Below are 56,658 nucleotides of genomic sequence, written 5' to 3'. Positions count from 1 at the left end.
GGTTCACGGCGATGTCGCCGCCGTCCGCGACCTGGGCGAGGGCGAAGGGGGAGGCGTCCTGCGCAGGGTTGTAGGGGCGCAGCAGCCGGGACGCCTCGCGGATGGCGTTGCCGCCGAAGCGGGCGCCCGGCCGGTACGAGACGCCGGAGTCGAACGGCACGCCCACGACGGCGACGTCGGCGGTGCCGACCTCGTCGAGGCGGGGCAGCCGGGCGAAGGTCGCGGGACCCGCGTACCGCGGGATGCGGGAGGAGTCGACGGGGCCGCGGGGCGTCTCGTTGCTGCTCATACTGAAATGCCTTCTTTCTTGCGCTTGGTCGCGCATGTACTTCTTGTCATACGACTCTACTGGTGAGCCGGGACCGGTTCGGACACGAGTTCAGGGGACCGCCCGGCCAGCCGCTCGCGCCAGGTGGCGAGGACGGCCGCGTCGGTGGGCTTCGTCACCAGGGAGCCGGCGACGTAGGCGACGAGGGAGGACAGCAGGCCGTAGTAGACGGGCTCATTGGCGAGGATGCCGTATCCGGCCATCAGGCCGACCACCGCGAGACCGCCGACGATCACGGAGGCGAGGGCGCCCTGGACGGTGCCGCGCCTCCACATCAGGCCGCCGAGGATCGGGACGAGCAGCCCGCCGACGAGCAGGTTGTAGGCGACGGTCAGCGCCTCGACGACGTTGTCGAGGGCGATGGCGGTGCCGATCACGGCGAGACCCATGAGCAGGATGAAGGCGCGGTTGCCCTTGACCTCGTCGTGCTCGTCCCGGGTACGGCGCACGGCACCGCGCAGCCGGGACCAGATGTCGTTGTTGGCGACGGTGGCGCAGGCGATCAGGGCGCCGGAGGACGTGGACATCACGGCGGCGAGGGCGGCGGCCAGTACCAGTCCGCGGACGCCGACGGGCAGTTCGTCCTTGACGATCGTCGCGAAGGCGTCGTCGGCGTTGCCGAGCTTGGGGTACAGGACCCGGGCGGCCGTGCCGATGACGGCGCCGGCCAGGGCGTAGACCAGACAGTAGGTGCCCGCGACCGTGCCGCCCCACTTGGCCGTCCGGTCGCCGCGGGCGGTGAAGACGCGCTGCCAGATGTCCTGGCCGATGAGCATGCCGAACGTGTAGATCAGCACGTACGTGAAGATCGTCTCGCCGCCGATGCCCAGCGGGTCGAAGTACTCGGTGGGCAGCTTGGCCTTCATCTCGGAGAAGCCGCCGGCCTTGACGACCGCGATGGGCAACAGGAGCAGGAGCACGCCGATCGTCTTGACCACGAACTGCACCATGTCGGTGAGGGTGATCGACCACATGCCGCCGAGCGTGGAGTAGGCGACGACGATCGACCCGCCGAGGATGATCGCGACGGTGCGGTTCATGTCGAACAACACGTCGAAGATCGTGGCGTACGCGATGGTCGAGGTCACCGCGAGCATCAGGGTGTACGCCCACATGACCACGCCGGAGATGACGCCGGCCCGGCCGCCGTAGCGCAGGTCCAGCATCTCGGAGACGGTGTAGACCTTGAGGCGGGCTATGCGGGCGGAGAAGAAGACGGAGAGGGCCAGCAGACCGAGGCCGATGGTGAAGACCATCCAGGCGCCGGAGAGGCCGTACTTGTAGCCGAGGCCCACACCGCCGATGGTGGACGCGCCGCCGAGGACGATCGCCGCCATGGTGCCGGAGTACATGGCGGGCCCGAGGCGGCGCCCTGCCACCAGGAAATCGCTCTTGGACCTGGCGCGGCGCATGCCCCACCAGCCCATGGCCAGCATGCCGGCGAGATAGACGACGATCACTGTGTAGTCGACGGCCATGAAGGGCCCTCCTTCGCGCACATTCCGGTGGCGTGTCGTGCAGTTACGTGGGGGGTTCCTGGGAACAGGGACGTCGGCAGCGGATCGCGGGGACATCCGCCCGTACCCGCGGCTGCCGGTCTGGGCTCGACACTAGGTGGCCGGAAAGAGACTGCGAAGTGTACGTTTCATCCATTCGAGCGGAACGGGATGGAGGGAACGCACACCATGTCGGAAACGCACGCACCAGCGGTCCCACCCACCCCACCGGTCCCACTGACGGCCCTGCTGGCCCGCGAGGACCTCGCGCTGCGGCAGATCGCCGGGCCCCCGGCCGAGGGCATCGTGATCCACTGGGCGCACACCTCGGAGATGGCCGACCCGTACCCGTATCTGCTGGGCGGTGAGCTGCTGCTGACGGCGGGCGTGCACGTCCCGGAGGCGGCGGGCTCGGGGTCCTACTTCGACGGCTATGTCTCCCGGATCGTGGCGGCGGGCGGCACCGCCCTCGGCTTCGGCCTCGCCCCGGTCCACGACACGGTGCCGCGCGCCCTGGTGGCGGCCTGCGACGCCTATGAGCTGCCTCTTCTGGAGGTCCCGCCGCAGACCACGTTCTCGGGGATCGCCCGCGCGGTCTGGCAGCTCATGGCCCAGGCCCGGCTGGCCGAGCTGCGCCGCACGACCGAGGCCCAGCAGAGCCTGGCAGCGGCCGCCTCCCGCCCCGACCCGGTCCCCTCGGTCCTGCGCCAGCTGGCCCAGCGGCTCGGCGGCTGGGCGGCGCTGTACGCGCCGGACGGCACCCGGATCGCAGCGGCGGGCCGGGCGCCCGAGGACGACGTGCGCGAGGCGCTGGAGGAACTGGCGGGGGTGGTACGGCCCACCCGGGCACAGGCACCCAGCTCCGCCGCCGGCACCGCCGCGGACACCCACCTCGCCACCTACGCGCTCGGCACCGGGCAGGGCTTCGTCCTCGGGGTGGCCACCGCCCGTCGCGAACCCGGCGACCACACCATCGCCTCCGTGGCCGCCGTCCTGCTCTCCCTGCTGACCGGGGAGCATCAGAGCGGGGCCGGCGCGGCACGTTCCTCGGCGCTCGTACGGCTGCTGCTGGGGGCCCCGCCCGAGGACGTGGCCCCGCTGGTGGGGGGCGAGCGGTGGGTCGTGGTGCACGCGCGGCCGGATGCGCAGGTGCCGGACGCGGTGGCCGCCTCGGCGCTGGGCGCCGCCCTGGGCTCGCCGCTGGTCGACCTCGCCCGTGACGTCGTACGGGTCCTCGTGCCGGCCGACCGCGAACCGGCCCCGCAGCCCGGCTGGACCCTCGGCGTCAGCGCCGCCGTCGCCCCGCACGAGTGGCCGTCGGCCGACACCCAGGCGGCCCGCGCCCTGGCCCGCGCCCGTGCCACCCGCACCACGCTGGTCCGGCACGGCGACCGCCCCGGACTCGACGACCTGGTTCCCGGCGCGGAGGCCGAGGCGCACGCCCGTGCCGTGCTCGCCCCGATCGCGGCCAAGCCGGCGCTCACCGACACCCTGCGCGCCTGGCTTTCCCTGCACGGCAGTTGGGACCGCACGGCGGTGGCGCTGGCGGTGCACCGCAACACCGTGCGGCAGCGGATCGCCCGCTGTGCCGCGCTTCTTGACGCGGACCTCGACGATCCCGATGTGCGCATGGAGCTCTGGTTCGCGCTGAAACACCTGTGAGTGACCCACGTCCCAGCGCACGATACGCAGGGAAATCGCACAGCGCGCTGCCCCACAATGGGTGCATGCCGATACCCGGGACACCCAGCCGCGCCGAGCTCGTCGACCACCTTGTGAGGACCCGTATCGCGGGCGACGTCGCCACCCCCCGCGAGAACAACCTGAACCACTACCGCAGGCTGGCGAACGGCGAACGCAACTTCTGGCTCGGGCTGGAACTCGGGGACCGCTGGCGGGACGAGCAGGACGTGCTCGCGGTGATGGCGGAGCGGGTCGGGGTGAACGACGACCCCGAGTACCGCTACGGACGGGACACGATCGACCCCGAACTCACCGTCGACGCCCTGCAACGACTGGCGGGACGGCTGCGCAAGGCGGCCGACGGGCAGCAGCGGGTGCTGTTCGCCACCGGCCACCCGGGCGGTCTGCTGGACGTGCACCGCGCCACCGCCGCCGCGCTGCGCACCGCCGGCTGCGAGATCGTGGTCATCCCCGACGGGCTGCAGACGGAGGAGGGTTACGTCATGCAGTTCGCGGACGTGGCGGTGCTCGAACACGGCGCCACGCTGTGGCACACCCACTCCGGCGAGCCGATGCGGGCCATTCTCACGGGACTTGAGCGCGAGGGGCGCCCGCTGCCCGACCTGGTCGTCGCGGACCACGGCTGGGCCGGGTACGCCGGTCAGGCCGGCCTCGACTCCGTCGGTTACGCGGACTGCAACGACCCGGCCCTGTTCCTCGCCGAGTCGGAGGGCACCCTGCAGGTGGCGGTGCCACTCGACGACCATGTGGTCAGCCCGCGCCACTACGACCCCCTGACGGCGTATCTGCTGACGGAAGCGGGCCTGGCGTAAGGCGTTCGACGAGGGCTCACGGCCCGCTCTCCTGACACACCGCGACGTGCGGCTCCCTCCACGGAGTCGCACGTCGTGCTCTGTGTGCGTGCGGAACCGAATCCTCAGCGGCCGCCGTGTCCACCTCCGTTGCCGCCGCCGTGGTCACCGCCGTTACCGCCGTGGTCACCGCCGTTACCGCCGTGGTCACCGCCGTTACCGCCGTGGTCACCGCCGTTACCGCCGTGATCGCCGTGGTCACCGCCGTGGTCGCCACGATCGCCGTTGTCACCGCCGTGGTCGCCATGGTCACCGCCGTGGTCGCCACGATCACCGTGGTCACCGCCGTGGTCGCCACGATCACCGTGGTCACCATGGTCACCGCGGAAGCCGTGGTCGCAGTTGCCGCAGTCGGTGCTGTAGTTGCTGTGCTCGTGGGACGGGGCGGACGCCGATGCCGTGCCCGCCGCGCCGAGCGCGGCTCCACCGGCCATCAGCAGACCGGCTGCGGACACCGCAAGGAGACGCTTCGCGCGTTGTGGTCGCATGGGAAATACCTTTCGTTCCATCGCCTCTCGCAACTCCCGCAGGGGAGCGCGAGGTTGATGGCCGCCGCCGCAAAAAGGGGAAGTGCGGCGCGGTCTCAGGTGTCACCGCGTATTCAGGAGAGACACGTGGCCGACCGCCGACGCCTCCGGGCCGCGCACGGTTGCGCCTCCTGGGCCCGCGGCCCTGGTCCCGCGGTATCGGGACCGGGTCGGCCGGTCGTGCGTGTTATGCGGCTTTCAACCAAAGAGCCTAGTACGGCATTCGCGTATAGGCCAGTTCGGAAGTACCGGACAAAGCACCCTCTTACGGACTTTTAACGTGGGACCCGGACCACGCCTTCCTGGATGACCGAGATCGCGAGCTGTCCGTCCTGGGTGTAGATACGGGCCTGCCCGAGCCCGCGGCCGCCGTGCGCGGACGGTGACTCCTGGTCGTACAGCAGCCACTCGTCGGCGCGGAACGGACGGTGGAACCACATCGCGTGGTCCAGCGAGGCGCCCACGACGTCACCCACGGCCCAGCCGCCGCGACCGTGCGCGAGCAGCACCGAGTCGAGCAGCGTCATGTCGGAGACGTACGTGGCGAGAACGACGTGCAGCAGAGGGTCGTCGTCGAGCTTGCCGTTGGTGCGGAACCACACCTGGGAGTGCGGCTCGCGCGGCTCGCCGAACTTCCCGTACGGCGGCTCGTCGACATAGCGCAGGTCGACCGCCTCACGCGCCTCCAGGAACTTCTCGACGATCGTGCGGTCGAGGTGCGCGTAGCCGCGCAGCCGCTCCTGGGAGGTGGGCAGCGTCTCCGGGGCGGGTGCGGGCGGCATGGGGGTCTGGTGGTCGAGGCCGTCCTCGTACGCCTGGAAGGACGCGGACAGGACGAAGATCGGCCTGCCGTGCTGGATGGCGACCACCCGGCGGGTGGTGAAGGAGCGGCCGTCACGGATGCGCTCGACGTTGTAGACGATGGGCGCGCCCGGGTCGCCGATGCGCAGGAAGTACGCGTGCAGCGAGTGGGCGAGCCGGTCGGCCGGGACCGTGCGTCCGGCGGCGACCAGCGCCTGGGCCGCGACCTGTCCGCCGAAGACCCGCGGGACGACGGCGGACCGGGACTGGCCGCGGAAGATGTTCTCCTCGATCTGCTCCAGGTCGAGCAGATCGAGGAGCTCCTGGAGTGCTTGGCTCATGGGAGAAGGTTGTACCGGCCAGTGATGTCGTGGGCCTTACAGGCCCATGTCCTTGGCGATGATCGACTTCATGATCTCGCTGGTGCCGCCGTAGATGCGGTTGACGCGGTTGTCCGCGTACAGGCGGGCGATCGGGTACTCGTTCATGAAGCCGTAGCCGCCGTGCAGCTGGAGGCAGCGGTCGATCACGCGGTGGGCGACCTCGGTGCAGAAGAGCTTGGCGGAGGCGGCCTCGGCCGGAGTCAGCTCACCGGCGTCGAGGGCCTCCGTCGCGCGGTCGGCGACGGCCTCGGCCGCGTCCACCTCGGCCTGGCAGGCGGCCAGCTCGAACTTGGTGTTCTGGAAGGACGCGACGGTCTGGCCGAAGACGGTGCGCTGCTGGACGTAGTCCTTGGCGAACCGGACGGCGGCCTTGGCCTGCGCGTAGGCGCCGTAGGCGATGCCCCAGCGCTCGGAGGCGAGGTTGTGGCCGAGGTAGTAGAAGCCGCGGTTCTCCTCGCCGAGGAGGTCCTCGACCGGGACCTTGACGTCGACGAACGCCAGCTCGGCGGTGTCGGAGGTCTTCAGGCCCAGCTTGTCGAGCTTGCGGCCGATGGAGTAGCCCTCGGCCTTGGTGTCCACCACGAAGAGGGAGATGCCGTGGCGGCGGTCCTCGGCGGTGGGCGCGGCAGTGCGGGCGCAGACGATCATGCGGTCGGCGTGCACACCGCCGGTGATGAAGGTCTTGGCGCCGTTCAGGACGTAGTGCGTGCCGTCCTCGGAGAGCTTGGCGGTGGTCCGCATGCCCGCGAGGTCGGAGCCGGTGCCCGGCTCGGTCATCGCGATGGCCCACATCTCCTCGCCGGAGACGAACTTCGGCAGGAAGCGCTTCTTCTGCTCGTCGGAGGCGAGCAGCTTGATGTACGGCAGGCCGAGCAGCACGTGCACGCCGGAGCCGCCGAAGGTGATGCCCGCGCGGGCGGTCTCCTCGTACAGGACGGCCTCGAACTTGTACGAGTCGATGCCGGCGCCGCCGAACTCCTCGTCGACACGGATGCCGAAGACGCCGAGCTCGGCGAGCTTGTAGTAGAAGTCGCGGGGCGCCTGGCCGGCGGCGAGCCACTCGTCGTAGACGGGCACGACCTCGGCCTCGATGAAGGCGCGGATGGTCTCCCGGAACGCCTCGTGATCCTCGTTGAACAGCGTACGGCGCACTCCGCCACCTCCACGTACTTCGGCTGTCTAAGCGCTTGCTCAGACCCCAAGATACCGGCGAGTACGTTCATACGTCCAGGGTGACCTTCCCCACCCGTTCGGGTCAGCCCCCGGCCTTGCCGTAGCGGCGGAACGCGGAGGTGTCCACGATCCAGGGACCGAACGGCACCGAGTCGCCGAAGATGTACGCGTCCTTGCGGGCACAACGTCGGGTTGGAGGGCGAGACGATCTCGACGACCGCCAGCACCTGCGTCGCATCGACGGCGACGCCCTCCTCGTCGAGGACCGCCTCGGGGATCACGACCGCGTCGGGGAGGCACATGCGGCCGATCGCGGGGTGTTCGATCTCGGGGCCGGTGGCGCAGATGTAGTCCGGATGCGTGACAGGCAATTGCTTGTTGAGTTACTCGCGGATGCGGTGGGTTGTGCCCTCGTGCCGCTTCGACGGCCACGTCATGGCCAGTATCGGACCCGACGGCCCGATCTCGACGCTCCAAGCCCCTTCGGGAGACAGACCGGCACCGACCCGCCCCGGCTCAGTCGGTGACCTCCGCCGCCGCGAGCGCCCCCCGGGCCATCCGGTGCAGCAGTTCCGCGGTGGCGCCGCGGCCGGGGAGGGAGCCGGGGCGGCCGAGGTGGGGTGTGGAGTTCAGGAGGCCGAAGACCGAGTGCACCGCCGACCGGGCCGAAGGTTCCGCCAGGCCCGGATACACCTCCCGCACGACCTCCACCCACAGCTCGACGTACTGCCGCTGCAACTGGCGCACCAGCTTGCGGTCGCTGTCCCGGAGGCGGTCCAGCTCGCGGTCGTGCAGGGTGATCAGGGGGCGGTCGTCGAGGGCGAAGTCGATGTGGCCCTCGATGAGGGAGTCGAGGACCGCCGAGGGACCGGCCGCGCCGTCGGCCTCCGCCAGGCGCCGCTTCGCCCCGGTCAGCAGCTGACCGCTGATCCCGACCAGAAGCTCCGCGAGCATCGCGTCCTTGCCCGCGAAGTGCCGGTAGAGACCGGGGCCGCTGATACCGACCGCGGCCCCTATCTCGTCGACTCCGACGCCGTGGAAGCCGCGCTCGGCGAAGAGCCGAGCGGCCTCCTTGAGGATCTGCTCACGGCGGGTGGGGGCGTCGGTTCTGGTGACCATGCAGGCAATTCTAGACAGGGAGGTTAGCGGTCGTTAACCTGGAGGAAATGGTTAACGCTCATTAACAGTCGATCGCTGGGTGAGGGGACCGCAGGATGCAAGAGGCACCGGAGCTGACGAGCGCGGCAGATCCCGCGTCGGAGGCCTGGCGAGCCAACGAGGAAGCCCACCTCGCACTCGTCGGGGAGCTGCGCGGCAAGCTGGCCGCGGCGGCGCTCGGCGGCGGCGAGAAGGCGCGCGCCCGGCACACCGCGCGCGGCAAGCTGCTGCCGCGCGACCGCGTGGACACGCTGCTGGACCCGGGCTCGCCGTTCCTGGAGCTCGCGCCGCTCGCGGCCGAGGGGATGTACGACGGCCAGGCGCCGGCCGCGGGCGTCATCGCCGGAATCGGGCGGGTCAGCGGGCGCGAGTGCGTGATCGTCGCCAACGACGCGACCGTCAAGGGCGGCACGTACTACCCGATGACGGTGAAGAAGCACCTGCGCGCGCAGGAGGTGGCCCTGGAGAACCGCCTCCCCTGCGTCTACCTCGTCGACTCCGGCGGCGCCTTCCTGCCCATGCAGGACGAGGTGTTCCCGGACCGCGAGCACTTCGGGCGGATCTTCTACAACCAGGCCCGGCTGTCCGGCGCGGGCATCCCCCAGATCGCCGCCGTCCTCGGATCCTGCACCGCCGGTGGCGCGTACGTCCCGGCGATGAGCGACGAGGCCGTGATCGTCCGCAACCAGGGGACGATCTTCCTGGGCGGACCGCCCCTGGTGAAGGCCGCCACCGGTGAGGTGGTGACCGCCGAGGAGCTGGGCGGCGGCGAGGTCCACTCCAGGATCTCCGGTGTCACCGACCACCTCGCCGAGGACGACGCCCACGCGCTGCGGATCGTGCGCACCATCGTCGCCACGCTGCCCGCGCGCGGGGCGCTCCCCTGGGAGGTCACCGCGGCGGCCGAGCCCAAGGTCGACCCGTACGGGCTGTACGGGGCGGTGCCGGTCGACTCCCGCACCCCCTACGACGTACGCGAGATCATCGCGCGCGTGGTCGACGGCTCCCGTTTCGCGGAGTTCAAGTCCGAGTTCGGGCAGACCCTGATCACCGGCTTCGCCCGGATCCACGGCCACCCGGTCGGGATCGTCGCCAACAACGGCATCCTGTTCTCCGAGTCGGCCCAGAAGGGCGCCCACTTCATCGAGCTGTGCGACCAGCGCGGCATCCCGCTGGTGTTCCTGCAGAACATCTCCGGCTTCATGGTCGGCAGGGACTACGAGGCCGGCGGCATCGCCAAGCACGGCGCCAAGATGGTGACGGCGGTCGCCTGCACGCGCGTGCCGAAGCTGACGGTGGTGGTCGGCGGTTCGTACGGCGCGGGGAACTACTCGATGTGCGGCCGGGCCTACTCCCCCCGCTTCCTGTGGATGTGGCCCAACGCCAAGATCTCCGTCATGGGCGGCGAGCAGGCCGCCTCCGTCCTCGCGACCGTCAAGCGGGACCAGCTGGAGGCGCGCGGCGAGCAGTGGCCCGCACAGGACGAGGAGGCCTTCAAGGCCCCCATCCGCGCACAGTACGAGCGGCAGGGCAACGCCTACTACGCCACGGCCCGGCTCTGGGACGACGGCGTGATCGACCCGCTGGAGACCCGTCAGGTGCTGGGCCTCGCCCTGACGGCCTGTGCCAATGCGCCCCTGGGTGAGCCCCAGTTCGGCGTCTTCCGGATGTGAGGAGGGGAACCGTGTTCGACACAGTGCTCGTGGCCAACCGGGGCGAGATCGCCGTACGCGTCATCCGTACGCTCCGCTCGCTGGGCGTGCGCTCGGTGGCCGTCTTCTCCGACGCCGACGCCGACGCGCGGCACGTACGGGAGGCCGACACGGCGGTACGGATCGGTCCGGCGCCGGCCGCCGAGAGCTATCTGTCGGTGGAACGGCTGCTGGCGGCCGCCGCCCGCACCGGCGCCCAGGCGGTCCACCCGGGGTACGGCTTCCTGGCGGAGAACGCCGAGTTCGCGCGCGCGTGCGCCGAGGCGGGACTGGTCTTCATCGGCCCGCCCGCGGACGCGATCTCCCTCATGGGCGACAAGATCCGCGCCAAGGAGACGGTGCGGGCTGCCGGGGTGCCGGTCGTGCCCGGCTCCAGCGGGAGCGGGCTGAGCGATGCTCAGCTGGCCGACGCGGCCCGGGAGATCGGTGTGCCCGTGCTGCTCAAGCCGTCGGCGGGCGGTGGCGGCAAGGGCATGCGCCTGGTGCGCGAACTGTCGGTGCTGGAGGAGGAGATCGCCGCGGCCCGCCGCGGGGCGCGCGCCTCCTTCGGTGACGACACGCTCCTGGTGGAGCGTTGGGTGGACCGCCCCCGGCACATCGAGATCCAGGTCCTGGCCGACGGCCACGGCAATGTGGTGCACCTCGGCGAGCGCGAGTGCTCGCTCCAGCGTCGGCACCAGAAGATCATCGAGGAGGCGCCGAGCGTGCTCCTCGACGAGGAGACCCGGGCCGGGATGGGCGAGGCCGCGGTGCAGGCGGCCCGGTCGTGCGGATACCGGGGCGCGGGCACGGTGGAGTTCATCGTGCCGGGCGGCGACCCGTCGTCGTACTACTTCATGGAGATGAACACCCGTCTCCAGGTGGAGCACCCGGTCACCGAGCTGATCACCGGGCTGGACCTGGTGGAGTGGCAGCTGCGGGTGGCGGCGGGCGAGCGGCTGCCGTTCGCGCAGGAGGACGTCCGGCTGACCGGCCACGCGGTCGAGGCCCGGATCTGCGCCGAGGACCCCGCGCGCGGGTTCCTGCCGTCCGGTGGCACGGTGCTGCGGCTGCGCGAGCCCCAGGGCGACGGCCTGCGCACCGACTCCGGGCTCAGCGAGGGCACCGAGGTGGGCAGCCTGTACGACCCGATGCTGTCCAAGGTGATCGCGTACGGCCCGGACCGGGAGACCGCGCTGCGCAGGCTGCGGGCGGCGCTGGCCGAGACGGTCACGCTGGGCGTGCAGACCAACGCGGCGTTCCTGCGGCGGCTCCTCGCCCATCCGGCGGTCGTCGCGGGCGAGCTGGACACGGGTCTGGTGGAGCGGGTGGTGGACGAGCTCGTCGCCACGGACGTACCTGACGAGGTGTACGAGGCCGCGGCGGCCGTGCGCCTCGACGGCCTGCGTCCCCGGGGCGACGGCTGGACCGACCCGTTCTCGGTGCCGAACGGCTGGCGGCTCGGCGGCACGCCGCGGCCCGTGGGCTTCCATCTGCGGGTGAGCGACCCCGTGGAGTACGTCCCGCGCGGCACCCACACCGTCACGGCGGACTCGGTGGCCGTCACCCTCGACGGGGTCCGCCACACCTTCCACCGCGTGGCCGACTGGATCGGCCGCGACGGCGAGGCCTGGCACGTGCGCGACCACGACCCGGTGGCGGCGTCTCTCACCCGGGCCGGGCACACGGGCGCCGACTCGCTCACCGCGCCCATGCCGGGCACGGTCACGGTCGTGAAGGTGGCCGTCGGTGACGAAGTGACCGCCGGACAGAGCCTGTTGGTGGTCGAGGCGATGAAGATGGAGCACGTCGTCTCCGCCCCGCACGCCGGCACGGTCGCCGAGCTGGATGTGAAGCCCGGCACGACGGTCGCGATGGACCAGGTGCTGGCGGTCATCACGCCGCACGAGGAAGAAGGAGCGGCGGAGTCATGACAGCCGAGCAACTCCCCATGGTCGTACCGGCCTCGGACCTGCCCCAGCGGGTGCGGATCCACGAGGTGGGCGCACGCGACGGCCTGCAGAACGAGAAGCTGGCCGTACCGACGGAGATCAAGGCGGAGTTCATCCGCCGGCTGGCCGACGCGGGCCTGACGACCATCGAGGCGACGAGCTTCGTGCACCCCAAGTGGGTGCCCCAACTGGCGGACGCGGAGGAGCTGTTCCCGCTCGTCAGGGAGCTGAGGGGCGTGCACCTGCCGGTGCTCGTGCCCAACGGGCGCGGGCTCGACCGCGCGCTGGCCCTGGGCGCGGACCGCGTGGCCGTCTTCGCCAGCGCGACCGAGTCCTTCGCCAAGGCCAACCTCAACCGGACGGTGGACGAGTCGCTCGGCGTCTTCGCGCCGGTGGTGGCCCGCGCGAAGGAGACGGGCGCCCATGTGCGCGGCTATGTCTCGATGTGCTTCGGCGACCCCTGGGAGGGCGCGGTCCCCATCCACCAGGTCGTGCGCGTGTGCAAGGCACTGATGGACATGGGCTGCGACGAGCTGAGCCTGGGCGACACGATCGGGGTCGCGACCCCGGGTCATGTCCTCGAACTCCTCTCCGTGCTCAACGAGGAGGGCGTGCCGACCAATGTGATCGGCGTGCACTTCCACGACACCTACGGCCAGGCACTGGCCAACACCTACGCGGCACTGGAACACGGGGTCACGACCGTCGACGCCTCCGCAGGAGGACTCGGCGGCTGCCCCTACGCCAAGTCCGCGACCGGCAATCTCGCCACCGAAGACCTCGTCTGGATGCTGCAGGGCCTCGGCATCGACACCGGGGTCGACCTCGGCCGTCTCGTCGCCACCAGCGTGTGGATGGCCGCCCACCTGGGCCGACCCAGCCCGTCCCGCACCGTACGCGCCCTGTCCCACAAGGAGCAGTGATCACCATGGACCACCGACTCTCCCCCGAACTCGAAGAACTCCGCCGCACGGTGGAGGAGTTCGCCCACGACGTCGTGGCGCCGAAGATCGGTGACTTCTACGAGCGGCACGAGTTCCCTTACGAGATCGTCCGCGAGATGGGCCGTATGGGCCTGTTCGGGCTGCCGTTCCCCGAGGAGTACGGCGGCATGGGCGGCGACTATCTGGCGCTCGGCGTGGCGCTGGAGGAGCTGGCCCGGGTGGACTCGTCGGTCGCGATCACGCTTGAGGCCGGGGTCTCGCTCGGTACCATGCCGATCCATCTCTTCGGCACGGAGGAGCAGAAGCGCGAGTGGCTGCCCCGGCTGTGCAGCGGCGAGATGCTGGGCGCGTTCGGGCTCACGGAGCCGGACGGCGGCTCGGACGCGGGCGCGACGCGTACGACGGCCCGTCTCGACCCGGAGACGGACGAGTGGGTGATCAACGGCTCGAAGTGCTTCATCACCAACTCGGGCACGGACATCACGGGGTTGGTGACGGTCACCGCGGTCACCGGCCGCAAGCCGGACGGCCGGCCGCGGATCTCCGCGATCATCGTCCCGTCGGGCACTCCCGGCTTCACCGTGGCGGCGCCCTACTCGAAGGTGGGCTGGAACGCCTCGGACACACGTGAGCTGTCCTTCTCGGACGTCCGTGTCCCGGCAGCCAATCTGCTGGGCGAGGAGGGCCGGGGCTATGCGCAGTTCCTGCGCATCCTCGACGAGGGCCGCATCGCCATCGCGGCGCTCGCGACCGGTCTGGCGCAGGGCTGTGTGGACGAGTCGGTGAAGTACGCGAAGGAGCGGCAGGCCTTCGGCCGGCCGATCGGTGCCAACCAGGCGATCCAGTTCAAGATCGCCGACATGGAGATGAAGGCCCACACGGCCCGCCTCGCCTGGCGCGACGCGGCGAGCCGCCTGGTCGCCGGCGAGCCCTTCAAGAAGGAGGCGGCCCTGGCCAAGCTCTACTCCTCCACGATCGCGGTCGACAACGCCCGCGACGCCACCCAGGTGCACGGCGGCTACGGCTTCATGAACGAGTACCCGGTGGCCCGGATGTGGCGCGACTCCAAGATCCTGGAGATCGGCGAGGGGACGAGCGAGGTGCAGCGGATGCTGATCGCCCGGGAGCTGGGACTGGTCGCCGGCTGAGGCCGCCCCGGAGCGGCGGGCGCCGCCCCGCCGTCTCCGCACCTGGCGCCCAAGCCCCCTGACGCACCCTCAACGGATAACACTTGGCCAAAAGTTGGCGGTCATGTTAGATTCCGATCAGATTCCGATCACCTGCCCATGGCACCCCACCGACCACCGGGGATGCGCAGGATCGGAAGGGGAAAACGGGGGAGAGATTTCGTCGTGAGCGATATTCCATTGCGGCGACGCGTGCTTTCGGCACGGCGTCGCATTCGCTGACGGTTTCACGCCTGCCTCCGGGCCATTCGGTTTTCGGCCGACCGCCCGGACGATTCGACGTGCTCTCTTCCCCGCTGTGCGCCAACTGAACCAGGGGGTATTTGTGCGCATACGCACCATGCTGACCATTGCGGCCGTCGGCTCCATGACGCTGACCGGTCTGGCCGCCACGCCTTCGCTGGCGGCCGGTGAGACCGGCTCCGCCACCGACGTCGTGACGGGAGTCCTCACGCCCGAGCAGGAGACGGCGGTCCGTACGGCTCCTGGCTCCACCGACAAGGTGGACATGTACTACAAGGGGGACAAGATCGACCCCGCGTCCGACTGGAAGGGCGCGAACGTCTGCGTCGAGGTGTCGGAGGACGGCACCATGCGGTGCTTCGACAGCGACGCCGAGTCCAACAAGTACCTTGCCGCGCACGCGCCCACGGCCCAGGCGCGGGCGGGCGCGAAGCAGGCACTGGCGAGCCCGAAGCAGATGAAGCTCGCGCTGACGAGCCCGAAGCAGGCCAAGCAGGGCGTCGCCGCCCGGGGTTACTCGGACTGCCCCAGCTCCTATGTGTGCCTGTGGCAGGACGCCAACTACTCCGGCCGGCGTCTGCAGTGGCCGACCTATGCGGAGGCCAAGACCCGTCACCTCGACCAGTACTCGCCCTCGTTCCGGGACAAGGCCAGTTCCGCGTTCGTGAACCGGCCGCAGCGCGGTGTCGAGCTGTACGACTTCCGCACGGGCATGCCGGATCCCCACCTTTTCCTGGGGGCGGGCTACAGCCTTTATGCGAATTTCAAGGACATTGACTACACCTACGGCGGCAGCTGGAACGACAGGGCCGACGCCATCAAGTTCTGACAGGTAATTCCAGCCGTACCCGATTCCAGCCGTACCGGCACCCCGCGCGGGGTGCCGGTACCGTGGCATTTCCGGCCCACCCCATGTCCCCACCCATGTATCCGATGTATCCGATGTATCCGATGGAGACCTCCGTGAAGCGCACCCCCCGCATCGCCGCCGTTTTCGCACTCGGCGCCGTCCTCGCCGCCGGAACCACCGCCTGCTCCACCGAGAACACCGCGAAGCCGGACAAGATCGGGGTCGTGGAGAAGCTGCCCGACGACACGGACAAGGCGCAGTCGAAGCAGAACGCCGCGGAGTTCCGGTCCTGGGTCAAGGAGCACGGAACCGCGGAGCAGAAGACCGCTGTCACCCGCGTCGACCGCATCCTCGGCGAGTGGAACAAGCAGACGGGCAACGCGTACATCTCCACCGACATCAACGGCGGGAAGACGCAGGTGGCGGACCCCCAGGCGGCCGCCACCGCGATCGCCAAGGCCTTCGCCTCCTGGAAGGACTCGAAGGAAGGCTACGCGTCCGTCTACGACGTCTACGGCAACGCCGTCATCACCAACTACAAGTTCTGACGGCCGCGTTGACGATCGGGGCGTGAAGCGACCGGACACAGGCGGCCCACTCGCCCGGCTCCGGCCCGCCCTCTGGACAACTACTAAGGTTAGGCTAACCTAGCTTCGAACTTGTCCGGCGGGCGCTTCGCCCCGGTCGAAAGCAGTCATACCCATGTCCCATGCCCGTGCCACCCACCCCACTCGCCGCGGTCTGCTCGTCGCGGGCGGCGCCCTCGGACTCGGTGCCGCACTCGCCGCCTGCGGGGACGACAAGGGCAAAGCCGCGGGCTCGGGCGAGCAGGCGAAGGCTGCCGAGTCCGGCCCCTGGACCTTCAAGGACGACCGCGGCACGACCGTGAAGCTGGCCGAGGTCCCGGCGAACATCGTCGCGTTCACCGGTGTCGCCGCCGCGCTCCACGACTACGGCATCCCGGTCAAGGGCGTGTTCGGCCCGACGAGGACCAAGGACGGCAAGGCCGACGTCCAGGCCGGCGACATGGACGTCAGCAAGGTCACGGTCCTCGGCAACACCTGGGGCCAGTTCAACGTCGAGAAGTACGCGGCCCTCGCCCCGGACGTGCTCATCTCCACGATGTTCGACTCAGCGGGCGCCCTCTGGTACGTCCCCGACGAGTCCAAGGACAAGATCGCCAAGCTCGCCCCGAGCGTCGGCATCTCCGTCTACGACCGCCAGCTCACCGCGTCGCTGCAGCGCATGTGGGAGCTCGCCGAGTCGCTCGGCGCCGATATGAAGGCCGCCGCGGTCACCGGCGCGAAGAAGCGCTTCGAGGACGCCGCCGCCCGGCTGCGCGCGGCCGCCAAGGCCAAGCCAGGCATCAAGGTGCTGGCCGGTTCCGCGAGCGCCGATCTCTTCTACGTCTCCGGCACCAACCTCTCGATCGACCTGGAGTACTTCAAGGCCCTCGGCGTGAACTTCGTCGAGCCGCCGGAGAGCGCCAAGAAGCGGGGCGGCGGCTGGTTCGAGTCGCTGAGCTGGGAGAACGTCGACAAATACCAGGCCGACATCATCATGATGGACGACCGCTCCGCGACCATCCAGCCCGCCGACATCACCAAGGCGACCTGGAAGAAACTGCCCGCGGTCAAGGCGGGCCAGGTCATCGCCCGCTCCCCCGAGCCGATCCTGTCGTACGACAAGTGCGTGCCGCTGCTCACCGGCCTCGCAGAGGCGCTGGAGAAGGCCAAGAAGGTCAGCTAGGCGCTTCGCCGGGAGAGGGCCGTTTGCATCGTGGGCGACTGCGAGCCGTGTGTGGCTGGTCGCGCCCACGCGGCGGAGCCGCATATCGACGCAGTCCCGCGCCCCCGGGTTGGCTGCCCTCCCGCCCCTTGATCCCTGACGACACCTCAGGAGCACACATGACGACGGCCGTGGCCGCTCCGTTCCGTTTCTTCTCCCTCCGGGTCGTACGGACGAGGCGGCTCGGCCGGTCTCTGGTCCGGGTCACCTTCACCGGGTCCGACCTGCACGCGTTCCGCTCCCACGGGCGGGACCAGTCCCTGTCCCTGTTCCTGCCGCACCCCGGCCAGACCGAGCCCGTCGTACCCCTCGACCTGGGTGACGGCTGGTGGCAGGCGTGGCGCGAACTACCGGACGAGGTACGGGCGGTGATGCGCTCGTACACGCTGCGGGCCCTGCGCCGGGACCCCGACGAGGTGGACATCGACTTCGTGCTGCACAGCCCGTCGGGCCCCGCCTCGCACTGGGCCTCACAGGCCTCCCCGGGTGACCGCGTCCTCCTCCTCGGCCCGGCGATCGCCGACAACCGCGCGATCCGCTTCCGCCCGCCCGAGGGGACCGATCTGGTGGTGATGTGGGGCGACGAGTCCGCCGTACCCGCCGTCTGCGCCACCCTGGAGACCCTGCCGGCCGGCACCCCGGTGCGCGTCTGGCTGGAGGTGAACCACGCCGCCGACATCCAGGACGTCGTCACCGAAGCGGACGCAGAGGTCACCTGGCTCGTGCGGGGCCCGAGCGGCACCGAGCGGTCCCCCATGGCCCTCGACGTCCTTCGCGACATCGAACTCCCGCCCGCCGAGCGGCCCTACGTCTGGATCGCGGGCGAGTCCGGATGCGTCAGGGCGTTGCGCCGGCACGTCGTCGGCGAGCGCGGCATCGACCGCCGGTGCGTCACGTTCGTCGGCTACTGGCGACGTGGGTTGACGGAGGAGCAGCTCCGCGCGTCCGAGTAACTCCGGCCCAGTGACCGCGGTCACGGAAGGGGCAGGCCCTCCTCCCTTTAACTTAGGTTAGGCTAACCTAAGTTGAACCGCGGAGCTTCACTTCTCCCCCCGTTCCCCGCACGGACCGTCCCCTCGGAGGACCCCCCACATGCGCTCGCACCTGCTCAATGACCTCACCGCGGAGCACTACCGCCGCTCCGTGACCGAAGGAGTCGAGCGGGTGGCGGCCAAACTCGCCACCACCGACCGTCCGTTCACCGGCGTCACGGTCGACGCCCTGGCCCCCCGTATCGAGCGGATCGACCTCGACAGGCCGCTGCACGACACCACAGCCGTCCTGGACGAGCTGGAGGAGGTCTACCTCCGCGACGCGATCTACTTCCACCACCCCCGCTACCTCGCCCACCTCAACTGCCCGGTCGTCATTCCGGCGTTGCTCGGCGAGGCGGTCCTCTCCGCGGTCAACTCCTCGCTCGACACCTGGGACCAGTCGGCCGGCGGCACCCTCATCGAGCGCAGGCTCATCGACTGGACGGCCGACCGCATCGGCCTCGGCGCGGCCGCCGACGGCGTGTTCACCTCCGGCGGCACCCAGTCCAACCTCCAGGCGCTGATGCTGGCCCGCGAGGAGGCCAAGGCCGGGCGGGCAGGGTGGGAACATCCGGCCTCCCCCGCGAAACTGCGCGTCTTCGCCTCCGAGGTCAGCCACTTCAGCGTGCAGAAGTCCGCGCGACTCCTCGGCCTCGGCCCGGACGCGGTGGTCACCGTCCCCGTCGACCACGACAAGCGTATGCAGACCGTCGCGCTCGCCCACGAGCTGGAGCGCTGCGCACAGGACGGACTGATTCCCCTGGCCGTCGTCGCCACCGCCGGCACCACCGACTTCGGGTCCATCGACCCACTGCCCGAGATCGCCGAGCTGTGCGCCCAGTACGGCGTGTGGATGCACGTCGACGCCGCCTACGGCTGCGGGCTGCTCGCCTCCCGCAAACACCGGGACCGGATCGACGGCATCGAGCGCGCCGACTCGGTCACCGTCGACTACCACAAGTCCTTCTTCCAGCCGGTGAGTTCCTCCGCCGTGCTGGTCCGCGACTCCGCCACGCTGCGGCACGCGACCTATCACGCGGAGTACCTCAACCCGCGCCGCATGGTGCGGGAGCGCATCCCCAACCAGGTCGACAAGTCCCTGCAGACCACCCGTCGCTTCGACGCGCTCAAACTGTGGATGACCCTGCGCGTGATGGGCGCCGACGGCATCGGCGAGCTCTTCGACGAGGTGTGCGACCTGGCCGCCGAGGGCTGGGAGCTGCTCGCCGCCGACCCGCGCTTCGACGTCGTCGTCCGGCCGTCCCTGTCCACCCTCGTCTTCCGCTACATCCCGGCGGCCGTCACCGACCCGGCCGAGATCGACCGCGCCAACCTGTACGCCCGCAGGGCCCTGTTCGCCTCCGGCGACGCCGTGGTCGCGGGCACCAAGGTCGGCGGCCGCCACTACCTGAAGTTCACCCTTCTCAACCCAGAGACGCGGGCGACCGACATCGCCGCCGTCCTCGACCTGATCGCCGGCCACGCCGAGCAGTACCTGGGAGAGTCTCTTGACCGCGCTTCCTGAAGCCCCGAACAAGACCTACGACCTCGTGGGGATCGGGCTCGGCCCCTTCAACCTCGGCCTCGCCTGCCTCACCGAGCCCATCGCCGAACTCGACGGAGTGTTCCTCGACTCGAAGCCCGACTTCGAGTGGCACGCCGGAATGTTCCTCGACGGCGCCCATCTCCAGACCCCGTTCATGTCGGACCTGGTCACCATGGCCGACCCGACGTCCCCCTACTCCTTCCTCAACTACCTGAAGGAGAAGGGCCGGCTGTACTCGTTCTACATCCGGGAGAACTTCTATCCGCTCAGGGTCGAGTACGACGACTACTGCCGCTGGGCCGCGGGCAAGCTGAGCAGCGTCCGCTTCGGCACGACGGTCACCGAGGTGACGTACGAGGACGATCTGTACCTCGTCCGCACCGAGGCCGGCGAGACCTTCCGCGCCCGTCATCTGGTCCTCGGCACGGGCACGGTCCCCTTCGTGCCCGAGGTCTGCCGGGACCTGGACGGCGACTTCATCCACACCGCGCGGTACATGCCCCGCAAGGCGGAACTCCAGGCGAAGAAGTCCATCACGATCGTCGGCAGCGGCCAGAGCGCCGCGGAGATCTACTACGAACTCCTCTCCGAGATCGACGTCCACGCCTATGAGCTCAACTGGGTCACCCGCTCCCCGCGGTTCTTCCCGCTGGAGTACACCAAGCTGACCCTGGAGTTGACCTCCCCGGACTACATCGACTACTTCCGCGCGCTGCCCGAGGAGACCCGCTACCGGCTGGAGAAGCAGCAGAAGGGCCTCTTCAAGGGCATCAACTCGGACCTGATCGACTCGATCTTCGACCTGCTCTACCAGAAGAACGTGGAGAGCGGCGACCGCCCGGTCCGCACCCGCCTGCTGACCAACTCCACGCTGACGACCGCCGCTCACGCGGAGGGCGCGTACACGCTCGGCTTCCACCAGGACGAGCAGGGCAAGGACTTCGAACTCCGCACCGAGGGCCTGGTGCTGGCCACCGGCTACCACTACGAGCCGCCGGCCTTCCTCACCCCGGTCCACGACCGCCTCCGCTTCGACGGCCACGGCCGCTTCGACGTCGCCCGCAACTACGCGATCGACGTGACGGGCCGCGGGGTGTTCCTGCAGAACGCCGGCGTCCACACCCACAGCGTCACCAGCCCCGACCTGGGCATGGGCCCGTACCGCAACAGCTCCATCATCCGCGAGCTGCTCGGCACGGAGTACTACCCGGTCGAGAAGACGATCGCGTTCCAGGAGTTCGCCGTTTGACATCTCCCCCGCCCTGCAAGGAGGGGGTTCCCACAGCTCGCGCCAAGAGATTTCCTGCTTCATTGCCAACCGCCCGTCCGGAGGACATCCGTTGAGGTCTTACGTCGGCTCCACAGGCCGACACCGCCTGCCCGGCGGCCAGAATGTTCAGTGCGGCATTGTGGTCCCGGTCATGATGGCTGCCGCAGCCGTCGCACGTCCATTCCCGGACATGGAGCGGAAGTCTGCCACGCACCAGGCCACAATTCGCGCATATCTTGCTCGACGGAAAGAATCCGTCGAGGACTACGAGCTCGCGCCCGTACCAGGCGCACCTTATGGAGGTGGTCCCGCCGCCGGTCGGAAATGCGCGCATGGACCTTGGCAACCTTCAAGCGGGCCTTGGCTTGGTTCTTCGAGCCCTTCTCCTTGCGGGCCAGCTCTCGCTGGGCCTTCGCCAGGCGGGCGCTGTCTCTCCTCTCGAACCTCGGGTTAGGGATCTTCTCGCCGGTGGAGAGGGTCGCAAGGTTACTGAGCCCGACGTCGATTCCCACCTCGGCGTGGGTGACGGGATGGTGCTTCACGGCCGGGTCCACGACCAGCAGAGAGACATACCAGCGTCCCGCCGCATCGCAGGACACCGTTACCGTGGTCGGTTCCGCGTTGTCAGGGAGAGAGCGCGACCAGCGGACATCGAGCGGCACAGTCATCTTCGCCAGCGTCAGGTTGCCGTCACGCCACCTGAACGCCGACCGCGTGTACTCAGCAGCCGAGCGCGACCGCTTCTTCGACTTGAAACGAGGGTACTGGGAGCGCTTGGCAAAATTCTGCGACCGTCCTGGTCCCAAACTCGACTCCGCGCCTCCAGCGCCATCTTGTAAACCTTGCGCACACAACCGAAGGTCCGCAACAACTCGGCCGCCTGCTCCGGCGTCGGATGGAACCGATACTTGAAAGCCCGATTCACATGCTGATCCCCCACACCTCGAAATGTAGTAACCCCCAGGGATGTGCGGAGCGGTCTTCGTGAAACTTGACACCAACACCGACCTATGCGTCCGCCCTGTCCATCTCGGTAACGAGAAAACGCGCCCAAGGAGTCACCGATGAGCACCGCCCCTCTGGCGGGCACTTTCACCTTCCGCCCCCTCGACCCCCTCAAGGACGCCGAGCTGCTGCACGCCTGGGTCACGCATCCCAAGGCCGCCTTCTGGATGATGCGGGACGCGAAGCTGGAGGACGTCGAACGCGCCTACATGGAGATCGCGGCCGACGAGCACCACCACGCCCTCCTCGGGCTGCTCGACGGGGAGCCGGCGTTCCTCATGGAGAGGTACGACCCCGCCCGTCGGGAGCTGGTCGGGCTGTACGAGCCCGAGCCGGGGGACGTCGGCATGCACTTCCTGGTGCCGCCCACGCAGACGCCCGTGCACGGCTTCACCAGGGCCGTCATCACCGCCGTCGTGGCGCACCTCTTCGAGGACCCGGCGACCGCCCGGATCGTCGTCGAGCCGGATGTGCGCAACAAGGCGGTGCACACCCTGAACGAGGCCGTCGGGTTCGTGCCCGAGCGGGAGATCCGCAAGCCGGAGAAGCAGGCGCTGCTGAGCTTCTGCACGCGGGAGCGGTTCGAGCAGGCGGTGGCGGTATGAGCCCCGCCGACGCCGTGGCCCATCTGTCCCCCGAGCGCTGGGAGACGGCCAACCGTCTGCTCGTGCGCAAGGCGCTCGCCGAGTTCGCGCACGAGCGGCTCATCACGCCCCGACAGGACGGCGACGGGTACGTCGTCCACAGCGACGACGGTCTCACCCGCTACCGGTTCACGGCCACCCGCCGTGCCCTCGACCACTGGCAGGTCGACACCGACTCGATCACCCGCACCCGGGACGACGCCGAACTTCCCCTCGCGGCGCTGGACTTCTTCGTCGAGCTGAAGGACACGCTGGGCCTGAGCGACGAGATCCTGCCGGTCTACCTGGAGGAGATCTCCTCCACCCTCTCCGGCACCTGCTACAAGCTCGGCAAACCGCAGATCCCGGTGGCCGAGCTGGCACGGAGCGGCTTCCAGGCGATCGAGACCGGGATGACCGAGGGCCACCCCTGCTTCGTCGCCAACAACGGGCGGCTCGGCTTCGGCATCCATGAGTACCTGTCGTACGCCCCGGAGACCGCCAGCCCCGTCCGGCTGATCTGGCTCGCCGCGCACCGCTCGCGGGCGGCGTTCACGGCCGGTGCGGGCATCGAGTACGAGACCTTCGTACGGGAGGAGCTGGGCGCGGAGACGGTCGGGCGGTTCGAGGGTGTTCTGCGCGAGCAGGGGCTCGATCCCGCCGACTATCTCCTCATACCCGTCCACCCCTGGCAGTGGTGGAACAAGCTCACCGTCACCTTCGCCGCCGAGGTCGCCCGCGGGCATCTCGTCTGCCTGGGCGAGGGCGACGACGAGTATCTGGCCCAGCAGTCCATCCGGACCTTCTTCAACCGCTCCCACCCCGATAAGCACTATGTGAAGACGGCCCTGTCCGTCCTCAACATGGGCTTCATGCGCGGGCTCTCCGCCGCCTACATGGAGGCGACCCCGGCGATCAACGACTGGCTGGCCCGGCTGATCGACAACGACCCGGTGCTGAAGTCGACCGGGCTGTCGATCATCCGGGAGCGCGCGGCCGTCGGCTACCGGCATCTGGAGTACGAGGCGGCGACCGACCGGTACTCGCCGTACCGCAAGATGCTGGCCGCGCTGTGGCGCGAGAGCCCGGTTCCGTCCCTTCAGGAGGGCGAGTCGCTCGCCACCATGGCCTGTCTGGTCCATGTGGACCACGAGGGCGCGTCCTTCGCCGGCGCCCTGATCGAGCGGTCCGGGCTGACGCCCGCCGAGTGGCTGCGCCAGTACCTGCGGGCGTACTACACGCCCCTGCTGCACAGCTTCTACGCCTACGACCTGGCCTATATGCCGCACGGCGAGAACGTGATCCTGGTCCTGAAGGACGGTGTGGTCCGGCGCGCGATCTACAAGGACATCGCCGAGGAGATCGTGGTGATGGACCCGGACGCGGTGCTGCCGCCCGAGGTGCGGCGGATCCGGGTCGAGGTGCCGGAGGACACGAAGCTGCTGTCGGTCTTCACGGACGTCTTCGACTGCTTCTTCCGCTTCCTCGCGGCGAACCTCGCCACCGAGGGAATCCTGGCGGAGGACGACTTCTGGCGTACGGTCGCGGAGGTCACCCGCGAGTATCAGGAGTCGGCGCCGGCACTCGCCGACAAGTTCCGGCAGTACGACCTGTTCGCTCCGGAGTTCGCGCTGTCCTGCCTCAACCGGCTCCAGTTGCGCGACAACCGGCAGATGGTGGATCTCGCGGATCCCTCCGGCGCGCTCCAGCTCGTCGGCACTCTGCGCAATCCCCTCGCGGGGCGGTAGGAAGGCCCTCACGAACCGGCGGGCACCCCGGAGTACGGTCCTCCGGGGTGCCCGTCAGTCTTCTCTCAACTCGTCGGCCAGGGTACCTGGGGAGACTTGTAGTACTTGATGCCGAGTGCGTCCCAGCGCGGCCCCTGCGCGGCCAGCCGCACCTTGTAGGCGTCCCAGCCGTGAGTGGCCGCGGGCGACCAGCCCAGCTCGGCGGCGCCCACGAGCCGTGGGAAGGCCATGTACTCGATGTCGGCGGAGTCGGTGATGGTCTCGGTCCACAGCGGGGCCTCCACGCCCCGCACGGCCGATGCGGGGGCTCCGGCGAGGTAGTCGCCCGGGTCCCAGTCGTACGACCGCTTCACCTCGACCAGGCCGGCCCAGTCCTGGCCCAGCGGGGTGTCCTCGGTGTACTTCATGTCGAGGTAGATCCGGTCGGCCGGGGACAGGATCAGCCCGGTCCCGTTCCGCGCGGCCTTGGCGACCTGGGCCTTCTCCTCGGCGCTGGTGTCGTCCAGGCCCCAGTACTGGGCCAGGGCGCCCGGGGCGGGGGTCGCTCCGGTCAGCTGGTGCCAGCCGATCACCGTCTTGCCGTACTTGGCGACGACGAGCTGCACCTTGTCCATGAAGGCCACGTAGTCGGCGTGGCTGGTGGAGTGCGCCTCGTCGCCGCCGATGTGGAGATAGCGGCCCGGGGTGAGCGCGGCCAGTTCGCGGACTACGTCGGCCACGAAGTCGTAGGTGATCTTCTTCGGCACGCACAGTGTGCTGAAGCCGACGTCGGTGCCGGTGTAGAGCGGGGGCGCGACGCCGTCGCAGTTCAGGTCGGCGTACGAGGCGAGGGCCGCGTTGGTGTGGCCGGGCAGGTCTATTTCGGGGACGACTTCGAGATAGCGGGAGGCGGCGTAGCGGACGATCTCCCGGTAGTCGGCCTTGGTGTAGTGGCCGCCGGGGCCGCCGCCGACCTGGGTGGAGCCGCCGTAGGCGGCAAGACGCGGCCAGGAGTCGATCGCGATGCGCCAGCCCTGGTCGTCGCTGAGGTGCAGATGCAGCTTGTTGATCTTGTAGAGGGCGAGTTCGTCGATGTAGCGCTTGACCTGGGCGACGGTGAAGAAGTGCCGGGACACATCGAGCATGGCGCCCCGGTAGGCATAGCGCGGGGAGTCCTGGACGGTGCCGCCGGAGACCAGCCAGGGGCCGGCCTGTACGGACTTCTTCTCCACGGCCGCGGGCAGCAGCTGGCGCAGGGTCTGGACGCCGTGGAAGAGGCCGGCGGGTGCGCTCGCGGTGATGGTGATGCCGCCGCGGCCGCTGTCGAGGCGGTAGCCCTCCGCGCCGAACACGCCCTTGGTGAGGCGGAGTCGGATGCCGCCGTCCCCGTTCGCCGTCACCGGGAGCGGATAGCCGGTGGACGGCCGCAGGACGGCAGCCAGGTACTCGCCGACCCGGCGGGCCTCGCCGGAGCCGGTGACGCTGATGTGGGTGCCACGGGTGATGCGGTACGGGGATCCGCCCGGGGTGACCAACGCGGGTGCCGGCACCACCCGGTCGAGCGGGGTGGGGGTGGCTCTCGCCGACGGTGCCGCGCCGACGGTGAAGGCGCCGGCCGCGGCCACGAGGAGCAGGGATCCGAGGATGCGGGCCATACGGGGAGTCGTTCTGGGGTGCCGTCTCACATGCGCTCCCTTCGGAATTGGTAGAGACCACCCTCTCGCAGAACCGATGAAACAATCCCCTCATGGCGGAAATCATCCAGAAGGACGGCACGTGGGCCTTCGACGCCGACGCCCTTCGACTGACCCCGGGCCGGGACAAGAACGTGGGTCTGCTGCGCAGGACCCTGGGGGAACTCGTGGTCCCCCTGGGGGCGTTGGCCGGTATCTCGTTCGAGCAGGGGAAGAAGTCGGGGCGACTGCGACTGCGGCTGCGCGACGGCGCCGACCCGCTGCTGCACGCGACCGGCGGCCGCCTCGCCGAGCCCAACGACCCCTACCAGCTGACGGTCGAGTCCGATCGCTACGGCGTCGCCGAGTACTTCGTGGACGAGGTGCGCAACGCCCTGCTCCTGGACCAGGTTCCGGCCGACCCGGTGACCGAGTATCTGCTGCCCGGCCCGTCCGTTCCGCTCTCCGTCTCCGCCGGGGACGGCACGGCGGGCTTCGACGGCGAGCAGGTACGCCTGGAGTGGAACTGGAAGACCGAGGACGCCAAGGCCGCGGCGGGCGCCCGGACGCTCGCCGTCACCGAGATCGACGCGGTGGAGTGGCAGCCCGCGGCCGGCCTGGAGAACGGCCATCTGCGCTTCACGGTGCGGGGCGCGCCGACCAAGGCGCCGCCGAAGTACGACCCCAACTCCGTGGAGCTGTGGGGCTTCAAGAAGGACCCGCTGATGGCGCTGGTCGCGGCGGCCGTGCAGGCGCGGCTGCCGCACCCCTCGGCCGCCGCCGTACCGGAGGTGCGGCCGCGGCTGCACGAGGTCCCGCAGCAGCGGACCGCGCCCACGATCGAGGACGACCACGACGCGCTGCTGCGGCGGCTGCGTGAGCTGGGCGAGCTGCACCGCACGGGCGTCCTGACGGACGAGGAGTTCGCCCTGGCCAAGCAGGCGATCCTCAAGCGCATGTGAGGACCGCCCGCCCGCCGTGTCCGGGTGCGCCCCGCCGCCGGGGCGCGGCCGCGGTCACTTCGCCCGGCGCGCCACCGTGAAGTGGTCGATCCGGTCACCGGTCTCGGCGATGCCCGAGACCTTCAGGGTGGTGTAGCGGCCCTTCGGCGCGGGGGTGACGTCCACGCGCAGGAAGGAGTAGTTGAGGTAGCGGACACGGGACCAGGTGACGGTCTCGTTCTGCTTGCCGTCCTTGAGGCAGATGAACGAGGCGACGGAGTCCACCTCGTGCTCGTGGCCCTCGTAGGAGTCCGGCGCGCTGAAGGCGTACAGGCTGCGGCCGGCCGCGCCCGCCGTCACGTAGACCACGCCCTCGGTGTCCGAGTACGCCGTGCCGCCGATCGGCAGCTTCTTGGTGACCTCGTTGCCCTTGATGACGTCCGTGCGCTCGTACTGGTGGTTGTGGCCGTTGATGACGAGGTCGACCTGGTACTTGTCGAAGAGCGGCACCCACTCCTGGCGCACACCCCCCTCCGAGGCGTGCGCGGTGGAGGTGCAGTAGGCGCAGTGGTGGAAGAACACGATGATGAAGTCGATGTCCTTCGAGGCGCGGAACTTCTTCAGCTGCGCCTCGAACCATGTCGTCTGAGTACCGCCCGAGATGCCCAGGTTCGCCGGGATCTCGAAGGAGACGTCGTTGGGGTCCAGCGAGATGATCGCCGTGTTGCCGTAGACGAAGGAGTAGACGCCCGGCAGGTTCTTCGGGTCCGGACCGTTGTCCGGGAGCGTCCAGCGGGCCTCCTCGCCGCCGTAGCCGTTCGGCGAGTACCAGGCCTCCATGTCGTGGTTGCCGTAGCTGACCATCCACGGGATCTGCTTGGCGACCGACTCGGTCTGGTACAGGAACTGGTCCCAGGTGCGCGAGTCGAAGCCGGTGTCGGTGGTCTTGCCCTGGCCGGCCGGGTCGCCGTAGGCGATGTCGCCGGCGTGCAGATGGAAGGCCGGGTTCTGACCGAGGATCAGGCTGTCGTTGGCCAGGGCGCGGTAGCTGACGCCCTGGTCGCCGAAGGCCGTGAAGGTGAACGGCTGCTCGCGGTCGGGGGCGGTGGTGAAGGTGCCCAGGGTGCCCGCGAGGTGCCGCTCGGCCGGGTCGAAGCCCTGGTGGCCGACGCCGTAGTAGTAGGTCTTGCCGGGGCGCAGGTGGGTGAGCCTGGCGTGCAGGTAGTACTGCGTGTGGTCGCCGCTCGCGCCGACGCCGGCCGGGGTGTAGAGGGTGCGGACCTCGGCCTCGATCTTGCGGGAGAGGTCCCAGGGGTGGGCACCGATGCGGATGAACGGCTTCTTCACGGCGACCGGGACCTGCCACGAGATGGTCATCTCGGTGCGCGGGTCGTTGCCGTAGGCGAGGTGGCGGCCGAAGGGGGCGACAAGGGCGCCGTCGACCATCTCGGTGGCCGGGGCGGTGGACTGGGTCGGAACGGCGGCCTGGGCGGTCCCGCCCGGGATGAACGCGCCACCCGTGACCGCGCCCAGCGTGACGGCACCGCCTCTGATCATCGTGCGCCGCGAGAATCTGGCGCGCAGATATTCGTGCTGCTCGGCCATGCTCATGCGCTCGGCCAGCTTCTCGGGTACTCCCATACGAGGAATGTCCATGGCGTCTGAAACTCGTCTCCAGAGGCGACGAGACGCAAGACACAGGATGGACAGATCACGAACAGGGATCCATGAGAGATTCAATGTTCGTCCAAGGATTTTCAACACCTCCGTGCCCGCAATCGGGCAGGATTCTTGCGAAACCGGCGCCGGTGGCTCAGGATCTACCGGGTGCACGACGAACTTGTTGATCACCTGACGCGGTCCACGCCCCTGAGCCGGGGCGAGGCGCTGCGTGTGGTCCAGGACGTGCTCGCCTACTTCGACGAGACGACCGAGGACTTCGTCCGTCGCCGCCATCGCGAGCTGCAGGCCCAGGGCCTGGTGAACGCGACGATCTTCGAACGGATCGAGGCGGACCTGAGGTACCGGGCGGTGGCGCCGCCGGAGCTCACGCTCAGACAGCTGCGCCGCATGGTCTACGGCTGAGAACCAGCCGGAACAACAGAACGACAGGCTGAGGGATACCTATATATGTGCGGAATTGTCGGATACATCGGGAAGCGTGACGTGGCCCCGCTGCTCCTGGAGGGCTTGCAGCGCCTGGAGTACCGCGGCTACGACTCCGCGGGCATCGTCGTCACCTCCCCGAAGACGGCCGGCCTGAAGATGGTCAAGGCCAAGGGGCGGGTCCGCGACCTGGAGGCCAAGGTCCCGGCGCGCTTCAAGGGCACCACCGGTATCGCCCACACCCGCTGGGCCACCCACGGTGCCCCGTCCGACGTGAACGCCCACCCGCACATGTCGGCCGACCAGAAGGTCGCCGTCGTGCACAACGGCATCATCGACAACGCCGCCGACCTGCGCCGCAAGCTGGAGGCGGACGGCGTCGAGTTCCTCTCCGAGACCGACACCGAGGTCCTCGTCCATCTGATCGCCCGCTCCCAGGCGGAGTCCCTGGAGGAGAAGGTCCGCCAGGCGCTCCGGGTCGTCGAGGGCACGTACGGCATCGCCGTGATGCACGCCGACTTCTCGGACCGCATCGTGGTGGCTCGAAACGGCTCCCCGGTCGTCCTCGGCATCGGCGAGAAGGAGATGTTCGTCGCATCGGACATCGCCGCGCTGGTCACCCACACCCGCCAGATAGTCACGCTCGACGACGGCGAGATGGCCACCCTCAAGGCCGACGACTTCCGCACGTACACCACCGAGGGCACCCGCACCACGGCCGAGCCGACCACCGTGGAGTGGGAGGCCGCCTCCTACGACATGGGCGGCCACGACACCTACATGCACAAGGAGATCCACGAGCAGGCCGACGCCGTGGACCGCGTGCTGCGCGGCCGCATCGACGACCGCTTCTCCACCGTGCACCTCGGCGGCCTGAACCTGGACGCCCGCGAGGCGCGCCGGATCCGCCGGGTGAAGATCCTCGGCTGCGGCACCTCGTACCACGCGGGCATGATCGGCGCCCAGCTGATCGAGGAGCTCGCCCGCATCCCCGCGGACGCCGAGCCCGCCTCCGAGTTCCGCTACCGCAACGCGGTGGTGGACCCCGACACGCTGTACATCGCGGTGTCGCAGTCCGGTGAGACCTACGACGTGCTGGCCGCCGTCCAGGAGCTGAAGCGCAAGGGCGCCCGGGTGCTCGGCGTGGTCAACGTGGTCGGCTCGGCGATCGCCCGCGAGGCGGACGGCGGCATCTATGTGCACGCCGGTCCCGAGGTCTGCGTGGTCTCGACGAAGTGCTTCACCAACACCACGGTCGCCTTCGCCCTCCTCGCCCTGCACCTCGGCCGCACCCGTGACCTCTCGGTCAGCGACGGCAAGCGGATCATCGAGGGCCTGCGGAAGCTGCCGGCGCAGATCTCCGAGATCCTCAAGCAGGAGGACGAGGTCAAGCAGCTGGCCGAGGAGTACGCCGAGGCCCGCTCGATGCTCTTCATCGGCCGCGTCCGTGGTTACCCGGTGGCCCGCGAGGCCTCCCTGAAGCTCAAGGAGATCACCTACATCCACGCCGAGGCCTACCCGGCCTCCGAGCTGAAGCACGGCCCGCTCGCCCTGATCGAGCCCGCCCTGCCGACGGTCGCGATCGTCCCGGACGACGACCTGCTGGAGAAGAACCGCGCGGCCCTGGAGGAGATCAAGGCCCGCAGCGGCAAGATCCTCGCGGTGGCCCACCAGGGGCAGGAGAAGGCCGACAGGACGATCGTCGTCCCGAAGAACGAGGACGAACTGGACCCGATCCTGATGGGCATCCCCCTCCAGCTCCTCGCCTACCACACGGCAAAGATCCTGGGCAGGGACATCGACAAGCCGAGGAACCTCGCGAAGTCGGTGACGGTGGAGTAAAGCGCCCCTGAGGGGCGCAGGGAACTGCGCGAGCAACCCCCACGCGCCCGCACGGGCCATCGAACGGAACGGACCCCCACGTGTTGCCACCCATCACGGGGGGTCCGCTCATGTTCACCGGGGACGCCCAACTCCCCGGCATCGGCTGCCATTTAGCCGGTGGCCGTCACTCCCCGGCCGGCAGCGCGCCTGGGAAGTACCGTCGGCCAGTGGGCAAGCGCCGCTGTGGCCGCGTACCACGCAACGGCACCCGCGGCCACGCCGACCCAGCCGCCGACTTTGGTGAGAGCCGAACTGTCCGCGAACCGGGCCACGGCCAGGACGAGCATCGACAGGAACAGCAGCCCGTGCATGCCCTGACCGAGCATGTCACCGCCCGCGAGGGTCAACGACAGTGCCACGAGGGCGAACAGGAGCAGAAAGAGCCCGGCGGCGTTGTCGGACATCTGGTTCCCGGCCGAGACCGCCCAGGTGAACCAGAGTGCGCCGAGCGCCGAGAAGGCCGTACCGGTGACGTTGTCGCGGTCGCGGAACGCCAGCAGACCGGCGACGAAGAGTGCAACGCCGCCTACGTAGTGGGCCAGTGAGACGGCGTCGGTCGCCGTCACGCCGTCGATCACATCGGTGTATCCGAGTCCGAACGCCAACAGGGTGATTCCGAGGGCGAGTCGACCGACGACGGTGGTGGTGCTTCCCGCAGAGACGTCGTTGTCCACGGCGGGCTCCCTTCATGCATGTGCAGTTGTGCGGTGACCGATATATGCCCTTCACAAGGGCACAAACACATCTACGCGCGAGTAGATTCAGGCACTGCACAAAGGGAGTTGACGGTGCGTGAAGCGGTTACGGGATGACCACCACGGGCCGCTTCGCCCGCTTGGCGAGCCGTCCGGCGACGGAGCCGAAGATCCGGCCGACGATGCCGTGGGTGGACCCGACGACGATCGCGTCGGCCTCGTACTCCCGCCCGACCTCTTCGAGTTCGTGGCAGATGTCACCACCGCGCTCGACGAGGATCCACGGTACCTCGGACAGATAGTCCGCACAGGCGAGTTCCAGCCCCAGCACCTCGGTGCGGTGGTCCGGTACGTCGACGAAGACGGGTGGCTCACAGCCGGCCCACACCGTGGTGGGCAGCCGGTTGGCGACATGAACGATGATCAGACCCGACCCGGAGCGATGGGCCATGCCGATCGCGTAGGCCAGGGCGCGCTCGCTCGACGTGGAGCCGTCGAAGCCGACGACCACGCCGTGCTTGAAAGCTGGGTCGCAGGATGGGCGTGACTCTTCCGCCGCCAGGGGCTCGTCCGCCGTGGGGTCGGCGACGTTCCGCTTGCGGTCCGCGGGTTCGAAGAATTCGTGACCGGCCATGAGTGTCTCGGCGTTTAGATCCTCGTGGGTGGGACGACAGTGTGCGGCGGAGCCGTGTCCGGGAAACATCTTCCCAACCCCATACCCCCAAGGGTACGGCGGCACGCCTCCTTAGCCCAGAGCCCGCGCACGCTCCGTAGGGGATCCCTCGAAGCCCGGTAGGGGTTCACCGGAGCATGCACGAGCCGCGCCCGTAACGCAATGGTTGCTGCCCCGTACAGGCGGTTTGCACAGGATTCAAACAACTGCGCTCCGTCCGACGGGTACACACAGTGACCGGCGGATCGAACGCGCGTTGACTCCATTGAGTCACCGCCGGGCACCGCCCCGGGGAGCCGCAGGGAGAGCGACATGTCCGGACCGCGCCCCACCTCCGAACGGCGTCCCGCGCCGGACACCGTGAGCGAACTGGTCCGCTGGGCCGCCTTCAGCTGCGTCCTCGTCCCGGTGGTGCTTCTCTGGTACGGCACCTCGCTCGCCGGCGCCACCGGCACCGCGCTCGGCCTCGCCGCCCTCACCGGAGCCTGCCGTTTCCTGCTGCGCCACTCCGAACGCTGCGCGTCCCACAGAGGCGGACGTCACAGTAAGCCGAATACACCGGTCGACTGACCGGTTTCCGCGCACACCGACGTATCTTTTCAGCCAACTTCTGGACACTGTGCAAGAGGTGCCCCAACCACCCCCCAACCCCCGTTCCACCTGCACGGAAAGGGTCCAGGAGGCCCTGCGCACCCTACGCGCTTTGGCCACTGCGACGAGGCGCACTTCCCCGCACGGCCCACGAGTGCAACGCTTCGTGATCGAATGCTTCACGCCAAGTTGTCATGTCGACAATGTGCCGAGTGTCTACCTGGGTCACCGCGACCGCGCGGGACCCAGTAGATTCGATCTTGACTTTCTTTACGGCGGGGGACTCGTGCAGGACCGAGGGGAAACGTGCAGGAGCGACACAACCGAGGAGCCGCGACCACCGAGGGGGGCTTAGCAGGATGAGCCACGACTCCACTGCCGCGCCGGAAGCCGCGGCCCGGAAGCTTTCCGGGCGACGCCGCAAGGAGATCGTCGCGGTGCTGCTGTTCAGCGGCGGCCCCATTTTCGAGAGCTCCATACCGCTTTCGGTGTTCGGTATCGACCGCCAGGACGCCGGAGTGCCGCGCTACCGACTGCTGGTGTGCGGAGGTGAGGAAGGCCCGCTGCGGACCACAGGGGGCCTCGAACTCACCGCGCCACACGGCCTGGAGGCGATCTCACGGGCGGGCACCGTCGTGGTGCCGGCCTGGCGCTCGATCACCTCTCCACCACCGGAGGAGGCGCTGGACTCGCTGCGCCGAGCCCACGAAGAGGGGGCCCGCATCGTCGGGCTGTGCACGGGCGCCTTCGTGCTGGCCGCCGCCGGCCTGCTGGACGGCCGCCCGGCGACCACGCACTGGATGTACGCACCGACGCTGGCCAAGCGCTATCCGTCGGTGCATGTCGACCCGCGTGAGCTGTTCGTCGACGACGGGGACGTCCTCACGTCGGCGGGCACCGCGGCCGGAATCGACCTGTGTCTGCACATCGTGCGCAGTGACCACGGCAACGAGGCGGCCGGTGCGCTGGCCCGCCGGCTGGTGGTCCCGCCGCGCCGGAGCGGCGGTCAGGAGCGCTACCTCGATCGGTCTTTACCCGAGGAGATCGGCGCCGACCCGCTCGCGGAGGTCGTCGCCTGGGCGCTGGAGCACCTGCACGAGCAGTTCGACGTGGAGACGCTGGCGGCACGCGCGTACATGAGCAGGCGGACGTTCGACCGACGTTTCCGCTCGCTCACCGGCAGCGCCCCGCTCCAGTGGCTGATCACCCAGCGGGTGCTGCAGGCGCAGCGTCTGCTGGAGACGTCGGACTACTCGGTCGACGAGGTCGCGGGCCGCTGCGGCTTCCGCTCGCCGGTGGCCCTGCGCGGCCACTTCCGCCGCCAGCTGGGCTCGTCCCCCGCGGCGTACCGCGCCGCGTACCGGGCGCGCCGGCCGCAGGGCGACAAGCCGGGCGAGGGCGAGCCGGTGATGCCTCCGGCCGGGCCGACGGGCGCACTGCCGCCCGGGCCCCTGGGACCGGCACCCGCGCTGCTGCATCCGGAGAGCGCGGTGCCGATGCAGACACGGCGCACGGCCGCACTGGGTCTGTCGGCGAGCCTGCCGGGACCGAGAAGCGGTAGCTGAGCACATGGGAAGGGGTCCGGGACGAACCCGGGCCCTTCCTCTTTTCTCGTTCCCGTCCTCTTTTGCCGTTCCCGGACGTCTTTTGCCGTCACCGGACGTCACACCGGCACCATGGACCGCCCCACGCCACAGCAACCCCTTGCATGGCAGGCCCGTGGAGCGCATACGCGCCGTAAGGTTAGACACATGAACGATCGCATGGTGTGGATCGACTGCGAGATGACCGGTCTCTCGCTGTCCGACGACGCGCTCATCGAGGTGGCCGCGCTGGTCACCGACTCCGAGCTGAACGTACTCGGCGAGGGGGTGGACATCGTGATCCGCCCGCCCGCCAAGGCCCTGGAGACCATGCCGGACGTGGTGCGGCAGATGCACACCACCTCCGGTCTGCTCGACGAACTGGCCGGCGGCACGACGCTGGTCGAGGCCGAGGAGCAGGTCCTGGCGTACGTACGCGAGCACGTCAAGGAACCGGGCAAGGCCCCGCTGTGCGGCAACTCCGTCGGTACGGACCGCGGCTTCCTGCTGCGGGACATGCCGACGCTGGAGGACTACCTCCACTACCGGATCGTGGACGTCTCCAGCATCAAGGAGCTCGCCCGCCGCTGGTACCCGCGCGCCTACTTCAACAGCCCGGAGAAGAACGGCAACCACCGGGCGCTCGCCGACATCCGCGAGTCCATCGCGGAGCTCAGGTACTACCGGGAGGCGATCTTCGTACCGCAGCCCGGACCGGACTCGGAGACCGCCAAGGCCATCGCCGGAAAGCACGTCCTGCCTGCGGAGTAGGCGCCCGCGGGGGCCGCGAGGGGCCACCGCGAAAAGCCGTGCGCGAGCACCCCTTCGGACCCTGTACACTTTTTCTCGGCCGGTCGGGGAAACCACCAAGTGAACCGCCGGTCGTGGTGGGTGTAGCTCAGCTGGTAGAGCACCTGGTTGTGGTCCAGGATGTCGCGGGTTCGAGTCCCGTCACTCACCCTGAGTAATCAGCCGGTGACCTTGCCGTTAAGGCGGGTCACCGGCTGATTCGTTTGTCCGTGTCCGAGCGACGCCTTCCTAGGACGACGTACGCGTCACCAGTTCCGTCGGCAGCACCAGGTGCCGGCGCTCCAGCCCCCGGGACGCGGCCGGGCGGCGGTCCGCGATCTCCGTCAGGAGCAGGTCCAGCATCGCGCGGCCCATTTCCACGATCGGCTGACGGACGCTGGTGAGCGGCGGGTCCATGTGGCGGGCGATCGCCGAGTCGTCGTACCCGACCAGGGCCACGTCCTCGGGGATGCGGCGGCCCTGCTCGCGCAGCACCTGGCGGGCGCCGGCCGCCGTCACGTCCGAGCCGGCGAAGACCGCGTCCAGGCCGGGGGTGCGGGCCAGGAGCTTCGTCATCGCACGGCGGCCGCCCTCCTCGGTGAAGTCGCCGGGCTCGATGAGCCGTTCGTCGACCTCGTGGCCCGCGTCGCGCAGGGCGTCGCGGTAGCCGTCCACGCGCCGCTGGGCGCCGTACACGTCCAGGCGGCCCGTGATGTGGGCGATCGTACGGCGGCCGCCGGCGAGCAGATGCTCGACGGCCGAGCGGCCGCCGCCGTAGTTGTCCGAGTCCACCGAGGTCAGCGTCTCCCTCGCCGAGCGGGGGCCGCTGATCACCGCCGGGATCTCCAGCTGGGACAGCAGATCCGGGAGCGGGTCGTCCGCGTGGACCGAGACCAGCAGGACGCCGTCCACCCGGTGCGCGGCCAGATACTGGGCGAGCCGCTGCCGCTCCCGGTCGCTGCCGGCGAAGATCAGCAGCAACTGCATCTCGGTGTCGGCCAGTTCGGCGCCGACACCGCGCAGCATGTCCGAGAAGTACGGCTCCGCGAAGAACCGGGTCTCCGGCTCGGGGACGACCAGGGCGATCGCGTCCGTGCGGTTGGCGGCCAGGGCGCGGGCCGCGGTGTTCGGGACGTATCCGAGTTCCTCGACCGCCGCCTCGACGGCCGCGCGGGTGGCTTCGCTGACCCGGGGCGAGCCGTTGATCACCCGGGAGACCGTGCCGCGGCCGACGCCGGCGCGGGCGGCGACCTCTTCGAGGGTGGGCCGACCACCGCTGCGCCCCCGTGTTCCGTGGCTTGCCATGGGCCCCGCCTCCCTCGACGTTCATGTCGCTGGCCTGGAATCTAACAGTCCCGTGCGCCGGGGTGACCGCCGCCGGGCGCGGGCCTCGTGCTGACCCCGGCAGCCTCCCCCGCGAGCGCCGGGCGCGCCGAATTGTCCTGACCTCGTCTGCCCTTCGGCCGCCGACCGAAGTTAGCTAACAGCCCGATAACTGAACACAGGGCTCCTCGTCCGCTCCCTTGACACCCCGCCTCGGACCGACGACTCTTCAACACATCACCTGTGGGAGCGCTCCCACAGTACCTGACACATACACATCCCGCACGTTCCCCGCCCGAGCCGCAGCGAGTACGAACGGGCCCAACCAGTGCAGTTGGCCGGGGGGTCGGCACGTCAGGCAACAGGAGGACGCAATGCGCACGAGTACCCGCCGGTCCCACAGGCTGGTGGCCCTCGCGGCCGTCGCCGCGCTGGCCACGGGACTGCTGGCCGGCTGCGCCAACGACTCGGACGACGGCTCGTCCAACTCGGACAACGGCGGCAACGGCAGTGGCAAGGGCAAGACCACACTGACCATCGGGACCTTCGGCGTCTTCGGCTACAAGCAGGCCGGCCTCTACGACGAGTACATGAAGCTCCACCCGAACATCAACATCAAGGAGAACGTCACCACCCGTACCGATGTGTACTGGCCGAAGGTGCTGACCCGGCTGCAGGCCGGTTCCGGCACCGACGACATCCAGGCGATCGAGGTCGGCAACGTCACCGAGGCCGTGCAGACGCAGGCGAACAAGTTCGTGGACCTCGGCAAGGAGGTCGACAAGTCCCAGTGGCTGGACTGGAAGCTGGCCCAGGCCACCACCAAGGACGGCAAGACGATCGGGCTCGGCACGGACGTCGGTCCGATGGCGATCTGCTACCGCAAGGACCTGTTCAAGAAGGCCGGCCTGGAGACCGACCGGACCAAGCTCGCCGCGCAGTGGAAGGGCGACTGGGCCAAGTACGTCGACCTGGGCAAGGAGTACATGAAGAAGGCGCCCAAGGGCACCAAGTTCGTGGACTCCGCCTCCTCGGTCTACAACGCGGCCCTCGGCGGCGGCAGCGAGCGGTACTACGACAAGGACGGCAACGTCATCTGGGACAAGTCCGACGGCGTGAAGAAGGCCTGGGACGTCGCGATGACCGTGGCGACCAGCGACATGTCGGCCAAGCTGAAGCAGTTCGACAAGCCGTGGGACCAGGGCTACGCCAATGGCACCTTCGCCACGGTGGCCTGCCCGGCCTGGATGATCGGCTACATCGAGCAGAAGTCCGGTGACTCCGGCAAGGGCAACTGGGACGTGGCGGCCGCGCCGACCGCGGCCAACTGGGGCGGCTCCTTCCTCGGCGTGCCGACGGCGGGCAAGCACCAGAAGGAGGCCATCGCCCTGGCCAAGTGGCTGACCGCGCCCGAGCAGCAGGCCAAGGTCTTCGCCAAGCAGGCCAGCTTCCCGTCGACCCCGTCGGCGTACGCCGGCCTGAAGCCGGCCGCGGACACGACCTCGTACTTCTCCGACGCGCCGATCACGCAGATCTTCGCCGACTCGGCCAAGACCATCCCGGTCCAGTACTTCGGCATCAAGGACCAGCCGATCAACACCGCACTGACCGACGTCGGCATCCTCCAGGTGGAGCAGAAGGGCAAGTCCCCGGCCCAGGGCTGGGACGCCGCCACCAAGGAGATCAAGGACGTGCTCGGCCAGTGACCAGCCCCAAGCAGGCTCTCGCGCAGCCCGCGTCGAGCGCCGACGCCGCGTCCGGCTCCCAGCCGGGCGCGGCCCGGGGCGCTCACGGTCGCGGTGGGCCGGCGGGCGCCGACTCCTGGCGCAGCCGGCTGTACCGCTGGGACATGAAGGCGTCGCCGTACGCGTTCGTCGCCCCCTTCTTCGTCCTCTTCGGGGCCTTCTCCCTGGTCCCGCTGCTGTACACGGCCTGGTACTCGCTGCACGACGTGCAGCTGTCCTCGCTGGACCACCAGACCTGGGCGGGCCTGGACAACTACAAGAACCTGTTGTCCTCGGACTTCTTCTGGAACGCCCTGCAGAACACCTTCTCCATCGGTCTGATCTCCACGGTGCCGCAGCTGCTCGCGGCGATCTGGCTGGCGCATCTGCTCAACTACAAGCTGCGCGGCTCGACCGTGTGGCGGGTCGTGATGCTCACCCCGTACGCCACCTCGGTGGCCGCGGCGACCCTGGTCTTCACGCTGCTGTACTCCTGGGACGGCGGCATGGTCAACTGGGTGCTGCACTTCTTCGGGGTCAATCCGGTCAACTGGCGCGAGTCGGACTGGGGTTCGCAGTTCGCGGTGTCCTCGATCGTGATCTGGCGGTGGACCGGCTACAACGCGCTGATCTATCTGGCGGCGATGCAGGCGATTCCGGCCGACCTGTACGAATCTGCGGCGATCGACGGCGCCAACCGCTGGCAGCAGTTCCGGCACGTCACCGTCCCGCAGCTGCGACCGACGATCCTGTTCACGGTGGTCGTCTCCACCATCGGCGCGACCCAGCTCTTCGGTGAGCCGCTGCTGTTCGGCGGGGTCAGCGGTTCGAAGGGCGGCTCCGAGCACCAGTACCAGACGCTCGGCCTGTACATGTACGACCAGGGCTGGATCATCGGCAACCTCGGCAAGGCGTCCGCGATCGCCTGGTCGATGTTCCTGATCCTGCTGATCATCGCCGTGATCAATCTGGTGCTCACCCGACGTCTGAGGAAGACCCAATGACGACCAGTGAACTGACGATTCCGCAGGCGGCGAAGGGCACCTCCGACCGCAGGCCCGGGCGCCGCCGGGTGATGGGCGCGGGCAAGCAGTTGCACGCCGGTCCGGTCACCTATGTCGTGCTGGTCGTGTTCTCGCTCGTCTCGCTCGCGCCGCTGGTGTGGACGGCGGTGGCCGCCTCGCGCACCGACCGCAGGCTGGCCGAGACGCCGCCGCCGCTGTGGTTCGGCGGCAATCTGTTCAAGAACCTGCAGGCCGCCTGGGACCAGGCGGGGCTCGGCACCGCGATGTTCAACTCCACGCTCGTCGCGGGCGCGATCACCATCTCCACGGTGCTGTTCTCCACGCTCGCCGGCTTCGCCTTCGCCAAGCTGCGGTTCCGGTTCTCGGGCGTTCTGTTGCTGCTGACCATCGGCACGATGATGATCCCGCCGCAGCTGGCCGTCGTACCGCTGTATCTGTGGATGTCGGACCTGGGCTGGTCGAACCAGTTGCAGACGGTGATCCTGCCGAGCCTGGTGACCGCGTTCGGCACGTTCTTCATGCGGCAGTACCTGGTGCAGGCGCTGCCGTCCGAGCTGATCGAGGCGGCCCGGGTGGACGGGGCCAGCAGCATCCGGATCGTGTGGCACGTCGTGTTCCCCGCGGCACGGCCGGCGATGGCCGTACTCGGCCTGCTGACCTTCGTGTTCGCCTGGAACGACTTCCTGTGGCCGATCATCGCCCTGAACCAGCAGAACCCGACCGTGCAGGTCGCGCTCAACTCGCTCGGTACCGGCTATGTCCCGGACCAGGCGGTCATCATGGCGGGCGCGCTGCTCGGGACCCTGCCGCTGCTCATCGCCTTCCTCCTGTTCGGCAAGCAGATCGTGGGCGGGATCATGCAGGGCGCGATCAAGGGCTGATCCCCGCCCGGCCCGTGCCGAAGGCCCGGGGGGCGGGCCACCGCCGCCCCGCCCCCCGCATCCCCTCCCCTTCCCCCCACCCACCCGTCGGTCTCCACGACCTCTTATGGGAGCGCTTCCATGACTGAACCCATTACCTCAGTGACCTTTCCTCCCGCCTTCCTCTGGGGCGCCGCAACCTCCGCGTACCAGATCGAGGGGGCGGTGCGGGAGGACGGCCGCACGCCCTCGATCTGGGACACCTTCAGTCATACGCCGGGCAGGACCGCCGCAGGTGAGACCGGTGACATCGCTGTCGACCACTACCACCGCTACCGCGACGACGTGGCGCTGATGGCGGAGCTGGGCCTGAACGCGTACCGGTTCTCGGTCTCCTGGTCGCGGGTGCAGCCGACGGGCCGGGGGCCTGCGGTGCAGGTGGGCCTGGACTTCTACCGGCGTCTGGTGGACGAGCTCCTCGCCCATGGCATCCGGCCCGCGATCACCCTCTACCACTGGGACCTGCCGCAGGAGCTGGAGGAGGCGGGCGGCTGGCCGGAGCGGGACACGGCTCACCGCTTCGCCGAGTACGCGCAGATCGTCGGCGAGGCGCTCGGCGACCGGGTGGAGCAGTGGATCACGCTCAACGAGCCGTGGTGCAGCGCCTTCCTGGGGTACGGCTCGGGTGTGCACGCCCCGGGCCGTACCGAGCCGGCGGCCGCGCTGAGGGCCGCGCACCACCTCAATCTGGCCCACGGGCTGGGCGCTTCGGCCCTCCGCTCGGTGATGCCGGCCCGCAACTCGGTCGCGGTGAGCCTCAACTCCTCGGTGGTGCGCACGGTTTCCCAGGACCCGGCGGACCTGGCGGTCGGCCGGAAGATCGACGACCTGGCCAACGGCGTCTTCCACGGCCCGATGCTGCACGGTGCCTATCCGCAGACGCTGTTCGAGGCGACGGCCCAGATCACCGACTGGTCGTACGTCCTCGACGGCGACCTGCGGACCATCAACCAGCCGCTGGACGCGCTGGGCCTGAACTACTACACCCCGACGCTGGTCTCGGCCGCCGACCCTTCGGACACGTCCGCCCGGCGCGCGGACGGACACGGCGCGAGCGAGCACTCCCCCTGGCCGGGCGCGGACGACGTGGCCTTCCACCAGACGCCGGGCGAGCGCACGGAGATGGGCTGGACGATCGACCCGACGGGTCTGCACGACCTGATCATGCGCTATTCGCGTGAGGTGCCCGGCCTGCCCCTGTACGTCACCGAGAACGGCGCGGCCTACGACGACAAGCCCGACCCGGACGGCCGCGTCCACGACCCCGAGCGCATCGCCTATCTGCACGGCCATCTGTCGGCGGTCCGCCGCGCCATCACGGACGGCGCGGACGTGCGCGGCTACTACCTGTGGTCCCTGATGGACAACTTCGAGTGGGCATACGGCTTCGGGAAGCGCTTCGGCGCGGTGTACGTGGACTACGCAACGCTGGCCCGGACCCCGAAGTCGAGCGCACGCTGGTACGCACGCGCGGCCCGAACGGGCTCCCTCCCGCCGCTGGAACCCACGGCCTGACACCCCATGAACAGGGCGCGGCACCCGAAGGGGAGTGCCGCGCCCGCGAGGCCGAGCAGCGGCAAGGGCCCCGCGGAGTCCGACTCCGCGGGGCCCTTCTCTGCGCCACTGCCGGTCACGACTCCGCGAACAGCTCCTCGGCACTTGCGACGGTGAGGGCACGGTCGAACCATGTGCCCAGGATGTCCAGGTCGGTGCAGCTGGTGACCCGCTCCCGAACGGCATCGGGGACCTCGATGTCACGCCGGTCGAGGATACGGAGGATGTCCTCGGCGCGGCCCTCCGCACGGCCCTCCGCGCGGCCCTCGATGAGGGTTTCCTCGATGAGGGTGCCGCTGCCGGGGAAACGCGGGGTGTATGTGGCCATCAGGTTCCTCCACAGTTGACGGGCCGGGGTTTCGCCCAGGCCGATTTCGGTGAATTCCGCCCAGCCCTTCGCGATCTCGCCGCCGGTGTCGGCCAGCGCCGCAGCCAGCGCGTCCAGTATCGCAGGAAGGCCCGGATCCTCGGCGTGAGCGAGCGCGGAGAAGACGGCGAGGGCAAGGTTCAGCCATACGGATGAATGTGCCGCTGGCCTATGCCGAATACTGTCGCGCGAGCTCGAACCGTGTGGCGTTGGCCATCGGCGTAACGGACGACGGGCAGCCCTGCGGCTCCGTCAAGGATGGCGAGGGGCCGGAACAGTGTCGTTCCGGCCCCTTTGAGGATCCCGACAAAGCTGGGATCTGTCCGTCAGCCGATCGCCCCGAAGGCCTTCGAGAAGGCGGACTTGTCCTGGGTGATGGAGCTGCAGGTTGCGTCCGCGGTGGGCTTGGTGCCGCCTTCGCACTGCTTGTCGCGGGTTGCCGACCACATCGACAGCCAGCCGAGGCCCTTGGACTTGGCGAAGTTGACCAGCTGGGTGGCGTCGTCGACCTTGAAGATCTCGGAGGAGACGTCGTTGACGCCGATCATCGGGGTCACGGCGACCGTCTTCCAGGCCGCGCTGTCGGAGAGCGCCAGCACGCTCTTGACCTGGGCCTGGGTGGCGGTGGCGGCCTGTTCGGCGTAGGTGCCCATGTCGCCGCTGTAGGCGGGGCCGTAGTCCATCGCCATGATGTTGACCGTGCTGATCTTCACGCCGTTGGACTTGGCGTTGGACAGGAGGTTCACGCCGTCCTGGGTGAGGCCCTCGGGCATCACCGGGAGGGTGAAGGAGACGTCCAGGTTCGGGTGCTGCGCCTGGAGCTTGGCTATCGCCTTGGCGCGCAGGGTGTTCGCCGCCGTGTTGGGCAGCGCGCCGCCCTCCACGTCGAAGTCGACCTTGGTGAGCTTGTACGCGTCCACGGCCTTGCCGTACGCCGCCGCCAGCGCGTCCGCCGAGGAGCAGGTCGTCGCCAGTTCGGAGCCGGAGGCGCCGCCGAAGGAGACGCGGACGTCGCCACCCTTGGCGCGCAGGGCGCCTATCTGGGAGGCGACCCCGTCGCTGGACAGGTCCGACACCCCGCCCCACTTGGGCGTGCAGCCTCCTCCGTCCGTGATGAAGGCGAGGTTGTAGTTCTTCACGCCGGTCGCGTTCGCGCTCGCCACCAGGTCGAAGGCCGGGTAGAGGGAGGTGTCGACGTAGGGGGCGAAGCCGGCGGAGGTGGTCGTGCCGGTGCCGGTGCTCTGGGACGGGGAGGCCGTTGCCGTCGGGGTGGGAGTGGGGGTGGGGGTTGTGCTGTGCGTCGGCGTCGGGGTCGGGGTCGGTGACTGTGTCGGGCGGCCCGTCGGCTCGGGCGTCGCGGTGTCGTCGGCGGAACACTTCGCGTTGTCGATACGGCAACCGGACGGGTCGCCGGTGCCGTTGACCACGAAGCCGACGGTGACCGACTTGCCGGGCGCCAGGCCGTCCGTGTCCCACTTGGGGGGCTTCACGGTGACGTGCTGCCCGCTCACGCTCGACTCGCCGTTCCACAGGGAGCTGAGCTTCGCGCCGGCCGGCAGGTCGAACTCCAGCGTCCAGTCCTTCTCCGTCTGGCCGCTGTTGTTCGTGACGACGTACTGCGCGGTGTAACCCGTCGACCAGTCGCTGGTCTTGGTGTACGCGGCGCCGACACCCGCGGCCTGCGCGATACCGCTGAACATGACCGCTCCGCCGCCGACCACGGCCGCGGCCACCAGGCCGCCGATCGCCTTGTTCCTGCCACTGATCCTGCGCCGGTGGATGCTCATCCTCGTGCCTGCCTTCACTGTTCCGTGGGGTGAGGTGCGGCAGACGCTAGCGGTAGGGATTCGGACAAACGGCCTGATAGGGACGGCGGTTGGGGATCTTAGGGTGCGCTTAAGGAAGGGATCGGGACCGGTTAAAGGTCGAGACCAATTTGCCGGAACGGCGGCGGCGCACGGCCCCCCGGTGTCCCCTGCGCACCGGCTCCCGCCCGTCCAGCTGGATCCAGATGCGCACCTCGGTGCCGCCGAGGACGGACGAGCCGATCCGCACGTCCCCGCCCGTCGACTCGGCGAGCCGGCGCACGATGTCCAGGCCGAGGCCGGTCGAGCCGTCGGTGCCGGAGCCGCGGCCGCGGGCCATTGCCGCCTCGGGGTCGGGTATGCCGGGGCCCGCGTCCGAGACCAGCACGATCACCGCGTCCTCGCCGTTGTGCACGTCCACCGCGAAGGCCGTGCCCTCCGCCGTGTGCCGGAAGACATTGCCGAGCAGCGCGTCGAGCGCGGCGGCCAGGTCGGCCCGGGCCACAGGTATCCGCACCGGCCGCCCGACCCCGGCCACTCGCCACTTGCGGCCCTCGTCCTCGGCGAGCGCGGACCAGAACTCCATCCGCTTCCGGACCACTTCGGCCGCGTCGCACCCGCCGCCGGGGCCGGCCGTGGCGGTCTGCGGCTTGGCCTCCCGTGCCGTACGGATGATCGTGTCGACCTCGCGCTCCAGCTGGGCGACCGCGGCCCTGGTCTGCTCCGCGGCGGGCCCCTCGCCGAGCGAGGCCGTGTTCAGCCGCAGGACGGTGAGTGGGGTGCGCAGCCGGTGGGACAGGTCCGCCGCCAGCTCACGCTCGTTCGCCAGGAGTTGGACGACCTGGTCGGCCATGGAGTTGAACGCCACCGCCGCCAGCCGCAGTTCGTTCGGCCCCTCCTCCGGCACCCGCGCCCCGAGCTTCCCCTCCCCCAGCTCGTGCGCGCCCTCGACCAGCCGCTGCGCGGGCTGCACCATGCGCACGCCCAGCCGGTCGGCGACCGCGACCGAGCCGAGGATCAGCGCGATGCCGACGACGGCGAGGACTCCCCAGGCCGTGCCGACGCCATTGCTGACCTCGGACTCGGGGACGTACACCTCGACGACGGCGATCGCGCCGGAGCTCAGCGCGACCGGCTGGAGCAGCGTGGAGCCGCCCGGCACCGCGGTCGTGGAGGCGCGGCCCAGCCGGCGCACGGTCGCGATGTCCCGGTTCGCGGCGCGCTGCCGGCCGATGTCGACGGCCGCCGCCGTGTCCACGGCCGGTATGTGCACCGCCATCCCGGCGTCGGCGCCCGCCGAGGCGACCACTCGCTCCAGCTTGTCGCGGTCGGTGGTGATGGACAGCGCGGGGGCGACCGCCGCGGCCTCCCGCTCCGCGTTGGAGAAGGCGCGGTCCCTGGCCATCTCCTTGATGACGAGCCCGAGCGGGACGGCGAAGGCGACCACGACCATCGTGGTGACCGCCAGACAGACCTTGACCAGTGCCCACCTCATCGCGCCGGCTCCGCATCCCCGGGTGGCTCCAGCTTCACGCCGACACCGCGCAGGGTGTGCAGATAGCGCGGCCGCGCCGCCGTCTCGCCCAGCTTCCGCCGCAGCCAGGACAGATGGACGTCGATGGTCTGGTCGTCGCCGTAGGACTGCTGCCAGACCTCGGCGAGCAGTTCCTTGCGCGGGACGACGACGCCGGGGCGGCCGGCCAGGAAGGCCAGGAGGTCGAACTCACGGCGGGTCAGATCGAGCCGGATGCCGTCGAGTTCGGCCTGGCGGCGCTGTGGGTCGACGCTCAGACCGCCGACGCGGATGACGGCCGACGGCGGGACGTCGGCCGCGGACGCCCGGGAGCGGCGCAGGACGGCGGCGATGCGCGCCGACAGGTGCTCGACGGAGAACGGCTTGGTGAGATAGTCGTCCGCCCCGGCGTTCAGCAGCCGGACGACCTCCGTCTCGTCGTCCCGGGCGGTGGCGATGATGACCGGCACGTCGGTGATGCCGCGCAGCATCTTCAGGGCCTCGGAGCCGTCCAGATCGGGCAGACCGAGGTCCAGGATGACCACGTCGAAACGGAAATGGGCGACCTCGCGCAGCGCCTCCAGTGCCGTACCGACGCTGCGCACGGTGTGCGAGGCGTCGGTCAGATGCCGGATGAGCGCCGAGCGTACGAACTGGTCGTCCTCGACCACGAGCACACTTGCCATGCGCCGCACCGTACGCCATGGGAGCGGCGCAGGTCCGGCCCTGTGGACAACCGCTTGTGGATAACTCGGGCCGACTCGGGTCGACTCCGGCCGGATGCGCGCCGTGGGGCGCCTGAGGCAGTATGGCCGACGATGCGCAGAGGACTCGTACACATACTGGCTTGGTCGCTCGCCACGGGCGCGGCGGTCACGCTGTCGTGGTGGGGCGTCCATACGGTGATGGCGGGCACGGCGTACGACCCGCCACGCGCCCTGCCCATCACGGCGGCGGACGCGACGACGCAGGGCTCGAAGCCGCTGGCGTCCGCGACGTCCCGGCCGCCCGCCGCTTCCGCGTCACCGTCGGACAAGCCGCCGGCGACCGGCTCGTCGGCGCCCTCGCGGAAGCCGGCGACGAACGCCACTGTCTCCCCCACCGCCTCCGGTCAGGTCAAGAGCTATGACACGACCGGCGGGCGGGCGGTCTTCGACCTGGGCAGGACCAGCGCGACGCTGGTCTCGGCGACGCCGGGCACCGGCTGGTCGATGCAGGTGTGGAAGACGGAGACGTGGATCCGGGTGGAGTACAGCAAGGGCGCGGACCGGGTGTCGGTGTTCTGCACCTGGCACGACGGGCCACCGCATGTGGAGGTGAACACCTACTGACGGCACCGCCGCCGGCAGCGCCACCGGACACCGGACACGCCACCGCCCCCCGGGTCAGCGGAACACCGAGGGCGGTGGGGCCGGGGAGGCCACCGCCGCCTCGTCCGTCACGGGTACGGCGCCGCCGGTGAAGTCGGTGAGCTGTCGGCCGTGTTCGACCCGGCCGGGGTGCGGGTCCGAGGCTGCCCGGCGGGTCAGTTCGGCGAGCGGCAGGGGGTGGTCGGAGGCGACGAGGACCGCGTTGCCGAACCGCTTGCCGCGCAGCACGGCCGGGTCGGCGACGAGGGCGAGCTCGGTGAACCGGGCGGCCGCGGTGGCGATCTGGCCGCGCAGATGGGCGAGCGGCGGTCCGTCGGCGAGGTTGGCGGCGTAGACGCCGGTGGGGTTCAAGGCGCGGCGGACCTCGTCGAGGAACTCGGTCGAGGTGAGGTGGGCGGGTGTGCGGGCCGCGCTGAACACATCGGCTATGACCAGGTCGGCCCAGCCGTCCGGCACCTTGGCCAAGCCCTCGCGGGCGTCCGCCGACCGCACCCGGATCCGGGCGCCGGGGTCCAACGGGAGTTGTCGGCGGACCAGTTGGACGAGGCTCGCGTCGCGCTCGACGACCTGCTGGGTGGAGCGGGGGCGGGTGGCGGCGACGTACCGGGCGAGGGTGAAGGCGCCACCGCCGAGGTGCACGGCGTGCACGGGTCTGCCGGGCGGGGCGACCAGGTCGATGACGTGCCCGAGCCGCCGCTGGTACTCGAAGAAGAGGTAGCACGGGTCGTCGAGGTCGACGTGCGACTGCGGGGCGCCGTCTATCAGCAGGGTCCAGGCCCGGCTCCGGTCGGGGTCGGGTATGAGCTGCGCGAGCCCTCCGTCGACGGTCTCCGTGACGGCCTCGACGGCGGCCGACCTGCGACGCTGGTTCCTGGACTTGCCCACGCCACCATTTTCGCAGGTGGGTGCGGGGCGTGCCGCGCGGAGCCTCAGCGGCGGCTGTCCGCGGCCTCGATCAGTCGCGCCGCTTCCCCGAGGGCTCTTCGCAGCACCAGCGGATCCGTCGCGAGCTCGGCCTCGCCGGGGGGCAGCAGCCAGTCCGAACCCTCCAGCGGGGGCTCCGGATTCAGGCTCAGTCCGCGGCCGTCGGTCTCCGTGCACGTGCTCCCGGGGACGTCCCACGCGGCCGCGGTGCCCGGTGGCACGAGAAAGCCGAGCGTGTCGCACCCGTCGTCGTGCAGTACGGGCCCCACCGCCTCCCCGGCCCCCCGGCGCAGGATGTCGACCGCCTCCAGCCCCTGTCTGGCCGGCACCGTCACGAGGTCGCACGCCGGTTCCGACGGCGTACACGGATCGTCGTGCGTACAAGGATCGTTGCTCTCGCTGGTCTCCATCCCGGCCTCCACCACGCAGCCCGCTTGCAGTCCATGAGGTCCAACGCGGCACGGCGTCAACGGCTACGGCACAAGTCAGCCGCAAAGGATGGCAGTTCATGGCAGATCGTGGATGAGATATCCGGTTTGTAGCTAAACACTGCGTGGCGGACCGGACACAGCAGGTACGTTCTTGCCCGCCGGAACCAAGATGCCACACGGGCGACTCAGCCCGTTTTGCACCGTATCCGGCGCGGTTCGACGGTTCGCACGAGAGGACCCGGCCATGGCGTCGTCAACCGTGACCTCGTCACAGCCCGAGCGGCCACCACGGCCGAATCTCGCCTTCCGGCAGCTGCGCGCCCGGCGGTCACCCGCCGAGTTCGCGGCTCTGGTGCGGCGGGCCGCCCGTGAGATCGGCGAGCGGGTCAGCTGTGACGCTCGTTACATCGGCCGGGTCGAGGCAGGCGAGATCCGCTGCCCGAACTATGCGTACGAACGGGTGTTCCTGCACATGTTCCCCGGCCGCACGCTCGCCGACCTCGGCTTCGCGCCCCGCTCGTCCGTCCGCGGACGCGGGGCGCGCCCGGCCGAGGACGAGCCCCCCTCGCGCATCACGCTCCCGGCGTTCGCCACGTGTGAGACGCGGGGGGCCCACGAGCCGTATGACACGCAGGACCCGTACGTCACGCACGAGAACCACGAGGAGAGCGACGTGCTACGTCGCGCATTCATGACCGGCGGGGGCGCCACGGTGGCCGCCGCGCTGGGCCCGTTCGGGCTCACCATCGACGCCGCGGCCGCCGGCCGGCCGAGCCGCCGCGCCGGGTCCGGGGAGGCGGCAGCCCTTGAGGAGGCCGTCCGCAGAATCCGGCTGCTCGACGACCGGCACGGCGCGGACGGCCTCTACTGGCGCGCGGCGGCTCCGCTGCGCGCCGCGTACGAGCTGCTGGACGCCGGTACGACCCGGCAGACGACCGCCGACCGGCTGCACTCCGGCGCCGGTGAACTCGCCATCTCGGTGGGCTGGCTGGCGCACGACTCCGGGCGCTTCGACGACGCCCGCTCGCACTACGCGGAGGCGCTGGCGACCGCCCGGATGATCGGCGACGACGCCCTGGAGGCGCACGCCTTCTGCAATACGGCGTTCCTCGCGCGGGACGCGGGCCGGCCCCGGGAGGCGGTGCGGGCGGCACAGGCCGCCCAGCGGGCGGGGCGGTCACTGGGCTCCGCGCGCCTGATGTCGCTGCTCGCGCTGCGCGAGGCGGGCGGCTGGGCGGGGCTGGCCGACCGCACCGGATGCGAACAGGCGCTGGCCCGCGCGCAGGCCCTCTACGAACGAGGCCACTCGGACGCCGATCCCGAGTGGATGAGCTTCTACGGAGAGGCCGAACTGGAGGGACTGGAAGCGCAGTGCTGGTCGACGCTGGGCGACTGGCCGCGCGCCGCCCGGCACGCCCACCGTGCCGCGCAGCTCCAGGACCCCCACTTCACCCGGAACATCGCCCTGTACACCGCCGAACTCGCCGACGACCTCGCGCGCGGGGGCCGCCCCGACGAGGCGGCACTGGCCGGAATGCAGGTCCTCGACCTCCTGGACCAGGTCCAGTCCTCCCGCATCCAGACGATGCTCGCGGGCACGGCCCGGGTACTGCTGCCGCACCGGCGCGCGTCTGGGGTGTCGGAGTTCCTGGAGAAGCACACCTCACTGCCCCGTTCGGTGTGAAGCGGGGCGGCCGCCCGCCGGGGGTACGGCGGGCGGCGTTCGGGTACGGAGGGCGGTTTTGGCGTGCGGCAACCGGTGTTGACGCACGCCCATGGCTCACGCCGTACGAGCGGGCGATTCCGCGGACGGCAGACGGGTGGGTGCGGGTACGGCGAACGCGACTGGCCGCTCGACGGGGACCGTCGCCGCTTGGAACGGGGCAGTGCCGACCGCCGCGGTCATGGCGGGCGGCTCTCGTTGACGGCGGGCGGTCTTCGCGTAAGAGTGCCGGTTTTGGCGCACACCGGCGGCAGAAGCCGCACGACTGCACGGACCCGCGGACAGCGGACGGCCGGCCCGGGGTGCGGCCGAGCGCGGTGGCGGCAGGTTGCCGAGCAAGACGGCGGGTCTCGCGTACGACGGGTGCCGTTGACGCCGCCGTACGGCGGGGCGGGGTCCGCGCACGGGATGCGACTGCCCTGGGCACGGCGAGCGGGACCGGCCCGACGACAGCGGCCCGTTGCCGTGTAGGGCACGGCGGTCGCATGCGAGCGGTTGCCGCGCCGCGGCAGGCGGCCGGGGCAGGGCGAGCGGGACCCGCCGAGCTACGGCGGACGGCCGGGACAGGCCGAGCGGAACCCGTCGAGTAGCGGCGGGCGACCGGGGCAGGACGACCCGGTCCCGGTCGAGCTGCGCCCGCCCGGCGTGTGCGGTCGGCGTTTGCCGTGTGCGGCAGGTGGGGCGTCGGAGGTGGCCCCGTACGCGCGCGGGGGCTATGCGGCCAGGTGGCCCGAGTCGTTCCAGCTTTCGAGGGCCGGGGCTCCGTAGGCCCAGCCCAGGATCGACAGGGACGTGGGGTTGAGGCGGATGCGGGCCGCGAAGTCCAGGGGCAGGCCCAGCCATCTCGCGCCTATGGAGCGCAGGATGTGCCCGTGCGCGAAGACCAGGACGTCGCGGTCGGCGGACCGGGCCCAGGCGACCACCTCGTCCGCCCGCGCGGTCACCTCGGCGAGGGTCTCGCCCTCGGGCACGCCGTCGCGCCAGATCAGCCAGCCCGGCCGGACGGCCTGGATGTCGTCGGGGGTCATGCCCTCGTAGGCGCCGTAGTCCCACTCCATGAGCGTGTCCCAGACCTCCGCGCGCCCGCCGAACCCGGCGAGTTCGCACGTCTCACGCGCGCGTGCCAGCGGGCTGGTGCGCACCACGACGCCGGGCAGCCCGTCGAACGGCGCCCGGTGCAGCCGCTCGCCGAGGAGCTTGGCACCCCGCCGCCCCTCGTCCAGGAGCGGCACATCGGTCCTGCCGGTGTGCTTGCCGGACAGCGACCACTCGGTCTGTCCATGCCTGGCCAGCAGGATGCGCGGTGCCATTGGGCGACCTTTCCGGGCGGAAATCGGAGGCGGAACCCCTCCATCATCGCCCACCCTGTGCGGGGGCAACCCGGTGGGCGATCTCTGCGTCTTTGAGGGCTGGAGCACCCCATGAGGGGCGAGCGCGTACACCGTAAAGTGTCACGGTCGGCCCACCGGGCGCCGCGGAACAAGAAGGGGGAGGGCGATCGGATGCCGCAGACCGAGACACCGGGCACCGAGGTGTCCCCGAGGACACGGCTGCGCTGGTGGACCGAGCTGCCGCTGATCCTCCTGGTGTACGGCTGCTACTCGGCCGGCCGTCTGCTCGCCCGGGGCGACGTCTCCAGCGCCGTGGACCACGGCCTGGCGATCCTGCGCATCGAGAAGGCCCTGCACCTCAACGCCGAGCACCCGCTCAACCGGCTGTTCACCCGCGAGGCATGGCTCGGCGTACCGGCCGACTTCTGGTACGCGTCGCTGCACTACCTGGTCACGCCCGTGATCCTGGTCTGGCTGTTCCGCAAGCGCACGCAGTTCTACCGCGCCGCCCGCACCTGGCTGATGACGTCCACGTTCATCGGCCTCATCGGCTTCACGCTGCTGCCGACCTGCCCGCCCCGGCTCCTCACCTCCGGCCACGGCTTCGTCGACACGATGGCCCAGTACAGCTCGTACGGCTGGTGGGGCGGCGAGGCCAGCGCCCCGCGGGGCATGGGCGGCATGACGAACCAGTACGCGGCCATGCCGAGCCTGCACGTGGGCTGGGCCCTGTGGTGCGGTGTGATGCTGTGGCGCTACGGCGGCACGCGCGTGGCGAAGGCCTTCGGCATCGCCTACCCGCTGCTGACCGCAATCGTGGTCATGGGCACCGCCAACCACTACTCCCTCGACGCGGTCGCGGGCGTGGCCGTGATGGGCGTCGGCCTGCTGCTCGCGCCGTACATGATGCGCGTCGCGGACCTGGTCCGGGCCCGGCTGGCCCCGCGCACCCCGGTCGTCGCGGCACACTCCGGCGTCGCGGGCTCCCCGATTGTCGGCGCAGGTTCCTCGATTGTCAGTGGCGGATGCCAGACTTCCGCGGGTGAGCGAATTCCACGGCAGCGCGAGGAGCGGATCGGATCCGCGGCCGAGCCGGACGCCTCTTCCACGGACGCGGGGGACGGCGCTCCGGCAGCGGCTCGCTGAGCTGCGCGGACCGGACGTACCGGCCAAGGCACTGGACGCGCGCGCCCTGGCGGCGCTCGCCGCGAACCCGGGGTGCCGACGGCGCGCGATCCTCGACGGCGCCGGAGTGGACAAGGTGGCACTGGCGAGCGCGCTGGGCGCGCCGTCCGCCTTCGGACAGTCGCAGTTCGCCCTCACCCGGGGCAACGCGTTCGAGGCACGGGTGAAGGCCGACGGCGGCGCGGAACTGCTGCGGCTGGCGCACACCCGGCTGGACCCGGGCGCCGAACCCCCGCACGAGGCGCGGGTGCCCGACCTGTCCGCCATCGGCCCCGAGGGGCGCACCGCGCGTACGGCGCTGGCGCTGCGCGAGGCCACCGAGGCGCGCGGCAGCTGGACACTGCTCGACCACCCGATGCTCGCCCTCGACGTCGCGGGCTCCCCCGCCTTCCTCGAGCCGGACGCGGTGGTCGTGCACCCGGACGGCAGCTGGACGGTCGTGGAGATCAAGTCCTTCCCGCTGCTGGACGGTTCGGCGGACCCGGCGAAGGTCGGCGCGGCCGCGCGGCAGGCCGCGGTGTACGTGCTGGCACTGGAGGAGGTCGCCGCGCGCCTGGAGCCCGCCCCGCGCGTGCGCCACCGGATCCTGCTGGTCTGCCCGAAGGACTTCTCCAACCTCGCCACCGCCTCCGCCGTCGACGTGCGCAAACAGCGCGCGGTCACCGCCCGCCAGCTGACCCGGCTCACCGGCATCCAGGACATCGCCGACGCGCTGCCCGAGGGCACCTGCTTCGCCCCGGACCTGCCGGCCGAGGAGCTCACGGCCGCGGTCGACGCGGTCCCGGCGACGTACGCGCCCGACTGCCTGGCCGCCTGCGAACTGGCCTTCCACTGCCGGGAACGCTCCCGCGCGGCCGGCGCGGTGACCACCCTGGGCCGCCCGGTCCGCGCCGAACTGGGCGGCCTGACCACGGTCGACGAGGTCCTGTCGGCGGCCCGCGGCGAGACCGGCGACCCGGACGACCCGGCGGTCGCGGCGCTGCGCCGGGCGGCTGCCCTGCGGGCCGAGGCACTGGCGGGCGCCGGTCAGGGGGCGCTGCCCGGCGCCCGGACCGGCCAGGAGGTGGTCCCTTGTCCCTGATCGCCACCCTCGCCCGGCTGGAGGCCATCAGCACCGGCCGGGCCGGTCCCGCCGCCACCGTCCGGCACCGGCATCTGTCCGACCGTCCCCTGGTGTTCGTGCCGCTGACCACCTCCGGTGAGGCCGGTGCCCCGCTCGGGGCGCTGGTCGGCACCGACCGGGACGCGCCGCGCCTGCTCGTCGTACCGCAGCCGCGCGACCGCGACCTGCGCTTCGCGTTCCTCGCCGAACTGGCCGACAGCGTCCTGCCGTACATCGACGACTACGCCCATACGGTCGAGGCCGCCGAGCGCACCGAGACCGACCCGGAGACCGGCAAGCGGGTCAGGGTCGAGGTCGAACTGTGCGCGGACGCCCCGCAGTTGATCGTCCCGGGCCGCGCGGGCATCGACTTCGTACGGCTGCTGGGCCGCTCCATGCGGTTCCGGCGCACCGCCGAGCAGGAGCCCGAGGCCCCGTATCCCGCGCCGCCCCGGGTGCCGCTGCTCGGGCGGTGGCTGACCCACTTCGGGGAGCGGGCCCGGGTGCCCGGCTCCTCGCTGCTGCTGGCCGCGACGGACGTGCTGGCCCGGCACTGGGCGACCGGGCAGTCCGGCCTGGAGGACCAGCACCTGGGCGCGCTGCTCGCCTGGATCGACCCGCCCGAGGGCGAGAGCGGCGCCGAGGCGGCCCTGCGTGCCGGGCATGCGCGGGACGCCGACGACCAGCTGCTGTGCCCGCCCGCCGGCCCGGCCACGGACCCGGCGTTCGACAACAAGCTGCTCGCCCCCGCCTTCGAGCGCTACGACCGCGCGCGTACCGCCCTCGCCGCGGCCGAGGACGGCATGCAGGCCGACGACCGGCTCGGCGTGCTCACCGCCGCCGAGCGGGAGATCCGGGCGCTGGTGGAGAGCCGTACCCGGCCCACCTGGGACGCGGTGTGGCGCGGCATCGACCTGCTGCGGACGCTTCCGGAGGGCGCGCACGTCGAGGAGCGGTGGACCCGCGACCGCTGGTCGTTCACCGGTCACCGCGACCGCGTCGTCGCCGGGGAGCCCCCGCAGCCGCGCCGCGACGACGCGGTGACGGCCGCCGGCAAACTCGCCACGCGCGAGCGCGAGCAGGCCCGGCTGGAGGCCCAGGAGGCGCTGGACGACCCGCTGGTGATGGCCGGGCGGCAGCTGTCCGGGGAGGCGTTCGCGGGCGAGGTCGTCGATGTGGTCATGGCGTACAGCGAGGGCAAGCGGCCCAGTCCGCGCCCGCTGGTCACGGTCCGCACGGACGACCGGCCGCATCTCGGGGAGCGGGCGAAGGTGTACCGCTCGCTGGGCGGGAAGCCGCAGGCGGCCGAGTTCGTCGGACACGAGGGCGAGGGGCTGGTCGTGCTGCGGATCGTCGACAAGATGGGCCGCGGCAAGGAGCCGGAGGAGGGGTCGGTGCCGGAGAAGGGCGACCGGCTCTGCTTCACGCTGTTCGAGCACGAGCAGCGGGGCGGCGCCAAGCTGCCCGACCAGGAGCAGACACCGTGGACGCACGGCGGGCCGCCGGGCGAGGCCGCCGCCGAGGCCGCCGACGCCGTGACCGAGGAGGACGTCCTGTGACCACACCGGCCTTCGACCCCGGTACGGCGGCCGCGCGCGCCACCGACGCGATCCTCCACGACACCCTGCACGGCATCGACCGGGGCGTGGTCGTGGACTCGCCGCCCGGCGCCGGCAAGTCCACGCTCGTCGTCCGCGCGGCGCTCGAACTCGCCGACGCCGGGCGCCCGCTGATGGTGGTCGCGCAGACGAATGCCCAGGTCGACGACCTGGTCGTGCGGCTCGCCGAGAAGAGCCCCGAGCTGCCCGTGGGGCGCCTGCACAGCAGCGACGCCGAGCCGTACGACAAGACGCTGGACGATCTGGCGAACGTACGGAAGTCGGCGAAGGCGGCGGACCTGGCCGGCATCCCGGTCGTCCTGTCCACCGCCGCGAAGTGGGCGCACGTCAAGGTGGACGAGCCGTGGCGGCACGCGATCGTCGACGAGGCGTACCAGATGCGCTCGGACGCGCTGCTCGCCGTGGCCGGACTGTTCGAGCGGGCGCTGTTCGTGGGCGATCCGGGGCAGCTGGACCCGTTCGCGATCGTGGGCAGCGAGCAGTGGGCCGGGCTGTCGTACGACCCCTCGGCCTCGGCGGTGTCGACGCTGCTCGCGCACAATCCGGAGCTGCCGCAGCACCGACTCCCCGTGTCCTGGCGGCTCCCCGCCTCGGCGGCCCCGCTGGTCTCGGACGCCTTCTACCCCTACACGCCGTTCCGCAGCGGCACGGACCACGGCGACCGGCGCCTGGGCTTCGCGGTCCCGTCGGACGGCTCGGGCCCGGACCGGGTGATCGACGAGGCGGCGGAGTCCGGCTGGGGCCTGCTGGAGCTGCCCGCGCGGCACACTCCGCGGACCGATCCGGAGGCGGTGCGGGCGGTGGCGACGGTCGTACGACGGCTGCTGGACCGGGGTGGCGCGGCCACGTCGGAGCGCTCGCCCGAGCCCGCTCCCCTGACCGCGGACCGGATCGCGGTCGGCACGGCGCACCGGGACCAGGCGGCGGCGGTGCGGGCGGCCCTGGCGGAACTGGGCGTGCAGGACGTCACGGTCGACACCGCGAACCGACTGCAGGGCCGGGAGTTCGACGTCACGGTGGTCCTGCACCCGCTCTCCGGCCGCCCCGACGCCACCGCCTTCCACCTGGAGACGGGCCGCCTGTGCGTCCTCGCCTCCCGGCACCGTCAGGCCTGCATCGTGGTCTGCCGGGCAGGCGTGACCGACCTCCTGGACGACTACCCGTCGACGGAACCGGTCCAGCTGGGCACGGTCGTGAAGTTCCCGGACGGATGGGAGGCGAACCATGCGGTACTCGCACACCTGGCCGAACACAGGGTGGTGTGGCGGCCCTGACCGCACCGCCGGCATCTACCCAGGCAGACGATCAGCCCGACGCCGCCCCATCCGCCGGACGGAGTCCGGCACGCCGCCGGAGGCGGCCAATGGATACAGCCCGGACGGATGGGAGGCGAACCATGCGGCACTCACACACCTGGCCGAACACAGGATGGTGTGGCGGCCCTGACCGCACCGCCGGCATCTACCCAGGCAGACGATCAGCCCGACGCCGCCCCATCCGCCGGACGGAGTCCGGCACGCCGCCGG

General features: G+C 70.5%; 48 protein-coding genes, 1 tRNA gene and 1 pseudogene (1 of these 50 cut by a window edge). 31 read left to right on the top strand and 19 right to left on the bottom strand.

Annotation, left to right across the window (positions count from 1 at the left end):
• Positions 1-289, bottom strand: partial view of an agmatinase gene (speB, locus tag ACZ4EG_RS01360; RefSeq protein WP_467789119.1) — the 5' end (the start) only. It extends 680 nt beyond the left edge of the window; the window shows 289 of its 969 coding nt (coding positions 1-289); it begins with the start codon at positions 287-289; the stop codon falls past the left edge of the window.
• A gap of 56 nt (positions 290-345) precedes the next feature.
• On the bottom strand, positions 346-1,806 hold the full coding sequence (locus ACZ4EG_RS01355) for a sodium:solute symporter family protein (protein ID WP_467789118.1): 1,461 nt from the start codon (positions 1,804-1,806) through the stop codon (positions 346-348).
• 189 nt (positions 1,807-1,995) lie between these two features.
• On the opposite strand from ACZ4EG_RS01355, the gene ACZ4EG_RS01350 reads away from it, so the two are divergent.
• Positions 1,996-3,486 (top strand): PucR family transcriptional regulator, encoded by a 1,491-nt coding sequence (locus ACZ4EG_RS01350; RefSeq protein ID WP_467789117.1) that lies wholly within the window; start codon positions 1,996-1,998, stop codon positions 3,484-3,486.
• Positions 3,487-3,551: 65 nt separating this feature from the next.
• On the top strand, positions 3,552-4,340 hold the full coding sequence (locus ACZ4EG_RS01345; protein WP_453552600.1) for a phosphatase: 789 nt from the start codon (positions 3,552-3,554) through the stop codon (positions 4,338-4,340).
• 104 nt (positions 4,341-4,444) lie between these two features.
• Here the strand turns inward: ACZ4EG_RS01345 and ACZ4EG_RS01340 are convergent, their stop codons facing one another.
• From ACZ4EG_RS01340 to ACZ4EG_RS01325, 4 genes are all read right to left on the bottom strand, one after another.
• Entirely contained in the window at positions 4,445-4,867 is a 423-nt protein-coding gene (locus ACZ4EG_RS01340) for a hypothetical protein (protein ID WP_467789116.1), read from the bottom strand.
• 314 nt (positions 4,868-5,181) lie between these two features.
• Complete coding sequence (tesB, locus tag ACZ4EG_RS01335) at positions 5,182-6,048, bottom strand: acyl-CoA thioesterase II (protein WP_467789115.1); 867 nt, start codon at positions 6,046-6,048, stop codon at positions 5,182-5,184.
• A gap of 36 nt (positions 6,049-6,084) precedes the next feature.
• On the bottom strand, positions 6,085-7,242 hold the full coding sequence (locus ACZ4EG_RS01330) for an acyl-CoA dehydrogenase family protein (protein WP_453552606.1): 1,158 nt from the start codon (positions 7,240-7,242) through the stop codon (positions 6,085-6,087).
• A gap of 537 nt (positions 7,243-7,779) precedes the next feature.
• Positions 7,780-8,382 (bottom strand): SACE_7040 family transcriptional regulator, encoded by a 603-nt coding sequence (locus ACZ4EG_RS01325; RefSeq protein WP_453552608.1) that lies wholly within the window; start codon positions 8,380-8,382, stop codon positions 7,780-7,782.
• A 95-nt stretch (positions 8,383-8,477) separates the two neighbouring features.
• Between ACZ4EG_RS01325 and ACZ4EG_RS01320 the strand changes: the two genes are divergently transcribed.
• The 10 genes from ACZ4EG_RS01320 to ACZ4EG_RS01275 all read left to right on the top strand — a co-directional run bounded on the left by ACZ4EG_RS01320 (position 8,478) and on the right by ACZ4EG_RS01275 (position 20,905).
• Positions 8,478-10,094: a carboxyl transferase domain-containing protein gene (locus tag ACZ4EG_RS01320; protein WP_467789114.1), complete on the top strand. Its 1,617-nt coding sequence runs from the start codon at positions 8,478-8,480 to the stop codon at positions 10,092-10,094.
• An 11-nt stretch (positions 10,095-10,105) separates the two neighbouring features.
• Positions 10,106-12,046, top strand: coding sequence for an acetyl/propionyl/methylcrotonyl-CoA carboxylase subunit alpha (locus ACZ4EG_RS01315; protein WP_467789113.1), 1,941 nt, complete (start codon positions 10,106-10,108; stop codon positions 12,044-12,046).
• On the top strand, positions 12,043-12,987 hold the full coding sequence (locus ACZ4EG_RS01310; RefSeq protein WP_453552614.1) for a hydroxymethylglutaryl-CoA lyase: 945 nt from the start codon (positions 12,043-12,045) through the stop codon (positions 12,985-12,987). Before ACZ4EG_RS01315 ends, ACZ4EG_RS01310 begins: the two co-directional genes overlap by 4 nt.
• A 5-nt stretch (positions 12,988-12,992) precedes the next feature.
• Positions 12,993-14,156, top strand: coding sequence for an acyl-CoA dehydrogenase family protein (locus ACZ4EG_RS01305; protein ID WP_467789112.1), 1,164 nt, complete (start codon positions 12,993-12,995; stop codon positions 14,154-14,156).
• 379 nt (positions 14,157-14,535) lie between these two features.
• Positions 14,536-15,267 (top strand): peptidase inhibitor family I36 protein, encoded by a 732-nt coding sequence (locus ACZ4EG_RS01300; protein ID WP_467789111.1) that lies wholly within the window; start codon positions 14,536-14,538, stop codon positions 15,265-15,267.
• 134 nt (positions 15,268-15,401) lie between these two features.
• Entirely contained in the window at positions 15,402-15,836 is a 435-nt protein-coding gene (locus ACZ4EG_RS01295) for a hypothetical protein (protein WP_467789110.1), read from the top strand.
• A 154-nt stretch (positions 15,837-15,990) separates the two neighbouring features.
• Positions 15,991-17,037, top strand: a complete 1,047-nt coding sequence (locus ACZ4EG_RS01290; protein ID WP_467789109.1) for an ABC transporter substrate-binding protein — start codon at positions 15,991-15,993, stop codon at positions 17,035-17,037.
• Positions 17,038-17,195: 158 nt separating this feature from the next.
• A complete protein-coding gene (locus ACZ4EG_RS01285) occupies positions 17,196-18,029 on the top strand; it encodes a siderophore-interacting protein (protein ID WP_467789108.1) in 834 nt (277 codons plus the stop codon).
• Between the two features lie 139 nt (positions 18,030-18,168).
• A complete protein-coding gene (gene desA / locus ACZ4EG_RS01280; RefSeq protein WP_467789107.1) occupies positions 18,169-19,635 on the top strand; it encodes a lysine decarboxylase DesA in 1,467 nt (488 codons plus the stop codon).
• Positions 19,619-20,905 (top strand): lysine N(6)-hydroxylase/L-ornithine N(5)-oxygenase family protein, encoded by a 1,287-nt coding sequence (locus ACZ4EG_RS01275; protein WP_467789106.1) that lies wholly within the window; start codon positions 19,619-19,621, stop codon positions 20,903-20,905. Before desA ends, ACZ4EG_RS01275 begins: the two co-directional genes overlap by 17 nt.
• Before the next feature lie 51 nt (positions 20,906-20,956).
• Here ACZ4EG_RS01275 and ACZ4EG_RS01270 read toward each other — a convergent pair.
• A pseudogene (locus tag ACZ4EG_RS01270) lies at positions 20,957-21,866 on the bottom strand (RNA-guided endonuclease InsQ/TnpB family protein); the annotation flags it as partial.
• 124 nt (positions 21,867-21,990) lie between these two features.
• Between ACZ4EG_RS01270 and ACZ4EG_RS01265 the strand changes: the two are divergent.
• Positions 21,991-22,536, top strand: coding sequence for a GNAT family N-acetyltransferase (locus ACZ4EG_RS01265; RefSeq protein ID WP_467789105.1), 546 nt, complete (start codon positions 21,991-21,993; stop codon positions 22,534-22,536).
• On the top strand, positions 22,533-24,302 hold the full coding sequence (locus ACZ4EG_RS01260) for an IucA/IucC family protein (RefSeq protein ID WP_467789104.1): 1,770 nt from the start codon (positions 22,533-22,535) through the stop codon (positions 24,300-24,302). The genes ACZ4EG_RS01265 and ACZ4EG_RS01260 overlap by 4 nt, the downstream gene beginning before the upstream one ends.
• 65 nt (positions 24,303-24,367) lie before the next feature.
• Here the strand turns inward: ACZ4EG_RS01260 and ACZ4EG_RS01255 are convergent, their stop codons facing one another.
• Positions 24,368-25,936, bottom strand: a complete 1,569-nt coding sequence (locus ACZ4EG_RS01255; protein ID WP_467789103.1) for a beta-N-acetylhexosaminidase — start codon at positions 25,934-25,936, stop codon at positions 24,368-24,370.
• Positions 25,937-26,028: 92 nt separating this feature from the next.
• On the opposite strand from ACZ4EG_RS01255, the gene ACZ4EG_RS01250 reads away from it, so the two are divergent.
• Positions 26,029-26,916: a DUF4429 domain-containing protein gene (locus tag ACZ4EG_RS01250; protein WP_390706745.1), complete on the top strand. Its 888-nt coding sequence runs from the start codon at positions 26,029-26,031 to the stop codon at positions 26,914-26,916.
• Positions 26,917-26,970: 54 nt separating this feature from the next.
• Here the strand turns inward: ACZ4EG_RS01250 and ACZ4EG_RS01245 are convergent, their stop codons facing one another.
• The gene (locus tag ACZ4EG_RS01245) at positions 26,971-28,536 is read right to left on the bottom strand and encodes a purple acid phosphatase family protein (RefSeq protein WP_467789102.1); all 1,566 of its coding nucleotides are present in this window, start codon (positions 28,534-28,536) and stop codon (positions 26,971-26,973) included.
• 186 nt (positions 28,537-28,722) lie between these two features.
• Here ACZ4EG_RS01245 and ACZ4EG_RS01240 point away from each other — a divergent pair, with 186 nt between their 5' ends.
• Together ACZ4EG_RS01240 and glmS are read left to right on the top strand one after the other, a co-directional pair.
• The gene (locus ACZ4EG_RS01240; RefSeq protein WP_390706747.1) at positions 28,723-28,980 is read left to right on the top strand and encodes a hypothetical protein; all 258 of its coding nucleotides are present in this window, start codon (positions 28,723-28,725) and stop codon (positions 28,978-28,980) included.
• Between the two features lie 45 nt (positions 28,981-29,025).
• The gene (glmS, locus tag ACZ4EG_RS01235; protein WP_363295315.1) at positions 29,026-30,843 is read left to right on the top strand and encodes a glutamine--fructose-6-phosphate transaminase (isomerizing); all 1,818 of its coding nucleotides are present in this window, start codon (positions 29,026-29,028) and stop codon (positions 30,841-30,843) included.
• 152 nt (positions 30,844-30,995) lie between these two features.
• Here glmS and ACZ4EG_RS01230 read toward each other — a convergent pair whose 3' ends face one another.
• Complete coding sequence (locus ACZ4EG_RS01230) at positions 30,996-31,559, bottom strand: GPR1/FUN34/YaaH family transporter (protein ID WP_453552639.1); 564 nt, start codon at positions 31,557-31,559, stop codon at positions 30,996-30,998.
• Between the two features lie 127 nt (positions 31,560-31,686).
• The gene (locus ACZ4EG_RS01225) at positions 31,687-32,214 is read right to left on the bottom strand and encodes a universal stress protein (RefSeq protein WP_263209035.1); all 528 of its coding nucleotides are present in this window, start codon (positions 32,212-32,214) and stop codon (positions 31,687-31,689) included.
• A 351-nt stretch (positions 32,215-32,565) separates the two neighbouring features.
• On the opposite strand from ACZ4EG_RS01225, the gene ACZ4EG_RS01220 reads away from it, so the two are divergent.
• The 4 genes from ACZ4EG_RS01220 (at position 32,566) to ACZ4EG_RS01205 (ending at position 35,387) form a co-directional block, all read left to right on the top strand.
• Positions 32,566-32,823 carry a hypothetical protein gene (locus ACZ4EG_RS01220; protein WP_467789101.1) on the top strand — a complete coding sequence of 86 codons (258 nt, stop codon included), beginning with the start codon at positions 32,566-32,568 and terminating at the stop codon, positions 32,821-32,823.
• 380 nt (positions 32,824-33,203) lie between these two features.
• A complete protein-coding gene (locus ACZ4EG_RS01215) occupies positions 33,204-34,409 on the top strand; it encodes a helix-turn-helix domain-containing protein (protein WP_453552642.1) in 1,206 nt (401 codons plus the stop codon).
• 186 nt (positions 34,410-34,595) lie between these two features.
• On the top strand, positions 34,596-35,198 hold the full coding sequence (orn, locus tag ACZ4EG_RS01210; protein WP_453552644.1) for an oligoribonuclease: 603 nt from the start codon (positions 34,596-34,598) through the stop codon (positions 35,196-35,198).
• A 116-nt stretch (positions 35,199-35,314) separates the two neighbouring features.
• A tRNA-His gene (locus tag ACZ4EG_RS01205) sits at positions 35,315-35,387 on the top strand.
• Positions 35,388-35,465: 78 nt separating this feature from the next.
• Here ACZ4EG_RS01205 and ACZ4EG_RS01200 read toward each other — a convergent pair.
• The gene (locus tag ACZ4EG_RS01200; RefSeq protein WP_390706753.1) at positions 35,466-36,521 is read right to left on the bottom strand and encodes a LacI family DNA-binding transcriptional regulator; all 1,056 of its coding nucleotides are present in this window, start codon (positions 36,519-36,521) and stop codon (positions 35,466-35,468) included.
• A gap of 392 nt (positions 36,522-36,913) precedes the next feature.
• Between ACZ4EG_RS01200 and ACZ4EG_RS01195 the strand changes: the two genes are divergently transcribed.
• From ACZ4EG_RS01195 to ACZ4EG_RS01180, 4 genes are all read left to right on the top strand, one after another.
• Positions 36,914-38,245: an ABC transporter substrate-binding protein gene (locus ACZ4EG_RS01195; RefSeq protein WP_467789100.1), complete on the top strand. Its 1,332-nt coding sequence runs from the start codon at positions 36,914-36,916 to the stop codon at positions 38,243-38,245.
• The gene (locus ACZ4EG_RS01190; RefSeq protein WP_467789099.1) at positions 38,242-39,267 is read left to right on the top strand and encodes a carbohydrate ABC transporter permease; all 1,026 of its coding nucleotides are present in this window, start codon (positions 38,242-38,244) and stop codon (positions 39,265-39,267) included. The genes ACZ4EG_RS01195 and ACZ4EG_RS01190 overlap by 4 nt, the downstream gene beginning before the upstream one ends.
• The gene (locus ACZ4EG_RS01185; RefSeq protein ID WP_453552650.1) at positions 39,264-40,169 is read left to right on the top strand and encodes a carbohydrate ABC transporter permease; all 906 of its coding nucleotides are present in this window, start codon (positions 39,264-39,266) and stop codon (positions 40,167-40,169) included. The genes ACZ4EG_RS01190 and ACZ4EG_RS01185 overlap by 4 nt, the downstream gene beginning before the upstream one ends.
• 120 nt (positions 40,170-40,289) lie before the next feature.
• Positions 40,290-41,723, top strand: coding sequence for a GH1 family beta-glucosidase (locus tag ACZ4EG_RS01180; protein WP_453552652.1), 1,434 nt, complete (start codon positions 40,290-40,292; stop codon positions 41,721-41,723).
• 115 nt (positions 41,724-41,838) lie between these two features.
• On the opposite strand, the gene ACZ4EG_RS01175 is transcribed toward ACZ4EG_RS01180, so the two are convergent.
• The 4 genes from ACZ4EG_RS01175 to ACZ4EG_RS01160 form a co-directional block, all read right to left on the bottom strand.
• Entirely contained in the window at positions 41,839-42,090 is a 252-nt protein-coding gene (locus ACZ4EG_RS01175) for a hypothetical protein (protein WP_467789098.1), read from the bottom strand.
• A gap of 365 nt (positions 42,091-42,455) precedes the next feature.
• Positions 42,456-43,916: a glycoside hydrolase family 18 protein gene (locus ACZ4EG_RS01170; protein WP_467789097.1), complete on the bottom strand. Its 1,461-nt coding sequence runs from the start codon at positions 43,914-43,916 to the stop codon at positions 42,456-42,458.
• A 109-nt stretch (positions 43,917-44,025) separates the two neighbouring features.
• Positions 44,026-45,429, bottom strand: coding sequence for a sensor histidine kinase (locus ACZ4EG_RS01165; protein WP_467789096.1), 1,404 nt, complete (start codon positions 45,427-45,429; stop codon positions 44,026-44,028).
• Positions 45,426-46,133, bottom strand: coding sequence for a response regulator transcription factor (locus tag ACZ4EG_RS01160; RefSeq protein ID WP_453552660.1), 708 nt, complete (start codon positions 46,131-46,133; stop codon positions 45,426-45,428). Before ACZ4EG_RS01160 ends, ACZ4EG_RS01165 begins: the two co-directional genes overlap by 4 nt.
• A 132-nt stretch (positions 46,134-46,265) precedes the next feature.
• Between ACZ4EG_RS01160 and ACZ4EG_RS01155 the strand changes: the two genes are divergently transcribed.
• Positions 46,266-46,778 (top strand): hypothetical protein, encoded by a 513-nt coding sequence (locus ACZ4EG_RS01155; RefSeq protein ID WP_467789095.1) that lies wholly within the window; start codon positions 46,266-46,268, stop codon positions 46,776-46,778.
• A gap of 54 nt (positions 46,779-46,832) precedes the next feature.
• On the opposite strand, the gene ACZ4EG_RS01150 is transcribed toward ACZ4EG_RS01155, so the two are convergent.
• Positions 46,833-47,702, bottom strand: coding sequence for a spermidine synthase (locus tag ACZ4EG_RS01150; protein ID WP_467789094.1), 870 nt, complete (start codon positions 47,700-47,702; stop codon positions 46,833-46,835).
• 44 nt (positions 47,703-47,746) lie between these two features.
• Positions 47,747-48,166, bottom strand: coding sequence for a hypothetical protein (locus tag ACZ4EG_RS01145; protein ID WP_467789093.1), 420 nt, complete (start codon positions 48,164-48,166; stop codon positions 47,747-47,749).
• Between the two features lie 250 nt (positions 48,167-48,416).
• Between ACZ4EG_RS01145 and ACZ4EG_RS01140 the strand changes: the two genes are divergently transcribed.
• Positions 48,417-49,856: a hypothetical protein gene (locus tag ACZ4EG_RS01140; protein ID WP_467789092.1), complete on the top strand. Its 1,440-nt coding sequence runs from the start codon at positions 48,417-48,419 to the stop codon at positions 49,854-49,856.
• A 752-nt stretch (positions 49,857-50,608) separates the two neighbouring features.
• On the opposite strand, the gene ACZ4EG_RS01135 is transcribed toward ACZ4EG_RS01140, so the two are convergent.
• Positions 50,609-51,205 (bottom strand): histidine phosphatase family protein, encoded by a 597-nt coding sequence (locus tag ACZ4EG_RS01135; RefSeq protein ID WP_467789091.1) that lies wholly within the window; start codon positions 51,203-51,205, stop codon positions 50,609-50,611.
• 192 nt (positions 51,206-51,397) lie between these two features.
• Between ACZ4EG_RS01135 and ACZ4EG_RS01130 the strand changes: the two genes are divergently transcribed.
• The 4 genes from ACZ4EG_RS01130 to ACZ4EG_RS01115 are packed head-to-tail and all read left to right on the top strand — an operon-like array spanning position 51,398 to position 56,406.
• On the top strand, positions 51,398-52,372 hold the full coding sequence (locus ACZ4EG_RS01130) for a phosphatase PAP2 family protein (protein ID WP_467789090.1): 975 nt from the start codon (positions 51,398-51,400) through the stop codon (positions 52,370-52,372).
• Positions 52,269-53,492 carry a hypothetical protein gene (locus tag ACZ4EG_RS01125; RefSeq protein WP_467789089.1) on the top strand — a complete coding sequence of 408 codons (1,224 nt, stop codon included), beginning with the start codon at positions 52,269-52,271 and terminating at the stop codon, positions 53,490-53,492. Before ACZ4EG_RS01130 ends, ACZ4EG_RS01125 begins: the two co-directional genes overlap by 104 nt.
• Positions 53,483-55,072 carry a hypothetical protein gene (locus tag ACZ4EG_RS01120; protein WP_467789088.1) on the top strand — a complete coding sequence of 530 codons (1,590 nt, stop codon included), beginning with the start codon at positions 53,483-53,485 and terminating at the stop codon, positions 55,070-55,072. The genes ACZ4EG_RS01125 and ACZ4EG_RS01120 overlap by 10 nt, the downstream gene beginning before the upstream one ends.
• Positions 55,069-56,406 carry an AAA domain-containing protein gene (locus tag ACZ4EG_RS01115; RefSeq protein ID WP_467789087.1) on the top strand — a complete coding sequence of 446 codons (1,338 nt, stop codon included), beginning with the start codon at positions 55,069-55,071 and terminating at the stop codon, positions 56,404-56,406. Before ACZ4EG_RS01120 ends, ACZ4EG_RS01115 begins: the two co-directional genes overlap by 4 nt.
• The last annotated feature ends 252 nt before the right edge of the window (positions 56,407-56,658 follow it).

The organism is Streptomyces sp. NPDC025638 (genome assembly GCF_055558775.1).
The sequence above is the reverse complement of the archived record's forward strand: the minus strand, read 5'-3'. Positions and strand labels throughout refer to the sequence as shown.

Excerpts from the sequence above, each read along its gene's own strand:
- ACZ4EG_RS01290 (WP_467789109.1), top strand. The coding sequence starts at position 15,991 with ATGTCCCATGCCCGTGCCACCCACCCCACTCGCCGCGGTCTGCTCGTC.
- ACZ4EG_RS01200 (WP_390706753.1), bottom strand. The coding sequence starts at position 36,521 with ATGGCAAGCCACGGAACACGGGGGCGCAGCGGTGGTCGGCCCACCCTC.
- ACZ4EG_RS01355 (WP_467789118.1), bottom strand. The coding sequence starts at position 1,806 with ATGGCCGTCGACTACACAGTGATCGTCGTCTATCTCGCCGGCATGCTG.
- ACZ4EG_RS01180 (WP_453552652.1), top strand. The coding sequence starts at position 40,290 with ATGACTGAACCCATTACCTCAGTGACCTTTCCTCCCGCCTTCCTCTGG.
- ACZ4EG_RS01220 (WP_467789101.1), top strand. The coding sequence starts at position 32,566 with ATGTCCGGACCGCGCCCCACCTCCGAACGGCGTCCCGCGCCGGACACC.
- ACZ4EG_RS01285 (WP_467789108.1), top strand. The coding sequence starts at position 17,196 with ATGACGACGGCCGTGGCCGCTCCGTTCCGTTTCTTCTCCCTCCGGGTC.
- ACZ4EG_RS01340 (WP_467789116.1), bottom strand. The coding sequence starts at position 4,867 with ATGCGACCACAACGCGCGAAGCGTCTCCTTGCGGTGTCCGCAGCCGGT.
- orn (WP_453552644.1), top strand. The coding sequence starts at position 34,596 with ATGAACGATCGCATGGTGTGGATCGACTGCGAGATGACCGGTCTCTCG.
- ACZ4EG_RS01170 (WP_467789097.1), bottom strand. The coding sequence starts at position 43,916 with ATGAGCATCCACCGGCGCAGGATCAGTGGCAGGAACAAGGCGATCGGC.
- ACZ4EG_RS01255 (WP_467789103.1), bottom strand. The coding sequence starts at position 25,936 with ATGGCCCGCATCCTCGGATCCCTGCTCCTCGTGGCCGCGGCCGGCGCC.
- ACZ4EG_RS01250 (WP_390706745.1), top strand. The coding sequence starts at position 26,029 with ATGGCGGAAATCATCCAGAAGGACGGCACGTGGGCCTTCGACGCCGAC.
- ACZ4EG_RS01195 (WP_467789100.1), top strand. The coding sequence starts at position 36,914 with ATGCGCACGAGTACCCGCCGGTCCCACAGGCTGGTGGCCCTCGCGGCC.
- ACZ4EG_RS01305 (WP_467789112.1), top strand. The coding sequence starts at position 12,993 with ATGGACCACCGACTCTCCCCCGAACTCGAAGAACTCCGCCGCACGGTG.
- ACZ4EG_RS01345 (WP_453552600.1), top strand. The coding sequence starts at position 3,552 with ATGCCGATACCCGGGACACCCAGCCGCGCCGAGCTCGTCGACCACCTT.
- ACZ4EG_RS01350 (WP_467789117.1), top strand. The coding sequence starts at position 1,996 with ATGGAGGGAACGCACACCATGTCGGAAACGCACGCACCAGCGGTCCCA.
- ACZ4EG_RS01320 (WP_467789114.1), top strand. The coding sequence starts at position 8,478 with ATGCAAGAGGCACCGGAGCTGACGAGCGCGGCAGATCCCGCGTCGGAG.
- ACZ4EG_RS01165 (WP_467789096.1), bottom strand. The coding sequence starts at position 45,429 with ATGAGGTGGGCACTGGTCAAGGTCTGTCTGGCGGTCACCACGATGGTC.
- ACZ4EG_RS01245 (WP_467789102.1), bottom strand. The coding sequence starts at position 28,536 with ATGGGAGTACCCGAGAAGCTGGCCGAGCGCATGAGCATGGCCGAGCAG.
- ACZ4EG_RS01215 (WP_453552642.1), top strand. The coding sequence starts at position 33,204 with ATGAGCCACGACTCCACTGCCGCGCCGGAAGCCGCGGCCCGGAAGCTT.
- ACZ4EG_RS01325 (WP_453552608.1), bottom strand. The coding sequence starts at position 8,382 with ATGGTCACCAGAACCGACGCCCCCACCCGCCGTGAGCAGATCCTCAAG.
- ACZ4EG_RS01260 (WP_467789104.1), top strand. The coding sequence starts at position 22,533 with ATGAGCCCCGCCGACGCCGTGGCCCATCTGTCCCCCGAGCGCTGGGAG.
- ACZ4EG_RS01130 (WP_467789090.1), top strand. The coding sequence starts at position 51,398 with ATGCCGCAGACCGAGACACCGGGCACCGAGGTGTCCCCGAGGACACGG.
- ACZ4EG_RS01155 (WP_467789095.1), top strand. The coding sequence starts at position 46,266 with ATGCGCAGAGGACTCGTACACATACTGGCTTGGTCGCTCGCCACGGGC.
- desA (WP_467789107.1), top strand. The coding sequence starts at position 18,169 with ATGCGCTCGCACCTGCTCAATGACCTCACCGCGGAGCACTACCGCCGC.
- ACZ4EG_RS01135 (WP_467789091.1), bottom strand. The coding sequence starts at position 51,205 with ATGGCACCGCGCATCCTGCTGGCCAGGCATGGACAGACCGAGTGGTCG.
- ACZ4EG_RS01185 (WP_453552650.1), top strand. The coding sequence starts at position 39,264 with ATGACGACCAGTGAACTGACGATTCCGCAGGCGGCGAAGGGCACCTCC.
- ACZ4EG_RS01175 (WP_467789098.1), bottom strand. The coding sequence starts at position 42,090 with ATGGCCACATACACCCCGCGTTTCCCCGGCAGCGGCACCCTCATCGAG.
- ACZ4EG_RS01140 (WP_467789092.1), top strand. The coding sequence starts at position 48,417 with ATGGCGTCGTCAACCGTGACCTCGTCACAGCCCGAGCGGCCACCACGG.
- ACZ4EG_RS01160 (WP_453552660.1), bottom strand. The coding sequence starts at position 46,133 with ATGGCAAGTGTGCTCGTGGTCGAGGACGACCAGTTCGTACGCTCGGCG.
- glmS (WP_363295315.1), top strand. The coding sequence starts at position 29,026 with ATGTGCGGAATTGTCGGATACATCGGGAAGCGTGACGTGGCCCCGCTG.
- ACZ4EG_RS01300 (WP_467789111.1), top strand. The coding sequence starts at position 14,536 with ATGCTGACCATTGCGGCCGTCGGCTCCATGACGCTGACCGGTCTGGCC.
- ACZ4EG_RS01225 (WP_263209035.1), bottom strand. The coding sequence starts at position 32,214 with ATGGCCGGTCACGAATTCTTCGAACCCGCGGACCGCAAGCGGAACGTC.
- ACZ4EG_RS01310 (WP_453552614.1), top strand. The coding sequence starts at position 12,043 with ATGACAGCCGAGCAACTCCCCATGGTCGTACCGGCCTCGGACCTGCCC.
- ACZ4EG_RS01265 (WP_467789105.1), top strand. The coding sequence starts at position 21,991 with ATGAGCACCGCCCCTCTGGCGGGCACTTTCACCTTCCGCCCCCTCGAC.
- tesB (WP_467789115.1), bottom strand. The coding sequence starts at position 6,048 with ATGAGCCAAGCACTCCAGGAGCTCCTCGATCTGCTCGACCTGGAGCAG.